The organism is Rhodanobacter sp. C06, from assembly GCF_002001105.1.
In the GTDB taxonomy this organism is placed as follows: Bacteria; Pseudomonadota; Gammaproteobacteria; order Xanthomonadales; family Rhodanobacteraceae; genus Rhodanobacter_A.
Genome location: NZ_MUNP01000062.1, coordinates 1 through 56684, shown reverse-complemented (window position 1 = coordinate 56684; position 56684 = coordinate 1). Strand labels below are relative to the sequence as shown.

General features: G+C 69.3%; 49 protein-coding genes (1 of these 49 running past the window's edge). 16 read left to right on the top strand and 33 right to left on the bottom strand.

The window, feature by feature from the left end:
• From B0E52_RS13625 to B0E52_RS13595, 7 genes are all read right to left on the bottom strand, one after another.
• Window positions 1–208 carry the 5' portion of an arsenate reductase ArsC gene (locus B0E52_RS13625; RefSeq protein WP_077484646.1) on the bottom strand. It extends 176 nt beyond the left edge of the window, so the window shows 208 of its 384 coding nt (coding positions 1–208); its start codon is at window positions 206–208; its stop codon lies beyond the left edge, outside the window.
• A 74-nt stretch (window positions 209–282) separates the two neighbouring features.
• Window positions 283–771, bottom strand: a complete 489-nt coding sequence (locus B0E52_RS13620; RefSeq protein WP_077484644.1) for an ArsI/CadI family heavy metal resistance metalloenzyme — start codon at window positions 769–771, stop codon at window positions 283–285.
• Entirely contained in the window at window positions 768–1109 is a 342-nt protein-coding gene (locus tag B0E52_RS13615) for a metalloregulator ArsR/SmtB family transcription factor (protein ID WP_077484642.1), read from the bottom strand. The genes B0E52_RS13620 and B0E52_RS13615 overlap by 4 nt, the downstream gene beginning before the upstream one ends.
• A gap of 82 nt (window positions 1110–1191) precedes the next feature.
• Complete coding sequence (locus B0E52_RS13610; RefSeq protein ID WP_077484641.1) at window positions 1192–2100, bottom strand: hypothetical protein; 909 nt, start codon at window positions 2098–2100, stop codon at window positions 1192–1194.
• Entirely contained in the window at window positions 2097–2897 is an 801-nt protein-coding gene (locus B0E52_RS13605; RefSeq protein WP_139351693.1) for a hypothetical protein, read from the bottom strand. The genes B0E52_RS13610 and B0E52_RS13605 overlap by 4 nt, the downstream gene beginning before the upstream one ends.
• Window positions 2894–3883: a PD40 domain-containing protein gene (locus tag B0E52_RS13600; RefSeq protein WP_077484637.1), complete on the bottom strand. Its 990-nt coding sequence runs from the start codon at window positions 3881–3883 to the stop codon at window positions 2894–2896. Before B0E52_RS13600 ends, B0E52_RS13605 begins: the two co-directional genes overlap by 4 nt.
• A 21-nt stretch (window positions 3884–3904) precedes the next feature.
• Window positions 3905–4861 carry a PD40 domain-containing protein gene (locus tag B0E52_RS13595; protein ID WP_077484635.1) on the bottom strand — a complete coding sequence of 319 codons (957 nt, stop codon included), beginning with the start codon at window positions 4859–4861 and terminating at the stop codon, window positions 3905–3907.
• 866 nt (window positions 4862–5727) lie between these two features.
• Here B0E52_RS13595 and B0E52_RS18420 point away from each other — a divergent pair.
• A complete protein-coding gene (locus B0E52_RS18420; protein ID WP_139351692.1) occupies window positions 5728–6384 on the top strand; it encodes a hypothetical protein in 657 nt (218 codons plus the stop codon).
• A 57-nt stretch (window positions 6385–6441) separates the two neighbouring features.
• On the opposite strand, the gene B0E52_RS13590 is transcribed toward B0E52_RS18420, so the two are convergent.
• From B0E52_RS13590 to B0E52_RS13570, 5 genes are all read right to left on the bottom strand, one after another.
• Complete coding sequence (locus B0E52_RS13590) at window positions 6442–7185, bottom strand: response regulator (protein ID WP_077484633.1); 744 nt, start codon at window positions 7183–7185, stop codon at window positions 6442–6444.
• Window positions 7182–8270 (bottom strand): histidine kinase, encoded by a 1089-nt coding sequence (locus B0E52_RS13585; protein WP_254426804.1) that lies wholly within the window; start codon window positions 8268–8270, stop codon window positions 7182–7184. Before B0E52_RS13585 ends, B0E52_RS13590 begins: the two co-directional genes overlap by 4 nt.
• Window positions 8271–8362: 92 nt before the next feature.
• Complete coding sequence (locus tag B0E52_RS13580; RefSeq protein ID WP_077484629.1) at window positions 8363–8914, bottom strand: DUF1579 family protein; 552 nt, start codon at window positions 8912–8914, stop codon at window positions 8363–8365.
• A gap of 62 nt (window positions 8915–8976) precedes the next feature.
• Window positions 8977–9882 (bottom strand): PD40 domain-containing protein, encoded by a 906-nt coding sequence (locus B0E52_RS13575; RefSeq protein ID WP_077484627.1) that lies wholly within the window; start codon window positions 9880–9882, stop codon window positions 8977–8979.
• Window positions 9883–9943: 61 nt separating this feature from the next.
• Window positions 9944–10810 (bottom strand): PD40 domain-containing protein, encoded by an 867-nt coding sequence (locus B0E52_RS13570; protein WP_168174197.1) that lies wholly within the window; start codon window positions 10808–10810, stop codon window positions 9944–9946.
• Between the two features lie 361 nt (window positions 10811–11171).
• Between B0E52_RS13570 and B0E52_RS13565 the strand changes: the two genes are divergently transcribed.
• Window positions 11172–11684, top strand: a complete 513-nt coding sequence (locus B0E52_RS13565; RefSeq protein ID WP_077484623.1) for a nuclear transport factor 2 family protein — start codon at window positions 11172–11174, stop codon at window positions 11682–11684.
• Window positions 11685–11738: 54 nt separating this feature from the next.
• On the opposite strand, the gene B0E52_RS13560 is transcribed toward B0E52_RS13565, so the two are convergent.
• The 4 genes from B0E52_RS13560 to B0E52_RS13545 form a co-directional block, all read right to left on the bottom strand.
• A complete protein-coding gene (locus tag B0E52_RS13560; RefSeq protein ID WP_077484621.1) occupies window positions 11739–12464 on the bottom strand; it encodes an SDR family NAD(P)-dependent oxidoreductase in 726 nt (241 codons plus the stop codon).
• Window positions 12461–13909 (bottom strand): efflux transporter outer membrane subunit, encoded by a 1449-nt coding sequence (locus B0E52_RS13555; protein ID WP_077484620.1) that lies wholly within the window; start codon window positions 13907–13909, stop codon window positions 12461–12463. The genes B0E52_RS13560 and B0E52_RS13555 overlap by 4 nt, the downstream gene beginning before the upstream one ends.
• 1 nt (window position 13910) lies before the next feature.
• Window positions 13911–17096: an efflux RND transporter permease subunit gene (locus tag B0E52_RS13550; protein WP_077484618.1), complete on the bottom strand. Its 3186-nt coding sequence runs from the start codon at window positions 17094–17096 to the stop codon at window positions 13911–13913.
• Between the two features lie 196 nt (window positions 17097–17292).
• Entirely contained in the window at window positions 17293–18534 is a 1242-nt protein-coding gene (locus B0E52_RS13545) for an efflux RND transporter periplasmic adaptor subunit (protein ID WP_077484616.1), read from the bottom strand.
• Window positions 18535–18676: 142 nt separating this feature from the next.
• Between B0E52_RS13545 and B0E52_RS13540 the strand changes: the two genes are divergently transcribed.
• Entirely contained in the window at window positions 18677–19669 is a 993-nt protein-coding gene (locus B0E52_RS13540) for a LysR family transcriptional regulator (protein ID WP_077484614.1), read from the top strand.
• Here B0E52_RS13540 and B0E52_RS13535 read toward each other — a convergent pair.
• A complete protein-coding gene (locus B0E52_RS13535; RefSeq protein WP_077484612.1) occupies window positions 19618–20409 on the bottom strand; it encodes an undecaprenyl-diphosphate phosphatase in 792 nt (263 codons plus the stop codon). The two genes, B0E52_RS13540 and B0E52_RS13535, sit on opposite strands and share 52 nt — an antisense overlap.
• 301 nt (window positions 20410–20710) lie before the next feature.
• Here B0E52_RS13535 and glnA point away from each other — a divergent pair, with 301 nt between their 5' ends.
• From glnA to ntrC, 3 genes are all read left to right on the top strand, one after another.
• Entirely contained in the window at window positions 20711–22120 is a 1410-nt protein-coding gene (gene glnA / locus B0E52_RS13530; RefSeq protein WP_077484610.1) for a type I glutamate--ammonia ligase, read from the top strand.
• Window positions 22121–22258: 138 nt separating this feature from the next.
• A complete protein-coding gene (locus tag B0E52_RS13525; RefSeq protein ID WP_077484608.1) occupies window positions 22259–23269 on the top strand; it encodes an ATP-binding protein in 1011 nt (336 codons plus the stop codon).
• The gene (gene ntrC / locus B0E52_RS13520) at window positions 23262–24641 is read left to right on the top strand and encodes a nitrogen regulation protein NR(I) (protein WP_077484606.1); all 1380 of its coding nucleotides are present in this window, start codon (window positions 23262–23264) and stop codon (window positions 24639–24641) included. Before B0E52_RS13525 ends, ntrC begins: the two co-directional genes overlap by 8 nt.
• 210 nt (window positions 24642–24851) lie before the next feature.
• On the opposite strand, the gene B0E52_RS13515 is transcribed toward ntrC, so the two are convergent.
• The 4 genes from B0E52_RS13515 to B0E52_RS13500 all read right to left on the bottom strand — a co-directional run bounded on the left by B0E52_RS13515 (window position 24852) and on the right by B0E52_RS13500 (window position 29101).
• Window positions 24852–25184, bottom strand: coding sequence for a tetratricopeptide repeat protein (locus tag B0E52_RS13515; RefSeq protein ID WP_139351690.1), 333 nt, complete (start codon window positions 25182–25184; stop codon window positions 24852–24854).
• Window positions 25181–26905, bottom strand: coding sequence for a glycosyltransferase family 39 protein (locus B0E52_RS13510; RefSeq protein WP_077484604.1), 1725 nt, complete (start codon window positions 26903–26905; stop codon window positions 25181–25183). The genes B0E52_RS13515 and B0E52_RS13510 overlap by 4 nt, the downstream gene beginning before the upstream one ends.
• 126 nt (window positions 26906–27031) lie before the next feature.
• Window positions 27032–28066, bottom strand: coding sequence for a CDP-glycerol glycerophosphotransferase family protein (locus tag B0E52_RS13505; RefSeq protein WP_077484602.1), 1035 nt, complete (start codon window positions 28064–28066; stop codon window positions 27032–27034).
• Between the two features lie 219 nt (window positions 28067–28285).
• Window positions 28286–29101, bottom strand: a complete 816-nt coding sequence (locus B0E52_RS13500) for a glycosyltransferase family 2 protein (protein ID WP_077484600.1) — start codon at window positions 29099–29101, stop codon at window positions 28286–28288.
• Window positions 29102–29338: 237 nt separating this feature from the next.
• Between B0E52_RS13500 and B0E52_RS13495 the strand changes: the two genes are divergently transcribed.
• Genes B0E52_RS13495 through B0E52_RS13480 form a run of 4 tightly spaced genes read left to right on the top strand, consistent with a single transcriptional unit; the run spans window position 29339 to window position 33355 of the window.
• Complete coding sequence (locus B0E52_RS13495; protein WP_168174196.1) at window positions 29339–30604, top strand: O-antigen ligase family protein; 1266 nt, start codon at window positions 29339–29341, stop codon at window positions 30602–30604.
• Window positions 30605–30631: 27 nt separating this feature from the next.
• Window positions 30632–31570 (top strand): UDP-glucuronic acid decarboxylase family protein, encoded by a 939-nt coding sequence (locus tag B0E52_RS13490; protein WP_077484691.1) that lies wholly within the window; start codon window positions 30632–30634, stop codon window positions 31568–31570.
• A 1-nt stretch (window position 31571) separates the two neighbouring features.
• Window positions 31572–32486 (top strand): glycosyltransferase, encoded by a 915-nt coding sequence (locus B0E52_RS13485; RefSeq protein WP_077484596.1) that lies wholly within the window; start codon window positions 31572–31574, stop codon window positions 32484–32486.
• Between the two features lie 8 nt (window positions 32487–32494).
• Window positions 32495–33355, top strand: a complete 861-nt coding sequence (locus B0E52_RS13480; protein ID WP_077484594.1) for a glycosyltransferase family 2 protein — start codon at window positions 32495–32497, stop codon at window positions 33353–33355.
• A 140-nt stretch (window positions 33356–33495) separates the two neighbouring features.
• Here B0E52_RS13480 and B0E52_RS13475 read toward each other — a convergent pair whose 3' ends face one another.
• The 5 genes from B0E52_RS13475 to def all read right to left on the bottom strand — a co-directional run bounded on the left by B0E52_RS13475 (window position 33496) and on the right by def (window position 39181).
• The gene (locus B0E52_RS13475; protein ID WP_254426803.1) at window positions 33496–34464 is read right to left on the bottom strand and encodes a glycosyltransferase; all 969 of its coding nucleotides are present in this window, start codon (window positions 34462–34464) and stop codon (window positions 33496–33498) included.
• Window positions 34461–36236 carry a glycosyltransferase family 39 protein gene (locus tag B0E52_RS13470; protein WP_077484592.1) on the bottom strand — a complete coding sequence of 592 codons (1776 nt, stop codon included), beginning with the start codon at window positions 36234–36236 and terminating at the stop codon, window positions 34461–34463. The genes B0E52_RS13475 and B0E52_RS13470 overlap by 4 nt, the downstream gene beginning before the upstream one ends.
• Before the next feature lie 164 nt (window positions 36237–36400).
• The gene (rsmB, locus tag B0E52_RS13465; RefSeq protein WP_077484590.1) at window positions 36401–37696 is read right to left on the bottom strand and encodes a 16S rRNA (cytosine(967)-C(5))-methyltransferase RsmB; all 1296 of its coding nucleotides are present in this window, start codon (window positions 37694–37696) and stop codon (window positions 36401–36403) included.
• Window positions 37689–38669: a methionyl-tRNA formyltransferase gene (gene fmt / locus B0E52_RS13460; protein WP_077484588.1), complete on the bottom strand. Its 981-nt coding sequence runs from the start codon at window positions 38667–38669 to the stop codon at window positions 37689–37691. Before fmt ends, rsmB begins: the two co-directional genes overlap by 8 nt.
• Window positions 38670–38671: 2 nt before the next feature.
• On the bottom strand, window positions 38672–39181 hold the full coding sequence (gene def / locus B0E52_RS13455) for a peptide deformylase (protein ID WP_077484586.1): 510 nt from the start codon (window positions 39179–39181) through the stop codon (window positions 38672–38674).
• Between the two features lie 143 nt (window positions 39182–39324).
• Between def and B0E52_RS13450 the strand changes: the two genes are divergently transcribed.
• From B0E52_RS13450 to purD, 6 genes are all read left to right on the top strand, one after another.
• Window positions 39325–40449 carry a LysM domain-containing protein gene (locus B0E52_RS13450; protein WP_077484584.1) on the top strand — a complete coding sequence of 375 codons (1125 nt, stop codon included), beginning with the start codon at window positions 39325–39327 and terminating at the stop codon, window positions 40447–40449.
• Between the two features lie 136 nt (window positions 40450–40585).
• Entirely contained in the window at window positions 40586–41716 is a 1131-nt protein-coding gene (dprA, locus tag B0E52_RS13445; RefSeq protein WP_077484582.1) for a DNA-processing protein DprA, read from the top strand.
• Window positions 41717–41851: 135 nt separating this feature from the next.
• Window positions 41852–44341, top strand: a complete 2490-nt coding sequence (locus tag B0E52_RS13440; RefSeq protein ID WP_077484580.1) for a DNA topoisomerase I — start codon at window positions 41852–41854, stop codon at window positions 44339–44341.
• Window positions 44342–44530: 189 nt separating this feature from the next.
• Window positions 44531–45103, top strand: coding sequence for a Sua5/YciO/YrdC/YwlC family protein (locus tag B0E52_RS13435; RefSeq protein ID WP_077484578.1), 573 nt, complete (start codon window positions 44531–44533; stop codon window positions 45101–45103).
• A 145-nt stretch (window positions 45104–45248) separates the two neighbouring features.
• The gene (locus B0E52_RS13430) at window positions 45249–46613 is read left to right on the top strand and encodes an AMP-binding protein (protein WP_077484576.1); all 1365 of its coding nucleotides are present in this window, start codon (window positions 45249–45251) and stop codon (window positions 46611–46613) included.
• A 672-nt stretch (window positions 46614–47285) separates the two neighbouring features.
• Window positions 47286–48566 (top strand): phosphoribosylamine--glycine ligase, encoded by a 1281-nt coding sequence (gene purD, locus B0E52_RS13425; RefSeq protein ID WP_077484574.1) that lies wholly within the window; start codon window positions 47286–47288, stop codon window positions 48564–48566.
• A 133-nt stretch (window positions 48567–48699) separates the two neighbouring features.
• Here purD and pgm read toward each other — a convergent pair whose 3' ends face one another.
• The 7 genes from pgm to B0E52_RS18415 form a co-directional block, all read right to left on the bottom strand.
• The gene (gene pgm / locus B0E52_RS13420; protein ID WP_077484572.1) at window positions 48700–50346 is read right to left on the bottom strand and encodes a phosphoglucomutase (alpha-D-glucose-1,6-bisphosphate-dependent); all 1647 of its coding nucleotides are present in this window, start codon (window positions 50344–50346) and stop codon (window positions 48700–48702) included.
• A gap of 126 nt (window positions 50347–50472) precedes the next feature.
• On the bottom strand, window positions 50473–52137 hold the full coding sequence (gene pgi / locus B0E52_RS13415; RefSeq protein ID WP_077484571.1) for a glucose-6-phosphate isomerase: 1665 nt from the start codon (window positions 52135–52137) through the stop codon (window positions 50473–50475).
• The gene (gene tal, locus B0E52_RS13410) at window positions 52134–53237 is read right to left on the bottom strand and encodes a transaldolase (RefSeq protein ID WP_077484569.1); all 1104 of its coding nucleotides are present in this window, start codon (window positions 53235–53237) and stop codon (window positions 52134–52136) included. The genes pgi and tal overlap by 4 nt, the downstream gene beginning before the upstream one ends.
• A gap of 61 nt (window positions 53238–53298) precedes the next feature.
• Window positions 53299–53985: an HAD family hydrolase gene (locus tag B0E52_RS13405; protein WP_077484567.1), complete on the bottom strand. Its 687-nt coding sequence runs from the start codon at window positions 53983–53985 to the stop codon at window positions 53299–53301.
• Window positions 53979–55382, bottom strand: a complete 1404-nt coding sequence (gene zwf / locus B0E52_RS13400) for a glucose-6-phosphate dehydrogenase (RefSeq protein WP_077484565.1) — start codon at window positions 55380–55382, stop codon at window positions 53979–53981. Before zwf ends, B0E52_RS13405 begins: the two co-directional genes overlap by 7 nt.
• 357 nt (window positions 55383–55739) lie before the next feature.
• Window positions 55740–55982: a DUF6429 family protein gene (locus tag B0E52_RS13395; protein WP_077484687.1), complete on the bottom strand. Its 243-nt coding sequence runs from the start codon at window positions 55980–55982 to the stop codon at window positions 55740–55742.
• A 102-nt stretch (window positions 55983–56084) separates the two neighbouring features.
• Entirely contained in the window at window positions 56085–56510 is a 426-nt protein-coding gene (locus tag B0E52_RS18415) for a hypothetical protein (RefSeq protein ID WP_139351688.1), read from the bottom strand.
• Window positions 56511–56684: the final 174 nt, after the last annotated feature.

Below are 56684 nucleotides of genomic sequence, written 5' to 3'. Positions count from 1 at the left end.
CGACATCATCGAGCGACTTCGAGGCATGCGCGCCCAGGTCGTAGCCGAGCTCGGCCATGAAGCGCACCGCCTTCGGATGGATCCGGCCGGATGGTGCCGAGCCGGCGCTCAAGGCTTCGATCGCGCCAGCGCCATGGATGCGCGCGAAAGCTTCGGCCATCTGGCTGCGATTGGCGTTTTCCACGCAGACGAACAGGACGCGTTTCATCGGATCGGGCTCATGGCACCGGGACTTTGGGATGGCAAGCTGCGAATCGCGGCGTGCGGCGGCTGGACGGCTGCTCAGCAGCAGCCGGAATTCGGCGTGCAGCAGGCGGCGCCCTTGTCGATCTTCGGTTTCACCGCGCGCACATCCGGAGCGCAGGCCGCGCCACCGGTCGCGCAGGCCGCGTCGGCGGCGTAATAACTCGTGGCGTCGCCGACGGTGTGGAAAGTTTCCCAGCGCGTGCCCTGCGGGTCTTCGGTCCACAGCTTGTCCGAGTGCGCGTAGCAGCAGACGGCGCCGTCTTCCGGCATCACGCTGCCGCCCGCGGCGTCCAGGCGAGGCCCGAGCGCGGCAAGTTCGTCCGCACTGTCGACCTGCAGGCCGAGATGGTCGACGCCCGGCGCGCGGCCGGTGCTGGAGATCGCGAAGTTGATGCGCGGGTCTTCCAGCATCCACTTGGCGTAGTCGTGCTTGACCACGCTGGGCTCGGCGGCGAACAGCTGGGTGTAGAAGCGGATGCTGCCGGCGAGGTCGGCGACGTTGAGGTGCACGTGGAAGCGGTTCATGGCTTGGCTCCTTTCTTTCGCGGTTTGCAGGAGGACGCCGGCCCGCAGTCGGCGCTGCCGGCGCAGCAGTTCTCGGTGAGGTAGGCCAGCAGCGCGTTCATCTGCCGGTAGTTGGCGCGGACGCGGATCACCCGCCCCTCGCGCTGGTCTTCGACCAGTCCGGCGGCGCGCAACACGTTGAGGTGTGCGCTCAGCGTGGCGGGCGGCAGGTCGAGGTGTTCGCGCAGCTCGCCGACCGGCAATCCTTCCGGACCGACCTGCACCAGCCGGCGGAAGGCGGCGAGGCGGGAGTCGTGGCTGAGCGCGCCGAGGGCGGCGAGGGCGTCGGGTGTTTCCATGGTTTCATAATTCCAGAATTATGGAATTATGTCAACACGTGGCGATTTCCCACGCCGCCAGGTCCGGCGGCCGTTCCTCCAGTTATCGCGACGTCGCCATCGCCGCGTGCTGCCGCAGCCACGGCTGCAGGTCGAGCTGCCAGATGCCGGATTGCCCGGTGAAGTAGACGCTGTGGCCGTCCGGCGCGATGTGCGAACCCCACGGGATGTCCTTGTTCGCGACCGCGCCGAGATCGATCGGCCTGCTCCAGTGGTCGCCCTCGCGGAACGCGATGCACAAGCGGCCGAGGCCGCCCTTGGTCTTGCCGTAGTCGAACACGATGAAGGACTGATCCGGCGCCACCGCGGGATCGTGGGTGGACACCGCCGGATCGCCCAGCCCCGCGCGCACCGGCGGCAGGTAATGGCCGTCCCGATACGCCGCGTGCCACGTGTGCATCACCTTCGCCGCGCGGTCGAAGCGGATGAAATACAGCGAGCCGTCCGCGACGATGCTGCCGAAATCGACGAAGGCATCGCTGTTGACGACCGGCCCCAGCCACACCGGTCGGCCCCAGCCGTCGCCGTGGCGATCCACGCGCCAGAGGTTCGAGCCCGGCCCGGCACCGCCGGTGAAATAGTCCTGCGTCAGCGGCTGGCCGCCCGGCGTCGGCGGACGATCCGAATCGAACAAGAGGTAGCTGCCGTCGGGCGCCATCACCGGATCCTGGTCGAACCAGTGCCCGGAAAATCCGGCGACCGCGGGCGGCGACCAGCGGCCGTCGACCTTGTGCGACACCATGATGGTCTTGCGCTTGCCCGCGCTGCGGTCGAAGAACACCGTGTTGCCGTCGGGCGTGAAGGCCAGCGTGTCGTCGCTGTCGGGATGCAGGATGCCGCCCAGCGTGACGGGTTGCGGCGTGGCGGTGGTGGTGTCGGCGGCGAGCGCTCCGGCGGTCGCGAGCAGCAGGCCGGCGGCGAGCAGGCAGCGCATCGTGGTCGTGGGCTTCATGCTGCGTCCTCCACCGGCATCGCGTTGAGCAGGATGTATTGGCGCTCCATGGCCTCGACGCGGCCGCACTGGGCGGACGTCAGCGTCGCCGGCCGCGTGCTGACCAGTTCGTCGCTGAGCACGATGCCGTCGCGGAACGTGGCCCAGCCGCGCCAGTGCGTGCGGCCGGCTTGCCGCGTCAGCACGCAGGCCTGGCCGTTGCGGGTCAGCGTGAGCGTCGGCTTGTCGTCCAGCCAGGCGCCGTCGCCCGTGCCTTCGCGCTCCAGCGTCACGGTATGGGTGGCGGGGTCGAACGCACGCACGGTCACCGTCTGCCGCCCGGCCGGACCCAACTCCCACGGCGCGGCGATGTCCACGGTCCAGTGCTGGCCCACGTGCAGCGTGGTCGGCGCCGGGCCCCACAGGCGCGGGTTGTAGGCCAGGCCACTGGCGTCGGTGTTCGGCGCGCACTTGCCGTCGTAGCAGTTGCTGGCGCCGCCGTCGGGCAGCGCCACTGTGCCGCTGCCCGCGGGCCGGCCGTCGTAGCGGTAATCGATGTGCAGCCGCGGCGGCGTGGATGCGGCGTCGGTCACGCGGTAGGTCGCGGTGCCGCTGACCCGGTGCACCCGTTCGTCGAAACCGGGCGCGCGGATCGCGATGGCGCGCGAGAACACGTTGCCGAAACTGGCGCCGGCATGGAACGCCGGCGTCAGTGCCGCGGCCGTGCCGGGCGGGACCGCGGCGCCGGCGAGGTCGGGCAATGCCAGCGCGAGCAGCAGGACAGGGAGATGGCGGGCGAGGATCATGGATCGGCTCACGGCGAGATGCCGTGCGCACGCAGCACGTCGGCGATGTCGAAGCGCCAGAGGTTGCGCGAGCCGTTCAACGGCTGCTGCAGCCGTTGCTCCAGCGTGGCGGCGCTGTCGCGCGGCTTGGGGAAAGACACCACGTCGCGACGGTTGCTGGAGACGTACAGCTCGCCGAAATGCGGGCCCAGCGAAGGCGCGTTCTCCAGCGACGGGCTGTTGACGTCGCCCGGCAGGTGCAGCGGCTTGCCCCAGCGGCCGTCCGGCTGGCGGAACGCGATGTAGAGGTCGGCGCTGCCCAGCGAATCGCCCTCGTTGCCGGCATAGACGAGGAAGCGCTGCTGCGGATCAATGGCCGGGTCCATGCGGTTGCGCGAGAGTTCACCGAGTTCGATCCGCTGCGGTTTCGCGTAGCCGTTTGTCGTGCGGCGCGCCACGTAGATCTGGTAGGCGGCACCGGAGTCCGGCCGGTGCGCGGAGAAGTAGATGTCGCCGTTCGCCGCGACGGACGGGTTGTAGATCATCGCGCCGTCATTGAGCGCACCGTCCACATGCACCGGCGTGCCCCAGCGGCCGTTTGCCTCGCGCTGCACGTACCAGAGGTTGGTGCCGGTGAAGCGATGGCCGCCCATCTCCGCCGTCACCGGCGCACCGCCCGGCTGCACGGGACGGTTGGAGACGAAGTACAGCCGCCGTCCGTCCGGCGACAACGTGGGTTCGGAGTCGTGCCACTCGCCGGAGAACGCGGCCACCTGTGGTGCGCCCCAATGTCCGCCGACGCGATGCGACACCATGATGGTGTCGTCGCGCTCGGCGAAGTCGGAGCGCATGAAGTACAGCGTGTCGCCGCCCGGTGTCACGGCGGCCGAGGTTTCCTGCAGGCCGGTGGAGATCGTGCCGGGGCCGACCAGTTCGCCGCGCGCTTGCGCGCGCGCGGCGACGGGTGCGGCCAGTGCGGCGGCGATGCCGGCGGCAAGAAGGAGAGAGCGTGGGGACATGGGGACTCCGGATGGACGAGCTCAGGCGGCGTGATGCGCCGCCAGCCAGGGTGCCAGCGACAGGCGCCAGATGTGATTGTTGCCGTTGTCCCACGCGCGCATCCGCGCCAGGTCGGCACGCGCCTGCGCGGGCGAGCGCGGGTAGTGCACCGGCACGGTGCGGTTGCTGGTGAAGTACACGGTGCGGCCGTCCGGGCCCAGGTGCGAACCCCACGGCTGGTAGCGATCCACCGCGTCGCCGAGATCGACCGGCGCGCGCCAGCCGTCGCCGTCGCGGAAGGCGAGGTAGAGATGATCGGGCTGGTCCTTGCCGGCGTAGTTCGCGTCGAACACGAGGAAGGAACCGTCCGGTGCGATCGCGGGGTCTTGTTCCTCGGTCGCATGGCCCAGCGCGAGCCGCTGCGGTGGCTGGTAGCGGCCGTCGCGCCAGGCGCTGCGGTAGAGGTGGAATGCGTGGCCGGCTTCGTCGCGACGCTGGAAATACAGGTCGCCGTTCGCGGCCACGCCGGGCGCGTAGACCGCGGTGCCCACGTTCACTGTATCGGGCAGGCGCACCGGCGCGCCCCAGCCGTCGCCGCGACGGTCCACCCGCCACAGATGGCCGCCGTGCAGCGGCGCGCCGCCGGCAACGTCGGGGCGATTCGAGGTGAATACCAGATAGGAGCCGTCCGGCGCCATCGCCGGATCGTGGTCCAGCCACTGCCCGGAGAACGGAGCGATCCGCGGCGCGGACCAGCCGCCGCCCACGCGATGCGCCTCCATGATGAAGCCGCTCGCGCCCGCCTGCTGGTCGAAGTACACGGTAGCGCCGTCCGGCGCGAAGGTCAGGCAATCCACGCTCGCGGGGCCGGAGATCGCGCCGGGCTCGAAGATCTCCGGCTGCGGAGGGGTCGCTTCAGCGGCGCGGAGGCCGACGGCGGCGAACGCGCCGACCAGGGCGAGCGCACCGGCCAGCAAGGCGAACAGGCGATGGAGCATGCGGGTGCCTCGGCATGATGACGATACCGAGGAGTCTGCGCAGTGGTGTCGGCGTGCCGCCGCGGGTTTGTGACGAGCGGGGTGAGGACGCGTGACCAGCGGTTGTTCGTGAGGGGCGAACGGTTTGATCGCATCGGGGAATCGAGGCGCCTTGGCGCGCCGTGCGTTTTTCCCTTCTCCCTCCGGGAGACGCGGAGAGGCGCCATGGATGGTGCCGTTTTGGGGAGCGAGGAAGGTGGCCCGAAGGGCCGGATGAGGGTTCGGGCAGGGCGAGGAATTACAGATCCATCGAGTCCTGCGTGTCGTACCAAGCAAAGGCTTTCGTCTGCCTGCGGCAGCCGAGTTACTTTTCTCTTGCGTGGCCACGCCTGCGCTTGGAGCGCAGGCGAACAGCGTAGCTGGCCCGAAGGGCGGAGGGCAGGATGCGCGGAGTCAGAGAAAAGTAACCAAAAGAGAAGGCCGCCCCGCTTGGCGCTTGCCGCCCATCCATGGGCGGCAGGTTCGTGAGTCGGGGCCGGGCTTTCCGACAGCACGTCCGTGTACTGTCGAAAAGGAACCGACTTCCTGTCGGTTCCCGCTGCGCGGCCTGTCGGCGCCGCCTCACCGCCGCACAGGGGCCCGGGGTAGAGCAGCGGGCCATCCTGACCCGCACTCGGTGTGCAACCGCTGCGCGGTTGCACGAGGTAGCGGCCTTTGTGCAGGTTGAGTATTTTGTGTGTGATGAATGTCTTCTATCGGCCAGAAGCAGTCGCTCGAACCTGCATACTGACCTGAGTTTTGGGCTTGCCAAGGAGATTGTTGGGGGCCAGCGCACCACGCGACCCAGAAGCGCCCGTATACTTTCGCGATAGGGAATCGGTGGGCTTATGGGGCACGACATCTGGGTGACGATTTGTAATTTGTTCCATTCCTTCGGACGCTGGGAAGGGATTACCGCCATCAGCACAGCGGCGGCTGCCATCTTCACCGCAGTGATGGCTTACCTGACACGCAAGGCGATCAAGGAAGGTCAAGGTCAACGGAAAGACACGAACGACCATTTCGCAGCGACGCGTGCGCAAGACAAGCAACATCACGAAGATTCTTTTCGTCCACTGCTGGTGCTTGCGCAAACGGATATAGCGGACACCGTCAATCGAGACGGCACTATCCGGGTTCTCGCCAACGATTCGAAATCCGGCCTGGTAGTCATTAAGTGCGTCATCCGTAATATCGGCATGGGTCCTGCTCTCAATGTTCGACTTCACTTGCGCAGCGATGGAAGAACTGGATTCGGTCCCACTCGCGAGTTGGCCCCCATTGCCGGTGGCGGCGAATACGGCGATTCCAAGGAGAGGTTGGAGATCCTCGCCTACTACCATGACGGGTTTAACAATACAGACCTCGCCAACGCTGGCCGTGGCCTTTGGATACTGGTGCTGGAATACGAGGACATTTTTGGCAACTCGTTTCACACGCTCCATTGCAAAGACCGATCACAACCTTGGGCGCGTGCTGGTCGAGGGCGTGCACCGGACACATAGTCTGTCCGTCAAGCGACTCTTCATGCCTTCACCCCCGATGAATCGGCACCTCGCCCGTCAAGGCAACCCCAGCACCACCCGCGCTCCGGCCCGAAACCGCCGGCTCAAATCCAGCCGCGTGCCGTCGCGCAGCACGATCTCGGCGTTGCCGTTGAACAGCGGGTGCACTTCGCGGATGCGTTCCACGTTGACGATCACGCCGCGGTGGATGCGCAGGAAGCGCGCGGGGTTCAGCGATTCCAGCAGGTGGCTCAGCGTCTCGCGGTGCAGGTAGTGCGCGCCGTCGGCGTGGATCTGCACGTAGTTGCCGTCGGCGCGGATCCAGTCGATGCGTTCCGTCGCGATCACCTGGATATGTTCGCCCACGCGCACGCTGAGGCGTTGCAGGTGGCCGGTCGGCGTCGTCGCCGTCGCGGGCGACTGCAGGCCTTGCCAGTGCCGGCGCACGCGCGCCAGCGCCTGGTCGAAGCGCGCCTGGTCGATCGGCTTCAGGATGTAGTCCAGCGCGCCGGCGTCGAACGCGCGCAGCGCGTGCTGGCCGTAGGCGGTGGTGAACACCACCATCGGCAGTGCGTCCGATTTCAGCTGGTGCAGCAGCTTGAAGCCGTCCATGCCGGGCATGCGGATGTCGAGGAAGATCAGGTCGGGCGTGAGCGCGGCGATCGCCTGCAAGGCCTCGGCGGCGTTGCCGCATTCGCCCACGACGGCCACATCGGGATGCGCGGCCAGCGCCTGGCGCAGCGCGAGCCGCGCCAGCACCTCGTCGTCCACCAGCAGGGCGCGGATGGTTGCGGTGCTCATGCGGCGTGCTCGCGGAACGGCAGGCGCAGTTCCACCCGCGTGCCGCCGCCGGCGCGGCGCTGAAGTTCCAGACTGGCGTCGCCGCCGAACAGCATCGCCAGCCGCGCGCGGGTGTTGGTGAGGCCGATGCCTTCGTTGGCGCCGTCGGCGGGCAGGCCCAGGCCGTCGTCGTCCACGCGCAGCACCAGCTCGTCGCCGTCGCGTTGGCCGAGCACCTGCAGGCTGCCGGGTTCGGCCTTGGCCAGCAGGCCGTGGCGCAGCGCGTTTTCCACCAGCGGCTGCAGGATCAGGTTCGGCACGGCGGCGCGCAGCGCGTCGTCGGCCACGTCCAGCCGCGTGCTCAGCCGGTCCTGGAAACGCACCTGCTGGATGTCGAGGTAGCAGCGCAGGAATTCCAGCTCGCGCGCCAGCGGCACCTGCGGCGCGTGGCGTTCCTCCAGCGTGAGGCGCAGGAAGTCGCTGAGCCGCGCGATCATCAGCCGCGCCTGCAGCGGATCGGCCAGCGCCAGCGCGGAAATCGCGTTGAGCGTGTTGAACAGGAAGTGCGGCTGCAGCTGCATGCGCAGCGCCTGCAGCTGCGCCTGTGCCAGCTGCGATTCCAGCAACGCGCTGCGCAGTTGCTCGTCGCGCAGCCGGCGGCGCGAATCCAACCCGCGCAGCGCCGCCAGCACGATCCAGTAGGTGAGCACCGCCAGGTGGTAGCTGTAGGCGAACTCCATGCGCAGGTACTGGCCCAACGTGTGCACCGGCATGCGCCCGGGGCCGCACAGGAACCAGAACAGCACCAGGTGCACGAGCATCTGCGCCAGGCCCACCGCCAGCGAGGCCGGTACGTGCACGGCGCAGAAGCGCCGCCAGCCGCGCCCCGCGGTCCGGCGCCCCAGCCAGCCCAGCAGCGGCACCAGCGCCATCCACAGCCAGAAATTGCCGAGGTTCCAGGCCAGGTTGCGCAGCCAGTTCGGCGGATCGCCCTCGCTGATCGAGGACAGCGCCCCGCTGAGCGCATAGGACAGCGCCAGCAGCGTCCAGAAGCCGAAGATCAGTCCCCAGGTTTTCAGTCGCTGCGCTGCGCTGCGGTCAGACACGGGAACCTCGCCGACGTACCACCCGATGGCGCGCCAGTGTGCGCGACGGTAGCCGCCCGGGACAGTGCCTGAAGGCATTGCCGGCGTCGGGCCTAGGCTTGTGGTGCCTGCGCGTCGCGCGTGCATGACTGTTCGTCGCCCAGCTGCCACGCGCCGCTGCGGTTCCGGTAGGTGTAGGTCACGCGGTAGGCGTCCTCGCCGTGGCGCTGGAACACGAAGCGGTCGAGATAGCCGCTCGTCGCGACGTTCTCCAGCGTCAGCGTGTCGCCCACCCAGCCGGGCGAGGTGTAGCGCCGATCGCCGCCGAAGTTGTCGAACACCGTCGCGGTGAAATGCCTGGCGGCCTTGTCGTAGCCCCACCACGAATCCGCGAGGTAGCGGTTCGGCGGATCGTCCGCGTGCCGCATGTGCAGCCAGTGGCCGCCGAGTTCGATGCCGAACGACTCGCGGGAAGTGATCGGCTTGCCGTTCGCGAAGCGGCCCGCGCAGCGCCAGTGCCCGACGAACCCGGCCAGCGGCGCGAGCCCGTCCGTGACCTTGGCATGCGCGACGCCGACCTGTGCCGATGTGGCCGTGGCGAGCAACAACAGGCCGGCCGCGAGCGGCGCGGTGATTAGGCGGATGGCGCGTGGTCCGCGGCGCATGCAAGGCCATCGGTACATGAAGGTTCTCCTGGGGAGTGCGTGAGGCATGGCAGCGATGGACATCAGGGCTTTGCCGCCGCGGGTCGCGCCAGCCGGGCGGCCAGCGACAGGGTGTGGATGTGTTTGTCCGATCCGCTGAAATACAGCGTGCGCAAATCCGGGGCGAGGCGCGCTTCGATGCCCGTCGAGTCGAGCGGCACCGGCGCGCTCCAGCCGCCGGCGGTGGCGAACGCCACGAACAGGCCACTGCTGCCCGGTGGCGTTGGCGCGCGCTCCGAGCTGAACACGAGGAAAGACTGGTCTGGCGCCACCGCCGGGTCGTAGTCGGCCGTCACGCCGTCGCTGAACGACAGCGGCTGGGGCGGCCGGAATCGGCCATCGATGCAGCGGCTGACGTACAGCCGCGTGTGACGGGTTTGCGGATCGGGATGGGTGAAGTAGACGCTGCCATCCGCGGCCACCGCGGGGGAATACGTGGCGGCACTGACGTTGACGAGATCGGGCAGGCGCGCGGGCGTGCCCCAGGTGCCGTTCTTCAGACTCACCCGCCACAGGTTGCCGCCACGGCCGGGGCGCGATTTGCCGCCCCAATAGCCGTCCAGCGGCTTGCCGCCGGGCGCGCTGGGCCGGTTGGAGATGAAGATCAGGTACGAGCCGTCCGGCGCCATCGTCGGTTCGAAATCCATCCACGCACCCGAGAACGGCGCGCGCTCCGCGGTCGACCAGGCGCCATCGCGCCAATGGGCGACATAGAGGCGTCGCGTCGATCCGCCTCCGCGCGCGAAGACGACGGTGTGGCGGTCGGGGGTGAACGTGGGGTCCGCGTCACCGACCGCCTCCCATGGCACGTTCGCGGCGACAACTGCGCCACTCGGCGAGGCCGTGGTCGCATGGACCGGCCTGGCGGGGATGATCGCGCACAGGGCGAGCGCAAGAGGCAGGGTCGGCATCAAGCGTGCGGATGTCATGTGTGGTTTCCATGGATGGAGTGGATGCAGCGCGCGGCAAGCCGTCGGACGCTGCGCGGGCTCAGGGATCGATGCGTCGGTGCGCGTCCAGCCACGGCGCCAGCGACACCTGCCAGATGTGGTCGTGGCCGTTGTTCCACGCCGCGTCCGCTTGCGCGCCGGCGGCGCGCCGGTCGCTGTAGAAGTACAGCGTGCGGCGGTCGGGGCCGAGCTGGGCGCCCATGTTTTCCGTGCCGCCGTTGACCGCGTCGCCGAGGTCCTGCGGCGCGCTCCAGCCGTCCGCCGTGCGGAATGCGATGGCGAGGCGGTACGGTGCCTGCGGCGCGTGCTTGATGCTGACCACGATGAACGAGCCGTCCGGCGCGATCGCCGGATCGCGGACCGTCGCGCCCGCATCGCCCAATGCCACCGCCCGCGGCGCCGCGTAACGGCCGTCGTGATACGGGGCGCGCAGCAGCGCGAAGTCGCCGCGCGGCCCGGCGCAACCGATGAAATAGAGGCTGCCGTCGGCGGCGATGCTCGGCGAGGCGATCAGCGAACAGCGATTGACGACATCGGGAAGCCGCACCGGCGCGCCCCAGTGGTCGCCCTGCCGGTCTACCCGCCACAGGTTCATGCCCTGCCCGACGTGACGCTTGCCGGCATGCACCGCGTCGAGCGGCGGGCCGCCCGACGCGGTCGGGCGGTTGGAGGCGAACAGCAGGAACGAGCCGTCCGGCGCCATCGCGGGATCGAGGTCGTGCCAGCGCCCGGAGAACGGCGCCACCGTCGGCACCGACCAGCGGCCGTCGCGGCGGCGCGATTCCATCAGCGTCGAGCCGTCGCCGGTGGCGCGCATGAAGTAGACCGTGGCGCCGTCCGGCGCGAACGCGGCCGCGCCATCGTCGGCCCCAGCGGGGATGGTGTCCGGCGCGAAGAGCGCGGGCACGACCGCCGTCGGTACGTGACCGGACATGGCCGCGACGGGTACAAAACTTATCCATGCCGCGAACGCTGTCGACAGGCGCATCGCCATCCCTCCGCATCGGTGGTGCGCCCGTGCGTGGACGCATCTGCCGGCGCAAGCTGGCGCAGGCGTCGGCGGTTGTCGCGCGAGGCGTGATGGCCGGGGCGTTCGCCGTGACCAGCGGCACGCGCAGCCGGATGGGAGGTCGCCGCTCGCCGCCGGCAAGCACGCGGCGACCGTTCATCACGGCCATGCCATCGCTCGCCCCGGAACCGAAGCGCGCGATGCATGCACCGCGCAGGCTGTTCCCGCGGCACTGTCGCCGCATCAACAGGACGACAACATGCCTTGCCGTACTTTCTGCCGTGTTCCTGCACGTCTTGCCTGCATCGGCTTGTGGCTGGGCGCCGCCGCGATCGCTGCGCCAGCCATGGCCGCGCCGCAGGGCAGCGCTTCCGCCGCGGACGAAACCGCGCACACCGCCGCCGCCGTGAAGGCGGTGGACCAGCACTGGCTGGAGGCCGAGGAGAGCGGCGATGCCGCCTGGCTGGACAGCATGCTGCTGCCGGACTACCGCTCGGTGGGCGTGGCCGGCACGTTCGCCACGAAGGCTGGCATCGTGGCGCATGCCGCGAAGAACCGCGGCTCGGACAAGATGAAGCAGCAAGTGGCCGCGTGGCAGGCGGCGCATCCGGTGGACCAGCAGGTGACGCTGCAAGGCGACACCGCGATCCTCAGCTTCATCAGCGCCGCGCCCGCGACCAAGGGCAAGCTGTATTCCTCGGACGTGTTCGTCTACGCGGACGGCCGCTGGCGAGCGCTGTATTCGGCGCACACGGAACTCGGCAAGGATTGAGCGCAGCCCGGCTCCTTCGGGATACCGGGAGGAGAACCGTCGCCGAGGCGGGCGTCACCACGCGATGCGCTGCCCATCGCGCAGCAACGCACCGTTGATGCCGGGCTCGGGCAGGCAGGCGGCGGCCACGATGCCGGCGGCGCCGCGCTCCACCGGGCCGCCGCCGGGGCCGCCCAGCGCGGTGGCGACCCAGCCGGGGCAGACCGCGTTGACCAGGATGCCGCTGCCGGCGAGTTCGGCGGCGAGCGCGCGGGTGTAGGCGTTGAGCGCGGCCTTGGACACGCGGTAGGCGGGATAGCCGATCGCGTCGGGCGCCATGTTGGCGGCGCAGCCACTGGTGACGTTGACGATGCGGCCGTAGCGGTGACGGCGCATCAGCGGCAGCAACGCGCTGCACAGTTGCCAGGCGCCCAGCAGGTTCGTCTCCAGCGCGGCACGCACGTCATCGGGCGTGGCGCTTTCGGTGCGTGCCTCGCGGTCGGCGTGGCCGCCGGCGTTGTTCACCAGTACATCGAGACGGCCGTGCTCGCGGGCTATCCAGGCGGCGAGCTCGGCGATCTGCGCGGCATCGGTGACGTCGAGCGGCACGGCGACCGCGTCGCCGCCGATCTGCCGCGCGGCCTGTCGTCCCCTGGCGAGGTCGCGCGTGCCCAGCAGCACGCTGTAGCCGCGCGTGGCGAGCTGGCGCGCCACCTCGAAACCCAGCCCGCGGTTCGCGCCGGTGACCAGCGCCACGCGATACAGCGGCGCCGGCACCGCCCGCTTGCGCGCCGTGCTCATGGCACGGCGGCTACCGGAGTGGCGACCGGCGCGCAGCGCGTGTCGTCGCCGCAGGCCTGCCAGCCGCCGCCCAGCGCCTTGTACAGCGCCACCGCGCGGGTATCGATCGCAGCCTGCGCCTGGGCCAGCGCGTCGTCCGCGGCGAGCTGTACGCGTTCGGCGTCGAGCAGTTCCAGATAGCCGGTGGCACCCTGTTCGTAGCGCACCTTGGCCAGCTCGGCGGCGCGTCGGCTCTGCTGTGCCTGCGCGACGAGTTTCTCGACGCGGTCGTGTTGCAGGTTGTAGCCGACCACGGCGTTGTCGACGTCCTCGATCGCCTCCAGCACGGTGCGCTGGTAGTTCGCTTGCGCCGCGTCGGCGCGCGCCTCGGCGGCGTGCAGTTCGCTGCGCACGCGCTGCACGTTGAGGCCGTTCCAGGTGATGCTGGGCGCGATCGACCATGCGCGTGTGGACGGGCTGCCGAAGTCGTTGCTGCGTCCGGCGAGGAAGCCGAGGAAGCCGCCCAGCGAAAGGTGCGGGAAGAAGTCCGCCTTGGCCACGCCGATGCGCGCGTTGGCGGCGGCGTATTCGCGTTCGGCGATGCGCACGTCGGGACGGCGCGCCAGCACGTCGCCGGCGGCGCCGATCGGCAGCACGGCGTCGATCGGCTTGAACGTCTGCGGCGAGATGTCGACGTCCAGCGCACCGGGCTGTTCGCCCAGCAGCACGGCGAGCCGGTAGCCGTCGGCGTGCGCCTGCATGTCGAGCAGGGGCAGTTGCGCTTCCGTGGCGCTGAGCTGTGCCGCGGCGCTGGCCACGTCCTGGTCCGAGGCGGTGCCCACCTCGGCGCGGGCGCGGATCAGCTTCAGCGTGTCCTGCTGGTTCGCGATGTCGCGGCGGGCGATGTCCTGCCGCTGCTGGGTGCCGCGCAGGTCGAAGTAGTTGCGCGCCACTTCGGCGAACAGGCTCACCTGCGCGTCGGCCAGCGCGGCCTCGCTGGCGCCGAGGTCGGCGTGCGCCGCCTCGACGGAACGCCGCACGCCGCCGAACACGTCGATCTCCCAGCTGGCGTCGAAGCCGGCCTGGTAGGCAGTCACGGTGTTGCGCTGCGGGCCGAAGCCGGGCGTCTGTTCGCGGCTGCGGGTGTAGCTGGCGCCGGCCTGGATGTCCGGCAGGTACTGCGACTTCGCGCCGCCCAGCAGGGCGCGCGATTCGGCGAGGCGCGCCACCGCGATGCGCAGGTCGAGGTTGTTCGCCGCGGCGCGCTGGATCAGCGCGTCGAGCGTGGGATCGCCGAACTGCTTCCACCACTGCGCCTGGAATTGCGCGCTGCTTTCGCGCGCCGCGTCCAGGCCTTGCAGCTGCGGCGTCGGCGTGGCGGGTGTCTTGTAGTTCGGGCCCACGCTGACGCAACCGGCGAGTGCGAGGGCGGCGAACAGTGCGGTACTACGGAGCAGGTGTTTCATCTCAATGGCCCTCCAGCGCCGGCAGTGCATTTGCCTGCGCGTGCTTGCGCGCTTCGCGACGCTCCACCAGGGCGCGTATCACGACATAGAACAGCGGGGTGTAGAGCAGGCCGAACAAGGTGACGCCGAGCATGCCGGAGAACACCGCCACGCCCATCGCGTGGCGCATCTCCGCGCCGGCGCCGTGCGAGGTCACCAGCGGCACCACGCCCATGATGAAGGCGATCGAGGTCATCAGGATCGGACGCAACCGCAGCCGCGCCGCTTCCAGCACCGCCTCGTGGCGGCTCATGCCTTCGAGCTGGCGTTCGCGGGCGAACTCCACGATCAGGATCGCGTTCTTGCAGGCCAGGCCCACCAGCACGATCAAGCCGATCTGGGTGAAGATGTTGTTGTCGCCACCGCTCAGCCACACGCCGGCGATCGCGGACAGCAGCACCATCGGCACGATCAGGATCACCGCCAGCGGCAGCGACCAGCTCTCGTACAGCGAGGACAGCACCAGGAACACCAGCAGCACGCACAGCGGGAACACCAGCACCGCGGTGTTGCCGGCGAGGATCTGCTGGTAGGTGAGGTCGGTCCACTCGTAGCTCATGCCGTTCGGCAGCACCTCGCGCGCCAGCTTCTCGATTTCCGCCTGCGCCTGGCCCGAGCTGTAGCCCGGCGCCGGGCCGCCGTTGATCTCGGCGGTGGGATAGCCGTTGTAATGCTGCACGCGGTCCGGGCCGGCGCCGTGCGCCACGGTGACGAAGGAGCCCAGCGGCACCATCTCGCCCTTCGCGTTGCGCGTCTTCAGCTGGCTGATGTCCTCCAGGTCGCTGCGGAACTGCGGCTCGGCGGACAGGTTCACCTGGTAGGTGCGCCCGAAGCGGTTGAAGTCGTTGACGTAGAGCGAGCCGAGATAGGCCTGCATGGTCTGGTAGACGTCGCCCAGGTTCACGCCCTCGGCCTTGGCCTTCTCGCGGTCCACGTTCACGTCCACCTGCGGTACGTTCACCTGGAAGCTGGAGAACAGCCCGGCCAGCACCGGATCCTTGCGGCTCGCCGCGATCAGCTTCTGGGTCTGCTGGTACAGCTCGTCGAAGCCGACCTGGCCGCGGTCCTCGATCTGCAGGCGGAAGCCGCCGATCGTGCCCAGGCCCATCACCGGCGGCGGCGGGAACACCGCGATGTAGGCGTCCTGGATGGCCGCGAATTTCGCGTTCAGCGCACCGGCGATCGCGCCGGCGGAGAGATCCGCGCTGCGCCGCTCCTCGAACGGCTTCAGCGTGACGAACACGATGCCGGCGTTGGTCGAGTTGGTGAAGCCGTTCACCGACAGGCCGGGGAAGGCCACCGCGCTCTGCACGCCGGGCTGCTTCAGCGCGATCGCGCTCATCTGCTTGATCACGTCCTCGGTGCGGTCCAGCGAGGCGGCGTCGGGCAGCTGCGCGAACGACACCAGGTATTGCTTGTCCTGGGTCGGCACGAAGCCGGTGGGTACGTGCCAGAAGCCGAACGCGGTCAGCGCGATCAGGCCCGCGTACACCAGCAGCGCGGCGCCGCCCTTGCCCTGCATGCGGCGTGTACCCGCCACGTAGCGTTCCGCGCCACGTTGGAACAAGCGGTTGAACGGGCGGAACAGCCAGCCGAACAGGCGGTCGATGGCGCGGGTGAGGCGGTCCTTCGGCGCACCGTGCGGCTTCAGCAGGATCGCCGACAGCGCGGGGCTCAAGGTCAGCGAGTTGAACGCCGAGATCACCGTGGAGATCGCGATGGTCAGCGCGAACTGGCGGTAGAACTCGCCGGTGAGACCGCTGATGAAGGCGGTGGGGATGAACACCGCGCACAGCACCAGCGCGGTGGCCACGATCGGTCCGGTGACCTCGTGCATCGCCTTGCGCGTGGCTTCCTTCGGCGACTGCCCCAGCTCGATGTGGCGCTCCACGTTCTCCACCACCACGATCGCGTCGTCCACCACGATGCCGATCGCCAGCACCATGCCGAACAGGCTCAACGCGTTGAGCGAGAAGCCGACCAGGTACATCACCGCGAACGTGCCGATCAGCGACACCGGCACCGCGATCAGCGGAATGACGGACGCGCGCCAGGTCTGCAGGAACAGGATCACCACCAGCACCACCAGCAGGATCGCCTCCAGCAAGGTGTGCGCCACCGCCTCGATCGAGCCGCGCACGAACACGGTCGGGTCGTACACGATGTGGTAGTCGATGCCCTGCGGGAACTCCTTCTTCAGCTGCGCCATGGTGGCGCGCACCTCGTCGGAGATCTGGATCGCGTTGGAACCGGGTCGCGCGAAAATCGGGATCGCCACCGCCGGCTGGTTGTCCAGCAGGCTGCGCAACGCGTACTGGTTCGAGCCCAGCTCCACCCGCGCCACGTCGCCCAGGTGCACGGTGGCGCCGTCGGCATCGGTGCGCAACACGATGTTGCGGAAGTCGTCGACCGTGCTCAGCCGGCCTTGCGTGTTGATGTTGAGCTGGAAGTCGGCAGTGCCGCGCACCGGCGGCGCGTTCAGCGCGCCGGCCGCCACCTGCACGTTCTGCTCGCGGATCGCGTTCGCCACGTCGCCGGTGGTGAGGCCGCGCTGGGCCAGCTTGTCCGGGTTCAGCCACACGCGCATCGAGTACTCGCCGGCGCCGAAGATCTGCACGTCGCCGACGCCGTTGAGGCGGCCCAGCACGTCCTTCACGTGCAGCCGCGCGAAGTTCGACAGGTACAGCATGTCGTAGCGTTTGTCGGGCGAGGTGAGGTGCACCACCATGGTGAGGTCGGGCGAGCTCTTCTGCGTGGTCACGCCGAGCCGCTGCACTTCCTCGGGCAGGCGCGGCAGCGCCTGCGACACGCGGTTCTGCACTTCCACCTGGGCGTCGTTGAGGTTGGTGCCCAGCGCGAAGGTCACGGTGAGCGTCATCACGCCGTCGCTGGTGGCCTGCGAGGAGGTGTAGAGCATGCCTTCCACGCCGTTGATCTGGGTTTCCAGCGGCGTGGCGACGGTCTCGGCTATCACCTTGGGGTTGGCGCCGGGGTAGTTCGCGCGCACCACCACGGTGGGCGGCACCACTTCGGGGTATTCGCTGATCGGCAGCTGGAACACCGCGATGGAGCCGGTGATCACGAACAGCAGCGACAGCACGGCGGCCATGATGGGCCGGTCGACGAAAAACTGGGCGATGTTTTTCATGGGTTTGTCTCGATGACTCCAGGATGCCGCCCCCTCTACCCTCCGGGGAGAGGGCTGGGGTGAGGGGGCGGGGCTTGCCGATGCATTCAGGCTTCGGCAATGCGTTTTTCAGGTTTCGATAAGCAGGCGATGTCTGGGCAGGACTGGCCCCTCACCTCGATCCTCTCCCCCGGAGGGGAGAGGAAGAAGAGCGAACTCAGCCTTGCGGTTCGCGCCTGGGTGGTGCGGTCATCGCGGTGCGCGAGTCGTCATGGCCGCCCGCCTCCACCACCGCCTTGTCCCGCGCGTCGAGGCGGTAATCCATCGCCACCTGCTGCGGGTTCACCTCGGCGCCGGGGCGCACGCGCTGCAAGCCGTTCACCACCACCACGTCGCCGGGGGCGAGGCCGCTGTCGATCACGCGCAGGCCATGGAACAGCGCGCCGGTGCTGACCTTGCGGTATTCCACCTTGTGCTGGGCGTCGACCACGTAGACGAACTGGTTGCCGAGGTCGGTGCCGACCGCGCGGTCGTCGATCAAGAGGCGCGGTTGCGGCTGGCCGCTCTGCAGGCGGATGCGTGCGTACAGGCCGGGGGTGAACAGGCTGTCCTTGTTGTCGAACACCGCGCGCAGCCGCATCGTGCCGGAGTCGATGTGCAGCTGGTTGTCCACGAAGTCGATGCGGCCGGTGTGCGGGTAACCGTTCTCGTCGGACAGCTCCATCGCGGCTTCGATGCGCGCGCTGTGGCCGTCCTGGCTCGCCTTGGCGCGCAGGTGGTCCAGCTTCAGCCAGGTGTGCTCGTCCACATCGAAGTACACGTAGACCGGGTTCACCGAGACCACGCTGGTCAACACGTCGCTGCTGGTGACCAGGTTGCCGGGGGTGATGTGCACGTTGCTGACGCGGCCGTCGATCGGCGCGCGTACCTCGGTGAAGCCGAGGTTGAGCTTGGCCGAGGCCAGCGCGGCGTCGGCGGCGGCGAGCGTGGCGCGCGCGCTCTGCGCGGCGGTGTCGAGGCGGTCGGCCTCCTCCTGCGCGATCGCGTGCTGGTCGAGCAGGCGACGGCCGCGCTGGGCGTTGGCCTGGGCCAGGCCCAGTTCGGCCTGCGCCTGGGTGCGGTTCGCGGCGAGCCGGTCCACCTCGGCCTGGAACGGGCGCGGGTCGATGCGGAACAGTACGTCGCCCTTGTGCACCAGGGCGCCTTCCTTGAACGCCACCGAGTCCACGTAGCCGCCCACGCGCGGACGCACCTGCACACTGTCCACCGCCTGCACCCGGCCGGTGAAATCGGCGCTGTTGCTGACCGGACGCAGCAGGGCGCGGGCCACGGTCACTTCCGGCAGGGCGCCACCGGCGCCGGCGGCCTGGGCATGGCTGCCGCCGTGCTCGCCGAGCAGGGCCCAGCTGCCGGCGATCGCCACCACGACGAGGCCGGTCAGTATCAGTTTCTTCTTCATCTTCGCGTTCCCTGGGTGGGGTCGTGCGGCGATGCAGCACGATGGGGAGGCGAATAATAGGTGTACCATCGGGTACAGAAAAACCCCAATTTGTGAACTCCACTAGTGACTAGGTGTCACGAATGGCGGCACAATGACAGCTATGGAAGATTTCTCGGCAATATCGAGCTTCGTCCGCGTGGTGGAAGCCCGCAGTTTCGCGGCCGCCGCCGTGCAACTGGGCATGACGCCGTCCGGCGTCAGCCGCGCGGTGTCGCGGCTGGAGGAGCAGATCGGCGTGCGCCTGCTGTTCCGCAGCACGCGGGCGTTGCGGCTCACCGACGACGGCGAGTCGTTCTACCAGCGCTGCAAGGCGATCCTGGCCGACCTCGGCGAGGCGGTGGATGCGCTGAACTACGCGCGCACCAAGCCCAGCGGCAAGCTGCGCGTGGCGGTGAACGTGTCGGTGGGGCGCGCCGCGCTGATCCCCAACCTCGCCGACTTCGAGGCGAAGTACCCGGACATCCGGCTCGAACTGTCGATGAGCGACCGCAACCTCGGCCTGATCGAGGAAGGCATCGACTGCGCGATCCGCATGGGCGAGCTGGAGGATTCCAACCTGATCGCGCGCAAGCTGGGCTACTTCAGCAACGTGCTGTGCGCGGCACCGGCCTATCTGGAGCGCCATGGCACGCCGGTCAGCATCGACGACCTGAAGCAGCACCGTTGCATCAACTACGTCTATCCCACCAGCGGCCGTGCCTACCAGTGGCAGTTCGACACGCCGGACGGCCGCATCGCGCTGGACATCGACGCGCACCTGCTGATCAACGACGGCGAGTCGGTGATCCAGGCGGCGATGGCCGGGCTGGGCATCATCCAGACCCCGCACTGGCTGGCTGCCAGCGCGATCGGCTACGGCAAGCTCAAGGTGATCATGGAAGACACCATCTCCACCGGTTCGCCGGTGTGGCTGGTCTACCCGCAGAAGAAGCACCTGTCCGCGCGCGTGCAGGCCTTCCTGGAATGGGTGCACGCGCTGTTCGAGCGCACCAACCTGCCGGCGTGCCGGATGCTGTCCTGCGCGAAGCCGCTGGCCGGCGCTCAGGCGCCCGGCATCAGCAGCAGCAAGGCCGCGCCCAGCGCGATGCGGTAGACCGCGAAGACGGTATAGCGGTGCGTGCGGATGTAGCCGAGCAGCCACTTCACCGCGATGAAGCCGACGATCAGCGAGACCACGAAGCCGACGATCAGCGCGTTCCAGTCCTCGTGCGCCGCGCCGCCGCCCTTCCACACCTTCAGCAGCTCGTAGCCGGTGGCCGCGTACATCGTGGGGATGCCCACCAGGAAGGCGAACTCGGTGGCCGCGGCGCGGTTGCTGGTACCGAACAGCATCGCGGTGAAGATCGTTGCGCCGGAGCGCGAGGTGCCGGGGAACACGCCCGCCACCATCTGCGCGATGCCCACCAGGATCGCCACCCGCCAGGTCACCTCGGTGCGGTCTGCCTGCTTCGCGGCCAGCGCCTCGGCACCGATCATCCAGAAGCCGCCGATCACCAGCGCCCAGGCGATCGGCGTCACCGTCTCGGGCAGCTTGAAGCCGTAATGCGTGACGACCAGGCCCAGCACGCAGGTGATCAGGAACGCCACCGTCAGCTTGGCCAGGTAGTCGCGCGTGGCCGGGTCGCGCCACTGCGTCAGCAGCTGCCAGATGCGCTTCCAGTACACCAGCGTGATCGCCAGGATCGCGCCGGCCTGGATGCCCACGTTGAACAGGTCCGAGCGCGCGCCCAGCCAGTGCTCGGCGATCAGCAGGTGGCCGGTGGAGGAAATCGGCAGGAATTCGGTGATGCCTTCGATGATGCCCAGCAGGATGACGTTGATGAGATCGGTCACGGGTGCACTCGTCGGGTCGGGGCGAGCGCCACCATGGCGACCGCGCAGCGGCACAGCTTACGCATTCCGCATGGCGATTCGATAGCGGTTTCCTTGCTGCAGGGACAACGGCCGTCATGTGTCCAATATGGTGCAATCTGGAAAAGAGAAGCACCAATTTGGTTGGTATCATGCGACGGGCGAAGCTCGCCAAGTGGCCAAGCCCATGAATTCACGCGGAATGCACGGCTTGGCATCGACCTTGCTCTGTCCAGCGCATCCGTTCCCTCCATTCCCGTCCATCCCTCGCCGAGGTTCCGCCATGACCGCCCAGAAAGTGCTCGACCAGATCGTTGAACACGAGGTCGAGTTCGTCGACTTCCGCTTTGCCGACATGCTCGGCAAGCACCACCACGTCACGTTCCCGGCGCACGCGATCGACGAGTCGACCTTCGAGGACGGCAAGATGTTCGACGGCTCCTCGATCACCGGCTGGAAGGGCATCAACGAGTCGGACATGATCCTGATGCCCGACCCGGACACCGCCTACCTCGACCCGTTCAGCGCGCACACCCAGCTGGTGCTGCATTGCGACGTGCTGGAGCCCAGCACCCTGCAGGCCTACGGCCGCGACCCGCGCTCGATCGCCAAGCGCGGCGAGGCCTACCTGAAGTCCACCGGCATCGCCGACACCGCCTACTTCGGGCCGGAGCCGGAGTTCTTCATCTTCGACTCGATCCGCTGGCAGAACGACATGGGCCGCGTGTTCTACGAGATCGAGTCGGAAGAGGCCGCCTGGAGCACGCGCTTCAAGTACGAGGACGGCAACATGGGCCATCGCCCGGGCGTGAAGGGCGGCTACTTCCCGGTCTCGCCGGTGGACAGGCTGGGCGACCTGCGCGCCGACATGTGCAAGGTGCTGGAATCGCTGGGCCAGAAAGTCGAGGTGCATCACCACGAAGTGGCGAACGCCGGCCAGTGCGAGATCGGCGTGAAGTTCAACACCCTGGTCGCGAAGGCCGACGAACTGCTGACGATGAAGTACGTCATCAAGAACGTGGCGCACCAGAACGGCAAGACCGTCACCTTCATGCCCAAGCCCATCGTGGGTGACAACGGCTCGGGCATGCACGTGCACCAGTCGCTGGCGAAGAACGGCGAGAACCTGTTCGCGGGGGACCTCTACGGCGGCCTGAGCCAGACCGCGCTGTGGTACATCGGCGGCATCTTCAAGCACGCCAAGGCGATCAACGCGTTCGCCAATTCCACCACCAACAGCTACAAGCGCCTGGTGCCGGGCTTCGAGGCGCCGGTGATGCTGGCCTACTCCGCGCGCAACCGCTCCGCGAGCTGCCGCATCCCCTACGTGGCCAGCCCCAAGGGCCGCCGCATCGAGGTGCGCTTCCCCGACCCGATGAACTCCGGCTACCTGGTGTTCACCGCGCTGATGATGGCCGGCCTCGACGGCATCCTGAACAAGATCGACCCGGGCGCGCCGGCCGACAAGGACCTCTACGACCTGCCGCCGGAAGAAGAGAAGAACATCCCGCAGGTTTGCTCCAGCCTCGACCAGGCGCTGGAAGCGCTGGACAAGGACCGCGACTTCCTCAAGGCCGGCGGCGTGTTCACCGACGACTTCATCGACGCCTACATCGGCGTGAAGATGCAGGAAGTCACCCGTTACCGCGCCAGCACGCATCCGCTGGAATTCCAGATGTATTACGCGCTGTAAGCACGCCCGCGCCGTGCCCGGCATGCGAAGGGGAGGGCGCGAGCCTTCCCCTTCGTCGTTTCGACCAGCGCCGATGAGGGCGGCAGGGGCGATGCGCCGCCTGTTGCACCAACATGAGGCAACGACCAAGATGGTGCAATGAGCGGACAGCCGTGGCAGGCATGGGCGGAACAACTGGCGACCGGGATAGCCCTGGTCGATGCGGAATTGCGCGCGCGCTGGCTCAACCCGGCCTTGACCGAACTGCTGGGCAGCGGCATGCGCAGTGCGGTGGGGCAGCCGCTGGCGCTTTGGCTGCCCGCGGCGGATGACCGGGCGCAGGCACGGCGTGCACTGGACGAGGCGCGCTACGTGCAACTGCGTGAGGCGAAGCTGGCGGCCTTCGACGGACGCATGCTCGAAGCCGACATCGGCATGCAGCCCGACGGCGCCGGCGGCCTGCTGCTGGAAGTGCATGCCTTGGCCGAACGTTCGCGCACGGCATCGCCGCTGTCAGCCACCTTGCGCGGCTTCGCGCACGAAGTGAAGAATCCGCTGGCCGGCCTGCGCGGCGCGGCGCAGCTGCTGCAGCGCCGCGTCGACGGCGCCGAGCTGCAGGCGCTGGCGGGCCTGATCATCGACGAGGCCGATCGCCTCGCCGCGCTGGCGAACCGGTTGCTGCATCACGACGGCGCCGCGCGACTGGGTGCCGTGAACATCCACCAGTTGCTCGATCGACTGAGCGAGCTGCTGCAGGCCGAACCCGCGCCTCCGCGGCTGCGCCACGACTACGATCCCAGCCTGCCCGACGTGCACGGCGACGCGGGACGCTTGCAGCAGGTGCTGCTCAACCTCGCGCGCAATGCGGTGGAAGCCGGCGCGCGCACGCTCATCTTGCGCACGCGCGCCGAGCACGGCGTGCGCGCCGGCACGCGCGTGCTGCGCAGCGCGCTGCGCGTGGACGTGATCGACGACGGCCCCGGCGTGCCCGCGGAACTGCGCGACACCTTGTTCGAGCCGCTGGTGTCCGGCCGCGCCGACGGCACCGGCCTCGGCCTGGCGCTGTCGCGCGAGATCGCCCGCGAGCACGGCGGCGAGCTGCGCCGCGCGAGCCATCCGGGCGAGACGGTGTTTTCGCTGTACCTGCCGCTGGAGCGTGCGCATGAGTGACGAAATCTGGATCGTCGACGACGACCGCGGCGTGCGCTTCGTGCTGGCCGCGGCCTTGCGCGACGCCGGGCTCGCCGTGCGCGAGTTCGACGCCGCGGACGCGGTGCGCGCCGCCTTGCGCAAATCGCGTCCCGCCCTGCTGCTCACCGACGTGCGCATGCCCGGCGAAAGCGGGCTGGCCCTGCTCCAGGAACTGCAGGCGCAAGGCGTCGGCCCGGTGATCGTGATGAGCGCGTACACCGACGTGGCCACCACCGCCGCCGCCTATCGCGCGGGCGCGGCGGACTACCTCGCCAAGCCGTTCGATCTCGACCACGCGGTGGCCACCGTGCGGCGCGCACTGGTGGGCGATGCCCCGGCCGAGGCGCCGGCCGCGCCGGCGGCGGCACCCACGCATGCGCTGCTCGGCGAAAGCGTGCCGATGCGCGAGGTGTTCCGCCTGATCGGCCGCGTCGCGGCCAGCAACCTCAACGTGCTGGTCACCGGCGAGACCGGCACCGGCAAGGAGCTGGTGGCGCGCGCGCTGCACGAGGAGAGCGCGCGGCGCGCGCAGCCCTTCGTGGCGCTCAATACCGCGGCGATTCCCAGCGAGCTTCTGGAAAGCGAGCTGTTCGGCCACGAGGCCGGCGCCTTCACCGGCGCGCAGCGGCGTGTCGCGGGCCGCTTCGAGCAGGCGGAGGGCGGCACGCTGTTCCTCGACGAGATCGGCGACATGCCGCTGATCCTGCAGACGCGCCTGCTGCGCGTGCTGGCCGGCGGCGAGTTCTACCGCGTGGGCGGACGCGAGCTGATCCGCTGCGACGTGCGCATCGTCGCCGCCACCCACCAGGACCTCGACGCGCGCGTGGCGGCCGGGCAGTTCCGCGCCGACCTCAAGCACCGCCTCGACGTGGTGCGCATCCATCTGCCCGCGTTGCGCGAACGGCGTGGCGACATCCCGCGGCTGGCCGCGCACTTCCTCGCCGCCGCGGCGCGGGAGCTCAAGCTGCCGCCCAAGCGCTTCGCCAAGGCCGCGCTGAAGGCGCTGGCCCAGCGTGATTTCCCCGGCAACGTGCGCGAACTGGAAAACCTCTGCCGCCGCCTCGCGGTGATCGCGCCGGGTGCGGAAATCCTGCCCGCCGATCTCGGTGCGCAAGCGCCCCCGGCTGGCGGTGGCGACTGGACCGACGCCCTGCGTGCCTGGGCCACGCAGGCGCTGGCCGACGGCGAAGTCGACATCCACACTCGGGCGCGCGAAGCGCTGGACCGCGTGCTGCTGGAGGCGGCGCTGGCCGCGCATGGCGGCCATCGCCAGCATGCGGCGGCGGCGCTGGGCGTAGGGCGCAACACGCTCACGCGCAAGCTGGGGACGTCGCGCACGCGCAAGCGCTGACCACAGGATTCTCTCTCCCCTTCGGGGCACGCGGAGAGCGGCCATGGATGGACGCAGCCTTGAGGAGCGAGGAGAGGGCCGGGGTGAGGGGCGGGTGCTCGCGCCAACCTTTCGTCCTTTGGCCGCCCGGGCATTGCTGCGGCCTGGTGCGCTCGCGACGAGTGCCGTGGGCAGTCGCAGGCGGCCATGCCTGCCATCGTGCGAAAAAAATCAGTCGCCGAGGTCGCGCTCCACCCGCCGCAGGAACACCGCCATCTCCTTCTCCGCCTGCTTGTCGCCGCGCGCCTGCGCCACGGCGATACCTTGCCGCCAGGCTTCGGCCGCCGCGGTGCGGTCGTCCGCGGCGAGGCAGGCCTTGCCTAGCAGCTTCCACGCCGCGGAGTAGCGCGGGTCGAAACGCAGGGCCTGGCGCAGCTCCTCCGTGGCTGCGGCGGCATCGCCAGCTTCCAGCAGCGCGTTGCCCAGCGCGTAGCGCAGCAGCGCGCCGTCGCGCGGGCCGCCACATTGGCCGCGCAGGCTGGCGATCAGCGCGTCCTTGCTCACGGCAGCGTGCGCGAGCGCCCGCCGTCGGCCTTGTAGACCTGCGGCGGCTGCTCCGGCTCGGGCGGCGTGGAGCCGTTGCGCAGGTCGAGCAGCGTGGCGGCGGGCCATACCACCAGCCACGAGGAGCGGAACGGCTGCACCAGCAGCGCGTAACGCAGCGCGTCCGGGGCTAGCTTGCCGGGGTGCTGCACGACCAGGCCGTCGGGATGGGCCTGGGCGAACGCGGCCAGTTGCCCGGGGTCGCGCAATTCCTCGATCGGCCGGATCAGCCGCCCCTGGAAATGGAACTGGCCCTCGTAGTTGCCGAGATAGCCGACTTCCTTGCCGGCTTGTTCCGCCGCGCCCAGCAGCTGCGAAGTGGGGCGCAGCTCGTAGCGCGGCCACATGGTGAGGGTGAACAAGGTGTTGAGCGCCAGCGTGCCGACCAGCCCTGCCACCGCCAGCCGGCGCAACTCGCCGCGGCCGCGCAGCAGGAGCAACAGCCCGAGCAGCAGGAACACCACGGCGAAGTAGCGGCTGTATGGCGCGCAGGCATCGGGCCATTCGCCGTGCAAATGGTTGCCGCCCACCAGGTTGGGCAGCACGAACAGCAGCAGCGCGAACGCGAGGCTGCCCACGCCCAGCGGCCAGGTGCCCAGCCAGCCGGTGTTGGCGAGTTTCGGCCGGCGTTCGCGCAACGTGGCGATCGCGCCGCACAGCAGCAGCATCGTGCCGGCCAGTTCCGGCAAGAGGTAATACAGCTGCTTGCCGCGCACCAGCGAGAACAGCAGGAAGGTCGGCACCACCCAGCACAGCGCGAAGCGCAGGCCCGGTTCCAGCGGCCGGCGCAGCGCGGCCAGCGCCACCCAGGCGCGCGGCCAGCCGATGAACGGGAACAGCAGCAGCGGCAGCATCAGCAGGTACCACAGCACCGGGCGGGCGTGGCTCTGCAGTGGCTCGGCGGTCTGCACGCCGTGGATCACCCGAGCCGCGGTCTGGCTGAAGAACAGCCGGTGCATGTAGGCTTCGCCGCCGGCGAAACCCGCCGGCAGCGCCCAAGCCACCAGCATCACCAGGCCAAGCAGCACCGCCAGCACGCCACGGCCGTACCAGCGCACGCGATGCGTGCGTGCCCAGTCGCTCCACAGCGGGCCCAGCAACCACGGGAACAGCACGTGCAGCAGCATCACCGGCCCCTTGGTGAGCAGGCCGAAGCCGATGCACAGGCCGAACAGCCACCAACGCGGCTCGTCGCGGCGCACGCCGGGCGCCAGGCACAGCAGCGCACCGAGCGCCCATACCGCCAGCAGCACGTCGTACATGATCTGCAGGCCGAACAGGAAGGCATAGGACAGCGCCAGCAGCGTCCACGGCGCGGCCTTGGCCATCCACGGGCGGCTGGGGAACAGGCGCCGCGCCAGCAGCGAGATCAGCACCAGCTGGGCGCCGCCGAAGATCACTTCCAGCACGCGCGGCCAGCCGTCGCCGACGCCGAACACGAACCAGCCGGCATGGATCAGCCAGAACAGCAGCGGCGCCTTCTCGCTGTACGGTTCGCCGTTGATGTGGGGCACCAGCCAGTGGTGCTGGTTCCACATCTCCCATGCCACCGCCAGCGTGCGGGTGGAATACAGCGGCATCGGGCCGTGCGCGAAGATCGCCAGCAGCGCCACCACCGTCCACAGCGGCAGCCACGGCCAGAGCGAGCGCAGGTGTTCGGAACGGCGGTAGGGGCTGGGCACGGGGAAGCTCGGGCGAAAGATGGATGCGATTCTAGCGGCGGCGGAGCGAGCGCGCCCCTTGTGCCCGTGGGTCGGGCTTCAGCCCGACGCGCGCGGGATGTCGGGATGAATCCCGACCCACGGGCTTCAACGCCAGCGCGCCGAGCCCCAGTAGCCGATGCGGCGGCGGATCTTCAGCTTGCGCCACAGGTTCCACGGCTTGGCGCGGCGGTTGCGGCCGCCCTTGGCGATGAAGCTGTCGATGGCATCGAGGATGCGCTCGCTGGAGCGGCCGTCGCGATAGGGATGGATCGCGTCGGCGTAGGCGCGGATCGCGGCCATCAGCTCCGGCGGCCGACTCAGCGCGCGTTCGACCGCCGGCTCGAAATCCTTGGCGTCGTGGATGTCGATCAGCTGCGGGCCGGGGCGGCGGTTGTTGAAGGTCACCACCGGCTTGCCGGTGAGCAGGAACTCGTTGAGCGCGCTTGAGGTGTCCGAGCACATCATGTCCACCTGGCCGAACAGTTCCAGGATGTTGTCGTTCTCGGCGAACGTGAGGTACTCGTTCTGCAGCGCCTTGAACTTCGCCACCGTCTCAGGATTCATCTTCGGATGGAAGCTGACGATCCAGCGCCAGCGGCCGTCGCGCGACAGCCGCCGCACTTCCTCGTACAGCGTCTCGGCCGCGCTCCACGAGGGCGAGAAGGTGGAGTGGTAGAGGATCACCGGCGGCGTGCGCACCGGCGGCAGGGCGCCGCCCAGTTCGCGCATGAAGGGGTCGATCTTGGGGAAGCCCGTCTCGATCACGCTGAAGTGCCCGAGCTTGTCGGCGATCGCCTGGAACTGCGCGGTGTCGCGCGGTCCGGTGGTGCAGTACAGATCGAAGAAGCCGCGCACGTAGATGTGCCGGGGCTTGCCGGCGTCGAAGCCGTGGAAGGTCTCCACCTTCACGCCGGGGAAGAAGTGCGGCACCGCGTTGGACGAGGTGATCACCGCGAGCGGCTTCCACGCGCGTACTTCCCGCACGGTCAACAGGCGTTCGTCCGCATGCAGGTCCTCGGCGCCGGGGCCGTCGAAGAACCAGGCCGCCTCGTCGCCGCGCGCGCGGATCGCCGCCTGGATCGGGCGCAGGATCGCCAGCGCGTAACGTTCGGAGCCGTAGAGGAGGTAGTGCTTGGGCATGGGTTTTTCGGTGAGGGTTGGCTTGATTTTCTCCCTCTCCCCTGCGGGGAGAGGGCCGGGGTGAGGGGCGGTTTTGCGAAACGGCGAATCAGCGGGAAGTGCGCCTCGATGGATGCCATCGCAAGCCCCGACCCCTCACCTCAATCCTCTCCCCGGTGGGGAGAGGAGGCAAATGTGCCGAGCGCATTCGCGACGGTGAATCATCCCGTGATGAGGGTTTCATGGCTCGATGTGGTGCTTGTTCAATGCGTCGGTCGCCTCGGCGACCGACGCGGGGTTGCTGACCATCTCGTAGTAGCGCATGCGCTTGTACAGCGCGTAGCTGGCCGCGGTCTGCGCGATCACGAAGCCGCGCCAGCCGTCCAGCATGGCGAGCCGGAACACGTAGTCCTTGAGGAAGGCCAGCAGGTACACGAACGGCGCCTGCCACATCCGCGCGGGCTTGCCCTTGTCGTGCCAGTCGCGGCACTTCAGCTCGGCGTAGCGCAGCACCTTGAGCTGCTTGTGCACCAGGGTGGGGTTGTTGGCGTGGTCGAACGGCGCGTCGAAAGTGGGTGCCTTGCCCTCGAAACGCAGCGACTCGTGCACCCGTGCGTCGCTCCAGCGCGCGCGATCGCGGTGGTAGAGCCGGGCCAGCTTCTCGCCCACGTTGGGGCGGTACCAACGCATCGGCCGGCCCATGTAGATCGTGCGCCGGCGCAGCCAGGCGGCGGGGGCGTCGCCGGCCATCAGCGCGGGCAGCTTGCGTTCCAGTTCGCCGGCCAATTCGGGCGAGAGGCACTCGTCGGCATCCAGCACCAGGATCCAGTCGTGGCTGCACTGGGTGGTGGCGAAGTTGCGCTGCGGGCCGAAGCCCAGCCAGTCCTGGTGCACCACGCGGGCGCCGTGCGCCTGCGCGATCGCCACGGTGCCGTCGTCGCTGCCCGAGTCCACCACCAGCTTCTCCGCCGCGAACGGCACGCTGTCCAGGCAGCGCCCGATGCAGGCCGCCTCGTTGCGGGTGATGACGGCGAGGGTGATCGGCAGGCTGGGCATGCCGGGATTCTAGCGGGCATGACGCCCTGTCTCCGCGGGAGATCGTGTTGACGTCTTCCGCACATCGGCGCCGGCTGGTGGGCTGGGTTTCAGCTGGCGACAGGCATGATGCGGTCATCGTCATCATGCGCTGGCGCGTTCGCCGGCGTATTGACCCTGCGGGATGCGCCATTGGTTATGCTGCGCGCTGCGCAAGGGAGTGCGGTGGCGATCGCACGCGCCATGTCCGAAGGTTCCATGGGTCACGAGAAACACAACATACCGCTGATGCAGAGCCTGCCGGTCGCCCCGCAGCCCCGCGCCGACATCGGCGCCGTACCGCTGTTCCTGCGCCGCCGCGGGTTCTGGCAGGGCGTGCTGGGCGCAGGCATCGTGTGGATGATGCTCGGCCTGGTGGCGATGCCCTCGGGGATATCGTTCAACCCGGGCAAGCTGTACCAAGGCAGCCTGATCGTGCTGCTGTACCTGCCGGCCTGGTGCCTCGCGCTGACGCCTCGGGCGGCGACCTGGAAGGCGTTGCTGCCGCTGCCGGCTTTCCGGATCTTCCTGTTGCTGCTGGCCTGGGCCACGCTGTCCCTGTTGTGGGCGCATGCACGGCATCCGGGTGACGAGCTCAGCCGGCTGCTGAGCGTGCTGGCCTTCGTGCTGGCGTGGCCGGTCTGGCTGGGCGAGGACGAACGGCGCGGGCACCGCCTGCTGCTGCTGGCTGGCTTGGGCGTCGCGCTGTTCGCGGGCTACTACTGCGTGCACTACCTGTACCGTCCACCGGAGGACGGCCGCATCGTGGGCGAAGGCGTGATCGCGACCGCGAACTACGCCGCGGCGGTGATGGGCGCGGCCTGCCTCTGGCTGGCCCTGCTGCCGATCGCCGACCGGCGCGTCTCGGTGCTGCGCTGGCTGGCCCTGCCGGTGCTGCTGGCCTTCATCGCGCTGACCGGATCGCGCAGCGTATGGCTAGCGCTGGCCTTGTGCGCGGTGTTCGCTCCGCTGTGGCATGCGGGGCGTGGCGCGCGCTGGCTGGCTGGCGTGGCCCTCGTCGTGGTGCTCGCCAGCTGCTTCTGGCCGCTGCCGGTGCTGGTGGAGCGCGGCACGTCGCTGCGGCCGCAGCTCTTCGTGCAATCCATGCACCTGATCGCGCAACACCCGTGGCTGGGCCTGGGCCAGAATGCACCGTTCACGTTGACAGTGGCCGGGGCCGATTACACGCACAGCCACAACGTGCTGACCCAGACCATGATCGAACTGGGCCTGCCCGGCCTGCTGCTGCTGGTCGCGCTGTGGCTGGCGACGGCCTGGCTGGGCTGGCGGCATCGGCAACGGGTGACCGGCCGGCTGGTGCTGGTGCTGTGGGCGTATGCCAGCGTGGTGCTGCAGTTCGACATGCCGCAGCTGCTGGACAGCCCGCGTCCCGGCTGGCTGCTGGTGTGGTTGCCGCTGGCGCTGGCGCTGTGGCTGGAGCTGGATGCGCGCCGCCGTGCGGTCGTCGCGGCTCGCTTACACTAGGCGCCTCGCGTTCCGGAACGACCCATGATGCGCAAGGTACTGGTGACCGGCGGTGCCGGCTTCCTCGGCTCGCACCTGTGCGACCGCCTGCTGGCCGACGGCCACGACGTGTTGTGCGTGGACAACTTCTTCACCGGCAGCAAGCGCAACGTGGCGCACCTGCTCAATCACCCGTACTTCGAGCTGCTGCGCCACGACGTCACCTTCCCGCTGTACGTGGAAGTGGAGCGCATCTTCAACCTGGCCTGCCCGGCGTCGCCGGTGCATTACCAGCACGATCCGGTGCAGACCACCAAGACCTCGGTGCACGGGGCGATCAACATGCTGGGCCTGGCCAAGCGGGTGAAGGCGCGCATCCTGCAGGCCTCCACCAGCGAGGTCTACGGCGACCCGGAAGTGCATCCGCAGCGCGAGGAGTACTGGGGCCGGGTCAACCCTATCGGCCTGCGCTCGTGCTACGACGAGGGCAAGCGCTGCGCCGAGACGCTGTTCTTCGACTACCACCGCCAGCACGCGCTGGACATCAAGGTGGTGCGCATCTTCAACACCTACGGCCCGCGCATGCATCCCAACGACGGTCGCGTGGTGAGCAACTTCATCGTGCAGGCGCTCAAGGGCGAGGACATCACCATCTACGGCGACGGCAGCCAGACGCGCAGCTTCTGCTACGTGGACGACCTGATCGAGGCCTTCGTGCGCATGATGGAATCGGAGCGCGGCTTCGCCGGCCCGGTGAACATCGGCAACCCCGGCGAGTTCAGCATGCTGCAGCTGGCGGAGCAGGTGCTGGCGCTAGTGGGCGGGCGCTCGAAGCTGGTGTTCCGCCCGCTGCCGGCCGACGACCCGCGCCAGCGTCAGCCCGACATCGCGCTGGCGCAGGAGAAGCTGGGCTGGCAGCCGAAGGTGGCGCTCGAGGATGGCCTGAAGGAAACCATCGCCTACTTCCGCCGCACGCTGGAGGCCTGAGGTGGACGCCGCGCCCGCGTTCTCGGTCGTCGTCACCAACTACAACTACCGCGATTTCGTCGCCGAGGCGGTGGACGGCGCGCTGGCGCAGACGCATGCGCCGCTGGAAGTGATCGTGGTCGACGACGGCTCCAGCGACGGTTCGCCCGACTACCTGCGCGAGCGCTACGGCCATGACGCACGCGTGAAGCTGCTCTGCGGCGAGAACAGCGGCCAGCTCGCCGCGTTCCAGCGTGGGCTCGCCGCGACCAATGGCGACATCGTGTGCTTCCTCGACGCCGACGATCGCTGGGGGCCGGATTACCTCAAGCAGGTGGCCGCACTGTTCGCCGCGCGCAAGGACGTGGAGTTCGTGTTCTCCGACGTACGCCTGGTCGGCAACGAATCCGGCGTGCAGGGTTACGCGAAAGCGGCCTGCGATCTCGGCCACACCGTGCTCGGCACCTGGGTGTACGCGCGCTGGTACGGCGCGCCGACCTCCGCGCTGGCGCTGCGCCGCAAGCTTGCCGAACGCGTGCTCGATCTGCCCGCCGGCTTCGTGGCGAACTGGCGCATCAGCGCCGACAACTGCCTGGTGTTCGGTGCCAGCCTCCTCGGCGCGCGCAAGTATTACCTGCCCACCGGCAACGTCGATTACCGCATCCACGGCCGCAACGGCTGGTGGCACGAGCAGGCGCGCATGCGCGAGTTTCCTGCGCAGTTCCGTTCGCGCTGCCTGATCAATTTCTACGCCGAGCGCATGCATCTGGATGTGCACGTGCTGGACCTCGCCCGCGCCGAGTTCAAGACCCGCGAGCGCCCCGACTGGGCCGAGGCGCGCCGTTACGCCGGCATCGCGTTGCGCGGGCCTTCGCCGTGGTGGAAGCGGATCGAGCGGGCGCTGTCGATCCTGGCCCGCGGCCTGCGCGGACAGTGAGCGCAGGCATGAAGGTCAGCGTCGTCGCGCTCACCTACAACTGGCCCGCGGCGCTGGAACGCCTGCTGGCCAGTCTCGCCGCGCAGACGCGCTTGCCCGACGAGGTGATCGTGGCCGACGACGGTTCGGGCGGGGAAACCCGCGCGCTGGTCGCGCGCATGGCACGCGACTATTCGGTGCCGCTGCGCCATGTATGGCAGGAGGATCGCGGCTTCCGCGCCGCGCGCGCGCGCAACCGCGGCATCGCCGCCAGCCGCGGCGACTACGTGATCCTGCTCGACGGCGACATGCTGCTGCATCCGCATTTCGTCGCCGATCATTTGATGCTGGCCGAGCGCGGTTTCTTCCTGCAGGGCGGGCGAATCAAGGCCACGCGCGAGGAAAGCGCGAAGTTGCTGGCGGGCGGCCAGCCGGTGTTCGCGCCCTGGTCGCGCGCGGACTTCCAAGAGTTCGACGGCACCAAGCGCCTCTACGCCTTCCGCCAGCCGCAACTGGCGAGTTGGAAATCGCATTCGCGCAACGGCGGCCGCGTGATGAGCTGCAACATGAGTTTCTGGCGCGATGATCTGCTGCGCGTCAACGGCTTCGACGAGCGCATGGAAGGCTACGGCGCCGAGGACCGCGAACTGGTGGCGCGGCTGGAGAACGCCGGCCTGCGCCGCCGCGCGCTGAAGTGGGCCGCGCTGGCCGTTCACCTGTGGCACAGCTCGCGCGCCCAGCCCGACGTCAACGACCTCAGCCTGCCGAACAACCGCCTGTTCCACGCCACCCGCACCGAAGGCGTCGTGCGCTGCGCGCGCGGCATCGACGCTCATCTCGCGGAATTTGCATCGGACGGACGCATGGACGACCAGCGCTCGATTGATTGATCGCGTCGTTCATAACAGATATTCCGTTCGCGCTGAGCGTGGCTTGCGATAGCAGGCGCACGCGGGGAAGCGCCATTCATGGCCACTCCCCGCGTCGGCCCTGCGGGCCTGCGCTCAGGGCGAACGGGTGAGGATGGGCATCAACAAATGCTTTCGAGCGCTTCGCGCAGCCGCGCCGGAAACGCGGCGCGCTCGGCTTCGTACCACGCCCGCGCGGCCGCACCCAGTGCATCGGCTTCGACCTCGGGTATCGTCACGCAGCGTTCGATCGCGTGCGCCATGTCCGCGTCGTGGAAGCCGTACAAGGTGGCCAGATCCTGCGAGCCCGTGGCTTGCGCCGGCACCAGCACACCGCGCTCGGTGGTCACGAGCTCGTGCATCGGTTCGGCATCCAGGGTCAGCACCACCGCACCGCAACTCATCGCCTCGACCAGGTAGTGGCCGTAGCCCTCGGTCTGCGAGGGACAGAGGTGGAAGCGGTGTTCGTTCTGCAGGCGGCGATAGGCGTCGTCGTCGAGGTGTTCGCGAAGCAGCACCACGTTGGCGGGGAGCGCGTCCAGTGCCACCCGCTTGCGCCGCCATGCCACGGTGAGCACGGGCCATCCGGGGTGCGCGGCCCACAGCCTGAGCAGTGCCGCCGTGCCCTTGTTGGCACTGCGGCCAGGACCGTGGAAGAAGGCATGTCGGCGCGGCACCGCGGTGTCGCGGCGGTCGGGACTGGTGAAGCCGACATGCCGCACGGACTTGCCCAGCGCCGCGAACAGGCGCTCGGCGTGGCGGGTCTTGGTCCAGACCACGTCGATGCGATCCAGCGCGTGGCGATCCTGGGCGCGGAAGTATTCCGGGTTCGGCACCAGCACGTTGCGCCGCGCGGCGGGGGCGAACTCGGGGCGCACGCGTTCCAGCATCAGGTTGAGGTCGAACGCGGGCTGGTGCCCGGTGAGGCGCAGGCGCGTCAGCCATTCGGCGAAGCGGCTGCGGTGTGGCAGTCCGGAGGTGCGCACCGAGGCGCCCGCGTCGCCCAGCGCCGCGGCGAGCAAGGCCATGTCGCGGCTGAGCCCCGCGCCGTTGTCGCGGCCGAGCAGCTGGATCCGTGGCCTGTCCGTCACGGACCCGCCTGCATGTCGGCACCTTCGGGATCGGCGTCCGGCGCCTCATCCACCTTGGCGCCCGGCAGGCAGCCCGGCACCAGCGCGTCGGCCCTGAACATCCACCAGTCGCGCTGGTTGGCATGGCCGAGGGAAATCGCCTTCGCGCGATCCACGCAGTCGCCCATCGCCGGCTGCTGCACGAACAGCCAGCGCGTAGCCGGTGCCTGCGCCTGCCATTGCACCGCGCGGGCGAACTGGATGTGCCACGGCACCTTGAAGCCGAAATCGGTGGCGGGGCGATCGAGCATCAGCAGGTTCTGCTCGGTCCACGCGACGAGGCCCAACTCGTCGTGCGGGCCGAGATGGCCGCGCACCTCGGCCATCAACGCGGAGGAAGAACTGGAGGGGTTCAGCAGCGGCACCGCCCAGCAGCCCCAGGCCAGCCACAGCGCGGCCATGCCGCCGCACACCGCCCACACGGCGCGGCGCACGCGCAGCACGGCGACCAGGGCCAGCTGCACCGCGCCCAGCACCACGCACATCCACCACAATTCGGTACCGCCGTCGGCGAGGTCGCGGTCGGCGGCGAACTGCGCCACCTTCGGTGCATGCGAGAGCAGGGCGTAACCGCCCAGCGCCAGCATCGCCGCACCCAGCACGGCGATGAACACCAGGCCCGCCACGCGCAGCCAGCGCTTGGGCAGCAACTCGTCCACGAACGGCGCGCAGGCCAGCGCCAGCATCGGCAGCGCGGGCAGGATGTAGACGTCGCGCTTGCCCGGCGAGGCGCTGAAGAACAGCAGCACCAGCACCACCCAGCCCAGTGGCAGCAGCACGCGCGCGTCGCGCGCCTTCAACCGCTGCCACCAGCGCGGCAGGCAGCCGGGATAGAGCAGGGACAGCGGCAGCCAGCTGAACAAGAGGATCGGCAGGTAGTACCACCAGGCGTGGAGGTGGTGCCACGCATTGGCATAGCGTTTCGCGGTCTGCTTGAACAGGATGTCGTGCACGTAGGCCGCGTAGGCCGGATTGCCGTCGCGCGCATGCGCGGTGAGCAGCATCGGCAGCAGCCACAACGCGATCGCCGCCAGCACCGCCACCAGTCCCAGTAGCCAGCGCCACCACGCGCCGCGACCGGGCCGCGCCACGCCGTCCCAGCCCCGCCACGCCGCCCAGGCGTAGGGAACCAGCATCAGCAAGGCGAGGAAACCCACGCCCTTGGTGATCACGCCCAGCCCCGCGCAGAAGCAGCCCAGCCAGTACAGCGGCCAGTGCGTGGCGCGCGGCGCGCCGTCATCGGGCGGCGCCAGCAGGTGGCGCAACAGCCCCCAGTTCGCCGCGGTGATGAAGAACATCACCAGCGGGTCGATCTGTGCGCGCTGGCTCTGGTAGACGAACTGGAACGCCAGCAGCAGGCCGCCCGCGGCATACAGGCCGGTGCGGCGGTTCCACAGCCGTCGGCCGAGGTCGTACACCAGCAGCAAGGTGCCCAGCCCGGCCAGCAGCGAGGGCAGCATGAAGGCCAGCCGCCACCAACGCACCAGCTCGAAACTGGCGGCCTCGGCCCACATCAGCATCGGCGGCTTGTCGGCGTACAGCTCGCTGCCGCGGTGCGGGAACAGCCAGTCGCCGCTCTCCACCATCTGCTTGGCCGCCAGCGTGAAGCGCGGTTCGTCCGAGGGCCAGGGGTCGCGCAGGCCGATGCCGGCGCCGAGTATCACCAGCGCGATCAGCAGAAACAGCCAGAACTGGCGGCGTTCCTGCGGCGTGGCCTTGGAGAGAGCGAACATGGGCAACTCAGAGAGAGGGTGAGCTTCTTGCTTTCGCCTCTCCCGCTGGCGGGAAAGGCTGCCCGGCAGGGCTGGAGAGGGCGCTACTCGATCAGGCCGTGCGGCTGCGCCGCGCCCCTCTCCGGCCTTCGGCACCCTCTCCCGCCAGCGGAAGAGGGAAACGGTCAATGCTTTTCGAGCACCGCATAGTACATGCCGTCGAGGTCGCCATCGCCGGGCAGGATCTGCCAGCCGACGGCAGCGGCCTGCCCCACCGGCAGGTCGAACGCGACGGTGTGTGCGTCCGGTTGCGCCGCCAGCAGCTCGCCCACGATCGCCTCGTTTTCCGCGCGCAGCAGCGAGCAGGTGATGTACAGCAGCCGCCCGCCTGGCGCCAGCAGCGGCCACAGCGCGGCCAGGATGCGCCGCTGCTGCGCCTGCAGCGCGGCGATGTCGCTGGCACGGCGGTGCAGGCGCACGTCGGGCCGCCGGCGCAGCACGCCGGTGGCCGAGCACGGCGCGTCGACCAGGATGCGGTCGAACGGCTGGCGGTTCCACCAGGCTTTCGGTGCGCCCGCGTCGCCGATCAGCAGGCGCGCGTCCAGGCGCAGCCGCTGCAGGTTCTGGCGGATGCGGTCCACGCGCGGCGGCGCGGAGTCCAGCGCGGTGAGGTCGATCTCCGCGCGTTCCAGCAGGTGGCAGGCCTTGCCGCCCGGCGCGGCGCAGGCGTCGAGCACGCGCAGGCCGTCGCGCAGGTCGGCGAGGTCGGCGGCGATCTGCGCGGCGCCGTCCTGCACCGCGAAGGCGCCGGCGTCGAAGCCGGGCAGGCGGGTCACGTCGGTGCTGTGCGGCAGCATGATGGCGTCGGCGAGCCAGGCATGCGGTTCGGCCGTCTGGCCGTCCAGGCGCAGGTGTTCGACCAGTGCCTCGCGCCTGCCGTGGCGGCGATTCGCGCGCAACATCAGCGGCGGTTCGCGATTGTCCGCCGCCAGCACCGCCTCGGCCTGCGCCGGCCAGTCGCGCGCGATCGCCTCGGCCAGCCAGCGCGGATGGGCGTGGCGGGTTTCCGGTTGCGCATCGAGCGCCGCCAGATGCGTGGCGCGCTCGCGCTGCCAGCGCCGCAGCACCGCATTCACGAGCCCCGCGAATTGCGGCCGCTTCAGCGCGCGCACCGCCTCCACCGTGGCCGCCACCGCGGCGTAGTCGGCCAGCTCCAGTACCTCCAGTTGCACCAGGCCGAGCACCAGCAGCGCATGCACCACCGGCGCCTTCTTGCGCAGCGGCTGATCCAGCAGGCGATCCAGCGCGGCGTCGAAACGCGGCCACCAGCGCGCGCCGTCGCTGACCAGGGCCATCAGCAGGGCGCGGTCGCGGGAATCGGGGAGTCGTGGCACATGGCGTTCCATCGCTTCGCGCAGGGACGCGCCGCGCAGGGCGATGTCGGCGAGGGCTTTTGCCGCAAGGGCGCGGGTGTCATTCATGGGGCGCGCGTGGCCCCCTCTTCCCGGCGTACCCCGCAGGGGAGAGGGCGCCAAGCTGCCGCAGCTCTGGCCGCGTATTGAGGTAATCCGCGGCACCGATGCGCTTGCCGCCGGCGCGCTGCACGGCAGTGATGCGCAGCACCCCGTTTCCGCAGGCGATGTCGATGCCCTCGCGCCCGGCACCGAGCACGCTGCCCGGCGCGGCGTCGTGCGCATGGTCGAGCGCGTGGGCGGCCCAGATGCGCAGCGCCTCGCCGGCGATCCCGGCATCGCTGCCCGGCCACGGGTCGAAGGCGCGCACCTGGCGCTCCAGTTCGAGCGCGGGGCGGGCGAAGTCGAGCGCCGACTCGGCCTTGTCCAGCTTGTGCGCGTAGACGACGCCCTCGGCCGCCTGCGGCGTGGCGGCCAGCGTCTCGCCGGCCAGCACGCGACGCAGGCCTTCGGCCAGCGCTTCCGCGCCCAGCGCGGCGAGGCGGTCGTGCAGCGAACCGCCGGTGTCATTGCGCGAAATCGGCGTGCGCCGCTCCAGCAGCACCGGGCCGGTGTCGAGGCCGGCCTCCATCTGCATGAGATCCACGCCGGTCTCGGCGTCGCCGGCGAGGATGGCGCGCTGGATCGGCGCCGCGCCGCGCCAGCGCGGCAACAGGCTGGCGTGCACGTTCCAGCAGCCCAGGCGCGGGGTCGCCAGCACCTTGCGCGGCAGGATCAGGCCGTAGGCCACCACCACCATCAGGTCGGGCCGGTACGCGGCCAGCGCAGCCTGTGCCGCGGCGCCCTTCAACGACTCGGGCTGCTCGACCGCGATGCCGGCGGCCAGCGCGGCCTGCTTCACCGGGCTGGGCGCGAGCTTGCGGCCGCGGCCGGCGGGACGGTCGGGCTGGGTGTAGACGGCCGCCACGTCGGCGCCGCTCCCGCGGCAGGCTTCGAGGCAGGGGACGGAAAATTCGGGCGTGCCGGCGAAGACGACCCGCATGCTCAAGCGCTGACGGCCTGCTTGCGCTGCTTCTCCAGGCGCTTGAGCAGCAGCGAGCGCTTCAGCGGCGAGAGGTGGTCCACGAACACCTTGCCGGCGAGGTGGTCCATCTCGTGCTGCACGGCCACGGCCAGCGGACCTTCGGCCTCGTAGATGAATTCCTTGCCGTCCACGTCGCGGGCCTTCACCTTCACCTTCAAGGCGCGGGTGACGTCGGCATAGACGCCCGGGAAGGACAGGCAACCTTCCTGGTAGACCTGGGCGCCGTCCTTCTCGACGATCTCGGCATTGATCAGCACCAGCGGCTGGTTGCGCTCGTCGCTCATGTCGATCACCAGTACCTGCTGGTGCACGTTGACCTGGGTGGCGGCGAGGCCCACGCCGTTGGCGGCGTACATGGTCTCGAACAGATCGGCGACGAACTGCCGGAGTTTTGCGTCGAACACGCCGACCGGCGCGGCCTGGGTGCGCAGGCGGGGATCGGGGAATTCGAGGATGGTGAGCAGTGACATGCCGACATTGTAATACGCCACTGGCGTGGGGGAGCCGACGGCAGCGCCCCACGGCGGCCGTGGATTCTGCGACCCGGTGCCGATTGCACCGCTTAATGCTTCGGTTACACTCGCTCTCACCGCGGGGAGGGGGATTCCCACCAATGTTCAAGAAAGCCTTCACGGTGCTGGCCGGCACCATGGTCGCGGCGGCTGTTTGTGCCGCCGGCGCCGCGCAATTGCGCAGCAACCATCCCGATTCGTACACGGTGCGCCGCGGCGACACGCTGTGGGGCATTTCGGCGAAATTCCTGGTCAAGCCGTGGCTGTGGCCGGAGATCTGGCAGGCCAATCCGCAGGTGCGCAATCCGCACCTGATCTACCCGGGTGACGTGCTCAACCTGTCCTTCATCAACGGTTCGTCGCTGAAGCTGGAGCCGGCCATGCATCGCGAGGGCGACGCGGTGCCGGCGATCCCGCTGGACGCGCTGAAGACCTTCCTGAAGGACCTGCGCGTGATGGATTCCAGCGCGGTCAGCAAGGCCCCCTACGTCGTGGGCGTGGAAGAGAACCAGCTGCGCGCCACCTCTGGCCAGAACCTCTACGTGCGCGGCCTCGACAGCCAGCCCGGCCAGCGCTGGGCGATCGTGCGGCCCGAGCATGTGTTCCGCGGCTTCGACGACGGCTCCGGCGGCAACGCGGTGTTCGGCGACGAGCTGTACGCGAACGCGGCGATGGTGAAGTCGCCGTGGGATGAGGACTTCGACAACGGCTCCGGCCATTATCGCCGCGGCCGCGACATGGGCGTCGAGGTGAAGGTGATCGGCACCGCCGAGACGCTGCGCGCCGGCGACCCGTCCACCCTGCTGCTGCTCGATTCCACCCAGGAAGTGCGCAGCGGCGACCGCGTCATGCCGGTGGACGACAACCCGTACGACCCGTACTTCTACCCGCACGCGCCGAAGGCCCTGCCCAAGGACGGCCGCGTGATCGCGTTCACCGACGCGATGGACGCGGTGGGGCCGCACCAGGTGGTGGCGCTGTCGGTGGGCTCGAAGGACGGCGTGGACAACGGCACCACCTTCGCGATCTGGCAGCCCGGCGAGAACATCCACGACGACGTGGCCAGCAACAGCTGGGACCGCGCCGTGGGCAAGCGGGTCACCCTGCCGGAGGAATACATCGGCCACGTGATGGTGTTCCGCACCTTCGACAACGTCAGCTACGGCCTGGTGATGGACGGCCTGCGTCCGGTGAAGAAGGGCGACAGGCTGCGCCTGCCGGAGTAGGCGCACCCCCGGATCAAGTCCGGGGCAGGCTCTGTGCGCGAACGCCCTGCGTTGCGCACGCGTAGGTTTCTCCCGACACGACGGCGCGGCTCGATCCGCGCCGTTTTTGTTGGAGTCGACTGCGTACACTGCCGGCATGGACGAGACGGAAGAACTGCGCGCCTGGCTCACCGCCTTGCGCACGCCGGGGCTGGGCCAAGGCGGCCTGCGCGAGGCGCTGGCCACGGCCGACGGCCGCATCGATGCCGCACTGGCGCGGCTGCGCCGGCAGGCCGCCGCGCTGGACGAAGGCGCGGCCGCTTGGCTGGACGCGCCCGACGAGGCGCGCCTCGCCGCCGACCTCGCCTGGCTGGCCGAACCCGGCCATCGCCTGCTGCGCTGCACCGAGGCGGATTTCCCGCCGCTGCTGGAAACCATCCCGCAGCCGCCGGCCGCACTGTTCGTGGCCGGCGACGCCGGCCTGCTGCTGCATCCGCAGGTGGCCATCGTGGGCGCGCGCGGCGCCAGCCCGGCGGGGCTGGAACACGCCCGCCGCTTCGCCCGTGCTTTGGCGCTGGCCGGTTTCACGGTGACCAGCGGCATGGCCGACGGCATCGACGGCGCCGCCCACGCCGCCGCGCTGGATGCGGGTTGCGCCACCATCGCGGTGGTCGGCACCGGGCCGGACCGGGTCTACCCGCGCAAGCACCACGCGCTGGCGCAGCGGATCGCGGCGCAGGGTGCCGTGGTCAGCGAGTTCCCGCCCGGCACCGCGGCGCGGGCCGACCATTTCCCGCGCCGCAACCGCCTCATCTCGGGGCTGGCGCTGGGCGTGGTGGTGGTGGAGGCGGGCCTGCAGTCCGGCTCGCTGATCACCGCGCGGCTGGCCGGCGAGCAGGGCCGCGAGGTGTTCGCGCTGCCCGGCTCCGTCGCCAACCCGCTGGCGCGCGGCTGCCACCGGCTGATCCGCGACGGCGCCCGGCTGGTGGAGGAGCCCGCCGAGGTGATCGAGGCGCTGGCCCCGGCGGCGCGTGCGCTGGGGGTGGAACTGGCCGAGCGGCTGGCCCGGCCCGGTGCGCCGGCCCCAACCCGCGACGGCGGCTGGCGCGACGACCCGGACTACCGCCGCCTGCTTGATGCTCTGGGCCACGATCCGGCCACGCTGGACGAGCTGGTGCGGCGCAGCGGGCTGGCCGCGGCGGCGCTGTCCTCGATGCTGCTGATGCTGGAGCTGGAGGGGCGCGTGGCCGGCCTGCCGGGCAACCGCTACCAGTGCATGCCGGGGTAAACGGCACCCCGAAACCCGCGCCATGGCGCGCTTTCACGCCGCCCGGCTTGACAGCCGTCGCGCCGTCTGGCCTCACTAATATATAGACATGTCGCACTGCGGCATGAATCACCACGCCACCCCATATCGAGATTCATGGCCAAGAACCTGCTCATCGTCGAATCGCCCGCCAAGGCCAAGACGATTAACAAATACCTCGGCAAGGACTTCCAGGTCCTCGCTTCCTACGGCCATGTGCGCGACCTGAAGCCCAAGGAGGGTGCGGTCGATCCGGACCACGGCTTCGCCATGAAGTACGAGGTGATCGAGCGCAACGAGAAACACGTCGATGCGATCGCCAAGGCGGCCAAGCTGGCCGACGACATCTACCTCGCCACCGACTTGGATCGCGAAGGCGAGGCGATCAGCTGGCACATCAGCGAGATCCTCAAGGACCGCGGCCTCACCAAGGGCAAGCAGTTGCACCGCGTGGTGTTCTCCGAGATCACGCCGAAGGCGATCAAGGCCGCGGTGGCCGCGCCGCGCGAGTTGTCGCTGGACATGGTCGATGCGCAGCAGGCGCGCCGCGCGCTGGACTACCTGGTCGGCTTCAACCTCTCGCCGGTGCTGTGGCGCAAGGTGCAGCGTGGCCTCTCCGCCGGCCGCGTGCAGTCGCCCGCGCTGCGCATGATCGTGGAGCGCGAGGAAGAGATCGAGGCGTTCAAGGCGCGCGAATACTGGACGGTGGAGGCGCAGATGCGCCACGCCGAGGGCGAGTTCAGCGCCCGGCTCACCAAGCTGCACGGCAAGAAGTTCGAGCAGTTCGACCTCACCAACGAACACGATGCGCACGCCGCGCGCAACGCGCTGAAGGAAGCCGCGCACGGCCGCCTCACCGTGGCCGAGGTGGGCAGCAAGGAGCGCAAGCGTCGCCCCGCGCCGCCATTCACCACCTCCACCCTGCAGCAGGAGGCCGCGCGCAAGCTCGGCTTCACCACCAGCCGCACGATGAAGGTGGCGCAGGGCCTGTACGAAGGCGTCAGCCTCGGCAGCGAGGGCAACGTGGGCCTGATCAGCTACATGCGTACCGACTCGGTGGCGCTGGCCGACGACGCGCTGGCCGAGCTGCGCGCGCTGATCGCCCGCGACTATGGCACCAAGGCGCTGCCCGACGGGCCGCAGTTCTACAAGGCCAAGAGCAAGAACGCGCAGGAGGCGCACGAGGCGATCCGCCCGACCTCCGCCATGCGCACGCCGCGCGAAGTATCGACCTACCTCAACGACGAGCAGCGCAAGCTGTATGAGCTGATCTGGAAGCGCACCGTGGCCTGCCAGATGCTCCACGCCACGCTGAACACCGTGTCGGTGGACTTCGAGTTGCCGCACGCCGCGGGCGGTCCCGCCACGTTCCGCGCCACCGGCACCACCGTGGTCGACCCCGGCTTCCTCGCCGTGTACGAGGAAGGCCGCGACCAGAAGAACGCGGATGACGACGACGAAGGTCGTCGCCTGCCGAAGCTGGAGAAGGGCGAGGACGTGCCGCTGAAGGAGATCGTCGCCGACCAGCACTTCACCGAGCCGCCGCCGCGCTATTCGGAAGCCTCGCTGGTGAAGGCACTGGAGGAATACGGCATCGGCCGCCCCTCCACCTACGCCAGCATCATCCAGGTGCTGCTGAATCGCGAATACGTGCTGCTCGACAGCCGCCGCTTCAAGCCCACCGACATCGGCCGCGCGGTGGGCAAATTCCTCGCCCAGCACTTCAGCCGCTACGTGGACTACGACTTCACTGCGAAGCTGGAGGACGAGCTCGACGCGGTGAGCCGCGGCGAGGAAGCCTGGGTGCCGCTGATGGAACGCTTCTGGCAGCCGTTCAAGCAGCAGGTGGACGAGAAGACCGAATCGGTGGATCGCAGCGAGGCCACCGGCGCGCGAGAGCTGGGCGCCGACCCCAAGAGCGGCAAGCCGGTGTTCGTGCGCCTGGGCCGCTTCGGGCCGTATGCCGCGATCGGCGACAAGGATAGCGACGAGAAGCTGCAGTTCGCCTCATTGCGCCCCGGCCAGAGCATGCACACCATCACGCTGGCCGAGGCGCTGGAACTGTTCAAGCTGCCGCGCCAACTCGGCCAGGCGGAGAACGGCGACGAGGTGATGGTCGGCGTGGGCCGCTTCGGTCCGTTCGTGAAGCAGGGCAGCACCTACGCCTCGCTCAAGCCCGAGGACGACCCCTACACCATCGAATTGCCGCGCGCGCTGCAGCTGGTGGAAGAGAAACTCACCATGCTCGCCAACCGCTTGATCGCGGATTTCGGCAACGGCGTGCAGGTGCTCAACGGCCGCTACGGCCCCTACATCACCGACGGCGAGAAGAACGCGCGCATCCCCAAGGACCAGGAGCCGAAGGAACTCACCGAGGCGCAATGCATCGAGCTGCTCGCCGCCGCGCCGGTGAAGAAGGGCGGCCGCTTCGGCAAGAAGACCGCCGCGGCGAAGAAGACCGTGGCGAAGAAGGAGCCGGCGGTGAAGAAGACCGCCGCGAAGAAGGTGCCGGCGAAGAAAACCGCCACCAAGAAGACGGCCACCAAGAAAACCGCGACCAAGAAGACGGCAACGAAGAAGGCCGCCGCGAAGAAGACGCCCGCCTGATGCGCGCCATGCTGCGGCCTTCGCGGTTGCCCGCTGCCGCCCGGGGAGCGGCAATGCCCGTAGGTCGGGCTTCAGCCCGACACGCAACCCAAGTCGGGCTGAAGCCCGACCTACGGCCCGACCTGCGCCAGCCCCATGCATCCGGCTGTCGCATCCCCATGGGCATGGTGCCCGTGGAACACTGAGCCGATGCCACAGACCTTTACCTTGGCCGAACTCGACGCCGCCGCCGCGTTGCTGCGCGCGGGCGGCGTGCTGGCCTACCCCACCGAGGCGGTCTATGGCCTCGGCTGCGATCCGCACGACCGCGTCGCCTTTGAAAAGATCTTCGCGCTGAAGCAGCGCCCCGCCACCCAGGGCGTGCTGCTGATCGCCGCCGACTTCGCCCAGGTCGAGCGCTACATCGATTTCGCCCAGGTGCCCGATGCCGTGCTCGCCCAGGTGCGCGCCAGCTGGCCCGGTCCCCACACCTGGATCTTCCCGCGCAGCGCCGCCGTGCCCGACTGGGTGGCCGGTGCGCACGCCGGCATCGCGCTGCGCGTCACGGCGCACGAGCCCGCCGCCGCACTGTGCCGCGCCTGGAGCGGTGCGCTGGTCTCCACCAGCGCCAACCCGCACGGCGAACCGCCCGCGAAGAGCGCGCAGACCGTGCGCGACTACTTCGGCGACGCGCTGGACGGCCTGCTCGACGCCCCGCTGGGCGCGCAGGACCGCCCCACCACCATTCGCGACGCGCTCACGGGCGCTATCATCCGCGCCTGACTTCACGGTGAATCGAAGCTGCCACGGTCTGGCGCGATTCAGCGGCGCGAGCAAGGGGACCCCCTAGCATCATGGACGCCAGCCCGGCACGGGCCGGCAAGGTATGGATGGCCGCGACACGGCCGGACTCGGGAGCAAGCATTAGGTGGCCATCGTCTACGACAGCCTGGAGCGTGCGCCGGCGCCAGCCGGATTGCCCCTGCTGAACGCCTGCGACCCGCGCCGCATCGTGGCCTGGCGCCACGGCGCGGCGGTGCGCGCGGCGCAGTTCCTCGCCCACGTCGAACAGGTCGCCGCGTTGCTGCCCGAGGCGAGCGCCGCGGTGAACCTGTGCGAGGACCGCTACGCCTTCCTGGTCGCGTTCTGCGCGATCGCGCGGCGCGGCCAGGCCAACCTGCTGCCGCCCTCGCGCGCGCCGCAGGCGGTGGAGGAGGTGATGGCTGCGCATCCGGGCAGCTACGCGCTGGGCGAACTGGCGCTGGCGCCCGCGCCGCACGGCTACCGCAAGCTGCCCGCGCTGGACGCCGACCCCGACGCCGCACCGGCGCTGGCGCCCGCGCTTCCCGCCGACCAGGTCGTGGCGATCGGTTACACCTCCGGCTCCACCGGCGCGCCGCGCGCCAACGCCAAGAGCTGGCGCAACCTCAGCGCCAGCAGCGCCGGCACGCTGGCGATGCTGGGCGCCGTGGCCGGCGCGCCGTTCCACGTGGTCGCCACCGTGCCGCCGCAGCACATCTACGGCATCGAGATGAGCGTGCTGCTGCCGCTGCTGGGCGAGGTGGCGGTGCATGCCGGGCGGCCGTTCTTTCCCGCCGACGTGGCCGCCGCGCTGGCCGAGATACCGGCGCCGCGCGTGCTGGTAACCACGCCGGTGCACCTGCGCGCCCTGGTCGCCGCCGGCACCGCCTTGCCGCCGCTGGCGGCGATGCTGTCCGCCACCGCGCCGCTGCCGATCGAACTGGCGCTGGCCGCCGAGCAGGCCTTCGGCGCGCCGCTGCTGGAGGTATTCGGCTCCACCGAGACCTGCGCCTTCGCCAGCCGCCGCGTCACCCGCGACGCGGACTGGACACTGTACGAGGGCGTGCGCCTGCACCCGCAACCCGACGGCACCCTGGTCGAGGCGCCCCAGCTCGACACACCCGTGGTGCTGGCCGACATCGTGAGCCTGCACGACGAAGGCCGCCGCTTCCGCCTCCGCGGCCGCAACACCGACCTGCTGGAAATCGCCGGCAAGCGCGCCTCGCTGGGCGACCTCACCCGCCGCCTCCTGGCCATCCCCGGCGTCGAGGACGGCATCGTGTTCCAACTCGATGCGGCGGACTCCGCCGGTGTGCGCCGCATCGCTGCGCTGGCGGTGGCGCCCACGCTCTCCGAGGCCGCGATCCTCGACGCCTTGCGTCGCGCGGTCGATCCGGTGTTCCTGCCGCGCCGTCTGCGGCTGGTGGAGGCGCTGCCGCGCAACGAGACCGGCAAGCTGCCGAGGGCGGCGCTGCTGACGCTGCTGGGCTGAATCTCTGACCTTGCGCCCCCTCTCCCCATTGGGGAGAGGGTTGGGGTGAGGGGCGGGTGCTCGCCATGCGCTCTCTTGATTCGGTTCTTCTCGCTGCTCGCGCAAGCGACAAATGCCGTTTCGAGCCGCTGCCGCGGCCCGAGCTACCTTCTCTCGCTTGTCCGAGAGAAGGTAACCACGCCACCGCAGGAGCGGTGGCGAACGGCGAAGCCGGCCCGAAGGGCGGAGGGCAGGATGCCCGGAGTCAAGAGAGGGACACCCCGATGGCGCGCCCTCCAGGCTTCCTGCCCTGCGGGTGCACGGACGGGTTACGGGGTTTTTCGACGGCACGTCCCTGTACCGGCGAAAAACTGGCCGGCCTCCATGCCGGCCATCCTGCGGACTTTCCTCCACCCGCCCGCCGCGCCATAGGGGCCCCGGGTAGAGCAGCGCGCTCCCAGCGCACACTCGGACGCAGCCGCGCAGCGGCTGCGAGAGCAGGCGCAGCAGCGCCAGATGCTCGGCTTTTGATCCAGTTTTCCGAGCGGTGCACACAGGAAGTAACTCGGGCGCCGGCAGGTGCTCGAAACTGCTTTTCAGACTGGCGATGTCGTTGCCGAGGTGGGCGATCCGCGGCGCCGGCTACAATAGCCGGCCATCCCCACGCGACAGCGTTCCCTTCGGAGTCTCGGCATGAAAGTCCTGGTCATCGGCAACGGCGGTCGCGAGCACGCGCTGGCGTGGAAGCTCAAGCAGTCGCCGCGGGTGGACGAGGTGATCGTGGCGCCGGGCAACGCGGGCACCGCGCGCGAGCGCGGCGTGCGCAACGCGGACGTGGCGGTGACCGATCTGGACGGCCTGCTCCAGCTCGCGAAGGCCGAGAAGGTCGGCCTCACCGTGGTCGGCCCCGAGGTGCCGCTGGTGGCGGGGGTGGTGGACAAGTTCCGCAATGCCGGCCTGCGCATCTTCGGGCCGCGCGCGATCGCCGCGCAGCTGGAAGGCTCCAAGGCCTTCGCCAAGGATTTCCTGCTGCGCCACAACATCCCCACCGCGCGCTACGCGGTGTTCACCGAGTTGAATCCCGCGCTGGCCTACGTGCGCACGCACGGCGCGCCGATCGTGATCAAGGCTGATGGCCTCGCCGCCGGCAAGGGCGTGGTGGTGGCGCTGACCCAGGCCGACGCGGAGCTGGCGCTGCACGACATGCTGGGTGCGCATGCGTTCGGCGATGCCTCGGCGCGGGTGGTGATCGAGGAATTCCTCGACGGCGAGGAAGCCAGCTATATCGTGATGAGCGACGGCCAGCACGCGCTGCCGATGGCATCGAGCCAGGACCACAAGCGCCGCGACGAGGGCGACCTTGGCCCCAACACCGGCGGTATGGGCGCGTATTCGCCCGCACCGGTGGTCACGCCGGAAGTGGAGCAGCGCATCCTCAAGCAGGTGATCGAGCCCACCCTGCACGGCATGGCCAGCGAGGGCGCGCCCTTCATCGGCTTCCTCTACGCGGGCCTGATGATCGACAAGGCCGGCAACCCCAAGGTGATCGAGTTCAACGTGCGCTTCGGCGACCCGGAGACGCAGCCGATCATGCTGCGCCTGAAGTCCGACCTGGTGGAACTGGTCGAGGCCGCGCTGGACGGCCGGCTGGCACAGACCCGCGCGCAGTGGGACGCGCGCCCCTCGCTGGGCGTGGTGATGGCCGCCGGCGGCTATCCCGGCAAGGTGAAGAGCGGCGACGTGATCGACGGCCTCGACGCGAAGTTCGGCGCGGATGCCAAGGTGTTCCACGCCGGCACCAAGCTGGATGCGGAAGGCCGCGCGGTGACTGCCGGCGGCCGCGTGCTCACCGTCTGCGCGCTGGGCAAGGACATCGCCGAGGCGCGTGCGCATGCCTATGACACTGTGGCGAAGATCCGCTTCGACGGCGCGTTCTGCCGGCGCGATATCGCGCACCGGGCACTGCACCGCTGAGGCCGCTTCACTCCCTCCCCTGCACGCAGGGGAGGGCTGGGGTGGGGTGCTCTACGTACATGCAGCGCGGCTGCGCCGCGCCCCCTCTCCCGCCTTCGGCACCCTCCCCCGCGAGCGTGGGAGGGGAAACACTTCAGGCCAGCGCCGCGTCCACCACCGACTGCGCTTCCTGCAGCAGGCTCTTGAGGTGCGCCTCGTCCTTGAAGCTCTCGGCGTAGATCTTGTAGATCGCCTCGGTGCCGGAGGGCCGTGCGGCGAACCAGCCGCTGGCGGTGGCGGCCTTGATGCCGCCGATCGCGGCGCCGTTGCCGGGGGCCTTGTCGATCACCTGCACGATCTTCTCGCCGGCCAGCGTGTCGGTCTTCAGCTGGTCCGGCGATAGTTTGGACAGCTTGGCCTTCTGCGCGGGCGTGGCGGCGGCCTCGACGCGGTCGGCGTACGGGCGGCCCAGCTCGCGGGTGAGCTGCTCGAACAGTTCGCCGGGGTCCTTGCCCATGCGCGCGGTGATCTCGGCGGAGAGCAGGGCGGGCACCAGGCCGTCCTTGTCCGTCGTCCACACCGAACCGTCGTGGCGCAGCAGCGAGGCGCCGGCGCTTTCCTCGCAGCCGAAGCCGAGCTGGCCGTCGAACAGGCCCGCCGAGAACCACTTGAAGCCCACCGGCACCTCGACCAGCGAGCGGCCCAGGCGCTTGACCACGCGGTCGATCAGCGCGGTGGTGACCACGGTCTTGCCCACCGCCGCCTTCGCGTTCCAGCGCGGGCGGTGGCGGAACAGGTAGTCGATCAGCACCGACAGGTAGTGGTTCGGCTCCATCAGACCGGCGGAGCGCGACACCACGCCGTGGCGGTCGTGGTCGGTGTCGCAGGCGAAGGCCACGTCGTACTTGTCCTTCAGCCCGATCAGGCGCTGCATCGCGTACTTCGAGGACGGATCCATGCGGATCTTGCCGTCCCAGTCCACCGTCATGAAGGCGAACTGCGGGTCGACTTCGCTGCTCACCACGCTGAGGTCGAGCTTGTAGCGCTCGGCGATCGGCGCCCAGTAGTGCACGCCCGCGCCGCCCAGCGGGTCCACGCCCATGCGCACGCCGGCGCTGCGGATCGCGTCGAAGTCGATGATGTTGGCGAGGTCGGCCACGTAGGCGCCGAGGTAGTCGTGCTCGTGCGTGGTGGAGGCCTGGCGCGCCTGCGCGAACGGCTGGCGCTTCACGTCCTTCAGCCCGGCTTCGAGGATCGCGTTGGCGCGGTTCTCCACCCACTTCGTGATGTCGGTGTCGGCGGGGCCGCCGTTGGTGGGGTTGTACTTGAAGCCACCGTTGTCGGGCGGGTTGTGCGAGGGCGTGATCACGATGCCGTCGGCGAGGCCGCTGCTGCGCCCCTTGTTGTAGACGAGGATCGCGTGCGACACCGCCGGCGTGGGCGTGAACTCGCCGCCCGCGGAGATCATCGTCGTCACGCCGTTCGCGGCCAGCACTTCCAGCGCGTTCTCGAACGCCGGCTGCGACAGCGCATGGGTGTCGGCGCCGATGAACAACGGGCCGGTGATGCCCTTCGACTGGCGGTAGTCGCAGATCGCCTGGCTGATCGCGAGGATGTGGTGCTCGTTGAAGCTGCCGTCGAACGAGCTGCCGCGATGGCCCGAGGTGCCGAAGGCCACGCGCTGCGCGGGCACCGACGGATCGGGCCGCACCGCGGTGTACGCGGCGAGCAGCTTGCCGATGTCGACGAGGATGGACTTCGGCGCCGGCTTGCCGGCGAGCGGGCTGATCTGCTGGCTCATGGGGATCTCGATGGGTTGCCTTGTCGTTCCCCTCCCCCTGCTTGCAGGGGGAGGTCGGGAGGGGGTGCCTTGGCGCCTCGAAGAGCGACCCCACCCCAGCCCTCCCCTGCACGCAGGGGAGGGAGTTCAAACGTTGCCGCGCAACTGGCGATAGCGACGGATCAACGCGTTGGTCGAGCTGTCGTGCGCGAGCCTCGGTTCCGTGGTCGCGACCAGCTCGGCGATGGTGGTCTTCGCCAGCTGCTTGCCCAGTTCCACACCCCACTGGTCGAAGGAGTCGATGTCCCAGATCGCGCCCTGCACGAACACGCTGTGCTCGTACAGCGCCACCAGGCTGCCCAGCGCGTACGGGGTGAGCCGCTCGGCGAGGATCGTGCTGCTGGGCCGGTTGCCCTCGAACGTGCGGTGCGGCGCCAGCGCGGCATCCGTGCCCTCGGCGCGCACCTCCTCGGTGGTCTTGCCGAAGGCCAGCGCCTCGCCCTGGGCGATCAGGTTCGCGATCAGCAGGTCGTGCTGGTCGCCGCCCGGCTTTCCATCGGCATGTTGGGCCGGCACCGGCTGCAGGGTCTGGCCGAAGCCGATGAAGTCGCACGGCACCAGCCGCGTGCCCTGGTGGATCAGCTGGTAGAACGAGTGCTGGCCGTTGGTGCCCGGCTCGCCCCAGTAGATCGGGCCGGTGGCGTAGTCCACATGCGCGCCGTCCAGCGTGACGTGCTTGCCGTTCGACTCCATCGTGAGCTGCTGGAGATACGCGGGGAAACGCTTCAGGTACTGCTCGTACGGCAGCACCGCCACCGTGGCGGCGTCGAGGAAGTTCGCGTTCCAGATCCCGAGCAAGCCCATCAGCACCGGCAGGTTGGCCTCGAACGGCGCGCTGCGGAAATGCTCGTCCATCGCGTGGAAGCCGGCGAGCATGGCGCGGAAGTTGTCCGGGCCGATGGCGAGCATGGTGGACAGGCCGATCGCCGAATCCATCGAGTAGCGGCCACCCACCCAGTCCCAGAAGCCGAACATCTGCTTGGTGTCGATGCCGAACTTTTCCACCTCGGCGGCATTGGTAGACACCGCCACGAAGTGCTTCGCCACCGCGCTCTCGTCGCCCAGCGCCTTCACGCACCAGGCCCGCGCCGCATGCGCGTTGCTGAGCGTCTCCAGCGTGGTGAAGGTCTTGGAGCAGACGATGAACAGCGTCTCGGCGGCGTCGAGGCCGTGCACCGCCTCGGCGAAGTCCACGCCGTCCACGTTGGACACGAAGCGGAACGTCATGTCGCGGCGGCTGTAGTCGCGCAGCGCCTCGTAGGCCATCACCGGGCCGAGGTCGGAGCCGCCGATGCCGATGGAGACCACGTTACGCATCGGCTTGCCGCTGTGGCCCTTCCACGCGCCGCCGCGCACGGCGTCGGCGAACGCGGCCATGCGGTCCAGCACCCCGTGCACGTCCGGCACCACGTCGTGGCCGTCGACCAGGATCTTCTCGCCCGCCGGCGCGCGCAGCGCCACGTGCAGCACGGCGCGGTTCTCGGTGGCGTTGATCTTGTCGCCGCGGAACATCGCCGCGATGCGGCCCTTGAGGTCACGCGCGGCGGCCAGTGCGCGCAGCAGGCGCAGCGCCTCGTCGTCCACGCGCTGCTTGGAGTAGTCGTAGTACAGGCCCACCGCCTCGGCCACGAGGCGCTCGCCGCGCTTCGGATCGGCGGCGAACAGTTCGCGCAGGTGGCGGGTTTCGAGCCGGTTGCAGTGCTGCTGCAGGGCTTGCCACTCGGGCAGCAAGGTGAGGTCGGCGCGGCTCATCGGGCGATCGTCTCCCGCGACTTGGCGTCCAGCGCGTGCTGCTTGTCGGCGATACGCTGCAGCAGCTGCTTCCACGACTTCACGAAGGCGTCGGCGCCGTCGTCCTGCAGCTTCCTGGCCAGCGCATCGAGGTCCACGCCGGCCTTGGCGATCTTCGCCAGCACCGCCTCGGCGTCGCCGCCGTCCACCGGCAGCACCGCGCCGGGCTTGCCGTGGTCGGCCACTGCGTGCAGGGTCTTCTCGGGAATGGTGTCGACGGTGTCTGGCGCGGCCAGCGCGTCGACGTAGAGCGTGTCGGGCGCGTTCGGATCCTTGGTGCCGGTCGAGGCCCACAGCAGGCGCTGCGGCCGCGCGCCGGCGGCGGCCAGCTTGAGCCAGCGCGGCGAGGCCAGCAATTCGCGGTAGGCGTGGTAGCTCTGCTTGCCCACCGCGATGCCGAGCTGGTTGTGCAGTTCCGTGGGCAGCTGCGGGTTCGCCGCCACGTCCCAGCGGCTGATGAACAGCGAAGCCACCGAGGCCACCTGCGGGTCGAGCCCCGCGGCCACGCGGCGCTCGATGCCGCGCAGGTAGGCCTCGGCGGCGGCCTGGTATTGCGCGCAGGAGAACAGCAGGGTCACGTTGATCGGGATGCCGCGGAAGATCGCTTCCTCGATCGCCGGAATGCCCTCGGGCGTGCCGGGGATCTTCACGTACAGGTTCGGCCGCTGCGCCTGCGCGTGGATCGCGGCGGCGGCGGCGATGGTGCCGGCGGTGTCGGCGGCGAGCAGCGGCGAGACTTCCATCGACACCCAGCCGTCCACCTGGTGGGTGGCGTCGAACACCGGCCTGAACAGGTCGGCGGCGCGGCGTAGGTCTTCCAGCGCCAGTTCGATGAACAGGTCTTCGCCCGCCCGCCCGGCCAGCGATTTGGCATGGATGCCGGCGTCATAGGCGTCGCCGCCGCCGATCGCGGCGTCGAAGATGCTGGGGTTGGAGGTGAGGCCGGTGACCGAAAGCTCGGCGATGTAGCGCGCCAGCGTGCCGTCGTCGAGCAGGGTGCGGGTGATGTTGTCCAGCCACAGGCTCTGGCCGAGGTTGTGCAACTGCTGGGTCGCTTTCATGCGGGCTCCGGGGATGGGGAGAGGGTTTTTGTTTTCGCGGCTTCAGCCGCGACAGGTGTATTCAGGCGTGCGCGAGATCTGCAAGCTTACGCTCCCGCAGTTCCGCGATGCACGCGATCGCGAGGTCGGGCGCGGGCTCGATGGCCTGGTTCGCCGCGGCGGCGGCGTAATGGCCCTGGCGCACCCACACGGTGGTGAGCCGCGTGCCAAGCTGGCGCTTCATCGCGGCGAGGATGTCCGGCTTGTCGTCCACCATCACGTAGTGCGCGGCGGGGTAGCGCTGCTGCATGGCGTCCAGCATCTGTTGCTTGTGCAGGTAGATCAGCACGTCGCCCTGCAGTGCCTGCCACAGACCGGCGCGATGGATCTTGCGCGGCTGGAACACCACGTCGCCGTCGGAGAGGATCACCGGCCGGCCCAGCGTGCGCAGGTGGGCGATGGTTTCCAGCGCCCCGGGAAACAGCCGCTGTTCGAACGGGTAGTCCAGCAGGAAGCCGGACATTTCCAGCAGGCCTGGGTGGTTGTCCAGCCCGTGGCGGAAGCGCTGCAGGGCGTCGAGGTAGTCGGCGTAGCCGCGCTCATCGCGCAACTCGGCGTAGATCGCCCAGTAGCGGTCGCGCTCGCCCGCGCCGAAGCGGCGTTCCAGCTCGTCGCCGAGGTCGGCGGCGAAGCGGTCGTTGTCGAGCAAGGTGTCGTCCACGTCGAGCAAGATGACGAGCGGCGCGGGTGCGGCAGTGTCGATCAGCATGGCGGCGCGGCCTCCGGCTGCGGGTCGTGCCAGCCCTCGTCGCCGGCCAGTGGCGCCGCCTCGGGCGGGCCCCAGCTGCCGGGTACGTACGGGCGCACCGCGTCTTCGTGTTCGAGCACCTGGTCGACCACCCGCCATGCCGCTTCCACGCATTCGTCGCTGGTGAACAGCGCGTTGTCGCCGCGCAGCGCGTCGCCCAGCAGGCGTTCGTAGGGCGCCATCTCCACGCCGCTGTGGTGGCGCGCGATCAATTCCACCGGCTCGCCCTGCATCGCCTCGCCGGGGCGCTTCACCCGCATGCCTTCGGCGATCACCACCTGCGGGCTGAGCCGGAAGCGGAAGTAGTTCGACTGCGGCGCGCCGATCGCGTCAAACACCGACAGCGGCGGCGCCTTCATGTCCACCATCACCTGGGTGGTGGTGAGCGGCAGCTTCTTGCCGGCGCGGATCAGGAACGGCACGCCCGACCAGCGCCAGGTGTCGATCGCCAGGCGCAGCGCCACGAAGGTCTCCACGTCGGAATCCGCCGCCACGCCGGGCACGTCGCGGTAACCCTGGAACTGGCCGCGCACCACGTCCGCCGGCTTGAGCGGCCGCATCGCGCGGAACAGCCGCAGCTTCTCGGCGTTGATCGCCGCCGGATCGCTGCCGATCGGCGCGTCCATCGCCAACAGCGAGGTCACCTGCAGCAGATGGTTCTGCAGCACGTCGCGGATCGCGCCCACGCCCTCGTAGAAGCTGCCGCGGCCGTCCACGCCGAACTCCTCGGCCATGGTGATCTGCACGCGGTCCACGTAGCGGTTGTTCCATACCGGCTCCAGCACGCTGTTCGCGAAGCGGAAGTACAAGAGGTTCTGCACCGCCTCCTTGCCGAGGTAATGGTCGATGCGGAAGATCGAGTGTTCCGGGAACACCGCGTGCAGCGTGCGGTTCAGCGCCTGCGCCGAGGCGAGGTCGCGGCCGAACGGCTTCTCCACCACCACCCGCGCGTCGTCGGCGCAGCCGGCGGCCTTGAGGCTGCTCGCCACCGTGCCGAACAGCGAGGGCGGGATCGCGAGGTAGTGCAGCGGTGTCTTCGCGCTGCCCAGCGCCTGCTTCAGCTGCGCGAAGGTGGCGGCATCGTTGTAGTCGCCGTCCACGTACTGCAGCCGTGCGGAAAGCTTCGCGAACGCGGCCTCGTCCACGTCCTTGCCGGCCTTCTTCGCCGCCTCCGCCACACTGTCGTGCGCGCGCTGGCGCAACTGTTCGACCGACCAGCCGGCGTGCGCCATGCCGATGATCGGCACGTCCAGTCCGTCGCGCGCCACCATCGCCAGCAGGGCGGGGAAGATCTGCTTGTAGGCCAGGTCGCCGGTGGCGCCGAAAAACACCAGGGCATCGGAAGCGGGGTTCGTCATGAGCCGGGGTCTGCTCCAGGTTGGTAGGGGTGCGCCGGGGATGCGCGGCCAAGGCCGGCGCCCGCACGATGTTGCGTGCGAGAACCAAGGCACCGCCCAGCTTGACGGGCGCGGAGTGAAGCGCGCGCATAAGCCATGCTAGGGGACTGCAAGGTCGATGGCGCGGGGCACGCGGCGATGCCGCCCGTGTCGCTACATGCTGATACGAGCCAGTGTGCCGTCTGACACCGTTGCACGCCGTCGCGCACCGATACGCACCACCATCAATGTGTACAACGCCACCATCTGCCAGTGCCTGGAAGCTCGAGGCAAGAGCGTCATGCGGACGGGTTGACGGGGGAGTCTCCTACGGAGATGTTAGCCGGCATTGTCCGGGCCAGACGAAAAAAGCTGCTCTGCAATTTTACGACCGCGCTCAAGGCCCTGCGGCGTAAGCCAGACCGACTTGTTTTTGCTTGCGGGTTTCTCGATGAAGTCCTGGGCATCGAGGCGATCCGTTACGTCGAAATCGAACCCCTTCCAAGCTCTGCCACCATCGAAGCTGAAAGCCGCAAGCAGTGCAAGTACCGTGTCCTCGATTTCGGACTCGTCGTAGGCCATGTTGGGAACCTCAAAGAGCAAGTACCTCAGTATGGCGGCTAACGCCCGAGGTAACCGGCGCAAAGACCGCGTAGCGGGATTTGCGTCCGGTTGACCGAGTTGTTAGGCCAATTGTTTGAGTTGCTCATGATCAGTCACCGACCCAGCGGAAACAAACACATAACCATCTCGCTCCTTGAGTATAGGTTTGTCCTCGTAGCAATCGCCGCGAAGCAGCCCACCGCACTTGGGACAATGAGGTGGCGCCATATACAAATAGCGACCACCGCACTCACACGGATCGAAGAGAGCTTCGATGCTTGCGTAGACCGGCAGAAGATGACGATCGTAGAACTCGAACCCTGGATCGGCTGCTGTCAAATTGGGCCAAGAAATGCCATTGCTTGGCAATAACTCGCGATCTTTGAGCAACAGTACTTTCGGGCACGACGAGCAGTACAACGCCTGCATATCACAAAACCCAAGGTGATAAATCTCGCCGTGGACTTCGGCGTTGCAAGCTTGGCAGACGATGATCTGTGCGGTCATTGGCCTAACGCTTGAATTAAGCGGCGGCGCAGCCGTCCGCCTTGAACGAGTAAAAAGAGACTTCCCCTCCCTTCGGCCTCGAAGGCCATGATGGTGTTGCGACACAACCGTCAGCAGAAGAGGAAGTCTCCATGAGCACTATAACCCTCGGCGTGGACTTGGCAAAAAACGTGT

Coding starts and splice junctions, on each gene's coding strand:
- B0E52_RS13620 (WP_077484644.1), bottom strand. CDS start 771: ATGAACCGCTTCCACGTGCACCTCAACGTCGCCGACCTCGCCGGCAGC.
- B0E52_RS13615 (WP_077484642.1), bottom strand. CDS start 1,109: ATGGAAACACCCGACGCCCTCGCCGCCCTCGGCGCGCTCAGCCACGAC.
- B0E52_RS13610 (WP_077484641.1), bottom strand. CDS start 2,100: ATGAAGCCCACGACCACGATGCGCTGCCTGCTCGCCGCCGGCCTGCTG.
- B0E52_RS13600 (WP_077484637.1), bottom strand. CDS start 3,883: ATGTCCCCACGCTCTCTCCTTCTTGCCGCCGGCATCGCCGCCGCACTG.
- B0E52_RS13595 (WP_077484635.1), bottom strand. CDS start 4,861: ATGCTCCATCGCCTGTTCGCCTTGCTGGCCGGTGCGCTCGCCCTGGTC.
- B0E52_RS18420 (WP_139351692.1), top strand. CDS start 5,728: ATGGGGCACGACATCTGGGTGACGATTTGTAATTTGTTCCATTCCTTC.
- B0E52_RS13590 (WP_077484633.1), bottom strand. CDS start 7,185: ATGAGCACCGCAACCATCCGCGCCCTGCTGGTGGACGACGAGGTGCTG.
- B0E52_RS13580 (WP_077484629.1), bottom strand. CDS start 8,914: ATGCGCCGCGGACCACGCGCCATCCGCCTAATCACCGCGCCGCTCGCG.
- B0E52_RS13575 (WP_077484627.1), bottom strand. CDS start 9,882: ATGACATCCGCACGCTTGATGCCGACCCTGCCTCTTGCGCTCGCCCTG.
- B0E52_RS13565 (WP_077484623.1), top strand. CDS start 11,172: ATGCCTTGCCGTACTTTCTGCCGTGTTCCTGCACGTCTTGCCTGCATC.
- B0E52_RS13560 (WP_077484621.1), bottom strand. CDS start 12,464: ATGAGCACGGCGCGCAAGCGGGCGGTGCCGGCGCCGCTGTATCGCGTG.
- B0E52_RS13555 (WP_077484620.1), bottom strand. CDS start 13,909: ATGAAACACCTGCTCCGTAGTACCGCACTGTTCGCCGCCCTCGCACTC.
- B0E52_RS13550 (WP_077484618.1), bottom strand. CDS start 17,096: ATGAAAAACATCGCCCAGTTTTTCGTCGACCGGCCCATCATGGCCGCC.
- B0E52_RS13545 (WP_077484616.1), bottom strand. CDS start 18,534: ATGAAGAAGAAACTGATACTGACCGGCCTCGTCGTGGTGGCGATCGCC.
- B0E52_RS13540 (WP_077484614.1), top strand. CDS start 18,677: ATGGAAGATTTCTCGGCAATATCGAGCTTCGTCCGCGTGGTGGAAGCC.
- glnA (WP_077484610.1), top strand. CDS start 20,711: ATGACCGCCCAGAAAGTGCTCGACCAGATCGTTGAACACGAGGTCGAG.
- B0E52_RS13525 (WP_077484608.1), top strand. CDS start 22,259: ATGAGCGGACAGCCGTGGCAGGCATGGGCGGAACAACTGGCGACCGGG.
- ntrC (WP_077484606.1), top strand. CDS start 23,262: ATGAGTGACGAAATCTGGATCGTCGACGACGACCGCGGCGTGCGCTTC.
- B0E52_RS13505 (WP_077484602.1), bottom strand. CDS start 28,066: ATGCCCAAGCACTACCTCCTCTACGGCTCCGAACGTTACGCGCTGGCG.
- B0E52_RS13500 (WP_077484600.1), bottom strand. CDS start 29,101: ATGCCCAGCCTGCCGATCACCCTCGCCGTCATCACCCGCAACGAGGCG.
- B0E52_RS13495 (WP_168174196.1), top strand. CDS start 29,339: ATGGGTCACGAGAAACACAACATACCGCTGATGCAGAGCCTGCCGGTC.
- B0E52_RS13490 (WP_077484691.1), top strand. CDS start 30,632: ATGCGCAAGGTACTGGTGACCGGCGGTGCCGGCTTCCTCGGCTCGCAC.
- B0E52_RS13480 (WP_077484594.1), top strand. CDS start 32,495: ATGAAGGTCAGCGTCGTCGCGCTCACCTACAACTGGCCCGCGGCGCTG.
- B0E52_RS13470 (WP_077484592.1), bottom strand. CDS start 36,236: ATGTTCGCTCTCTCCAAGGCCACGCCGCAGGAACGCCGCCAGTTCTGG.
- rsmB (WP_077484590.1), bottom strand. CDS start 37,696: ATGAATGACACCCGCGCCCTTGCGGCAAAAGCCCTCGCCGACATCGCC.
- fmt (WP_077484588.1), bottom strand. CDS start 38,669: ATGCGGGTCGTCTTCGCCGGCACGCCCGAATTTTCCGTCCCCTGCCTC.
- def (WP_077484586.1), bottom strand. CDS start 39,181: ATGTCACTGCTCACCATCCTCGAATTCCCCGATCCCCGCCTGCGCACC.
- B0E52_RS13450 (WP_077484584.1), top strand. CDS start 39,325: ATGTTCAAGAAAGCCTTCACGGTGCTGGCCGGCACCATGGTCGCGGCG.
- dprA (WP_077484582.1), top strand. CDS start 40,586: ATGGACGAGACGGAAGAACTGCGCGCCTGGCTCACCGCCTTGCGCACG.
- B0E52_RS13440 (WP_077484580.1), top strand. CDS start 41,852: ATGGCCAAGAACCTGCTCATCGTCGAATCGCCCGCCAAGGCCAAGACG.
- B0E52_RS13435 (WP_077484578.1), top strand. CDS start 44,531: ATGCCACAGACCTTTACCTTGGCCGAACTCGACGCCGCCGCCGCGTTG.
- purD (WP_077484574.1), top strand. CDS start 47,286: ATGAAAGTCCTGGTCATCGGCAACGGCGGTCGCGAGCACGCGCTGGCG.
- pgm (WP_077484572.1), bottom strand. CDS start 50,346: ATGAGCCAGCAGATCAGCCCGCTCGCCGGCAAGCCGGCGCCGAAGTCC.
- pgi (WP_077484571.1), bottom strand. CDS start 52,137: ATGAGCCGCGCCGACCTCACCTTGCTGCCCGAGTGGCAAGCCCTGCAG.
- tal (WP_077484569.1), bottom strand. CDS start 53,237: ATGAAAGCGACCCAGCAGTTGCACAACCTCGGCCAGAGCCTGTGGCTG.
- B0E52_RS13405 (WP_077484567.1), bottom strand. CDS start 53,985: ATGCTGATCGACACTGCCGCACCCGCGCCGCTCGTCATCTTGCTCGAC.
- zwf (WP_077484565.1), bottom strand. CDS start 55,382: ATGACGAACCCCGCTTCCGATGCCCTGGTGTTTTTCGGCGCCACCGGC.
- B0E52_RS13395 (WP_077484687.1), bottom strand. CDS start 55,982: ATGGCCTACGACGAGTCCGAAATCGAGGACACGGTACTTGCACTGCTT.
- B0E52_RS18415 (WP_139351688.1), bottom strand. CDS start 56,510: ATGACCGCACAGATCATCGTCTGCCAAGCTTGCAACGCCGAAGTCCAC.